Below are 55698 nucleotides of genomic sequence, written 5' to 3' on the forward strand. Positions count from 1 at the left end.
GGCGGGCCGGACGTCGACGTGGGCGACCGCGTGCCCCCGGGCGTGCAGCCAGTCGGCCATCGCGTAGTCGCTGCGCGAGTCGCCCACCGTCCGCCAGGCGAGCGGGGGCTCGCCGTCGGTCGCCAGCAGCTCGAGGGCCCGCTCGGCCCCGAGGTCCTTGCCCAACCGCACCGACTCGATGTCGGTCGAGATGATCGTCGGGTCGACGCGCCACTGCACGTCGCCGGACGCGTCGGGCCGCACGTCGTCGAGACGCCGGACGCCGAAGCCGCGCCGGACGAGGGCCTCGATCGCCCGCTCGTCGAGGGCGCGCTGCCGCGCCAGGTAGGTCGACGACTCGACGCTGGTGAGCTGCTCGATCGAGACCATGGCGTGCTTCGTGGTGTCGTAGAACACCAGGTCGGCGTACTCGTCCGCCACCAGAGCCCGCATCTCGTCGCCGAAGTCCGCGGGCATGGCGAGCGACCGGTCGACCTCGATCGGGCCGACGCCGTCGGCACCGTGCTCGGGGCCGATCGTGAACCAGACGGCGCCCTTCTCGCAGACGCCGTGCACGCGTGCCCCCTCGGGCAGGCCGGCCGCGAGCAGCGGGGCGACGACCTCGTCACGGATGAAGGCGTCCGAGCGGCCGGTGTTGAACACGATCGGGATGCCGAGCGCGGCGAGCGCCACGAGGTCGCGGGTGATCTCGGGCAGCGCGATGCTGCGGGTCACGGGGCTGGCGATCGGGCCGTCGACGTCGAGCAGCAGGCCGAGGCGGGGTGCGGTGGGGGAGGTCACGGGTCCATCCTCGCAGCCGGGACGGCTACGGCGCGGTCGGCAGGGAGGGCATGGTCTGGGCGAACTCGACGAACGCCGAGATGAAGACCGAGAACGCGACCACGATCGTGATCAGGTACACGGCGATGAAGAGCCAGAGCGGGGCGAGGCCGCCACCGGTGCGGCGCTTCACGACGACCGAGCGGCCGATGACGTAGACGATCGTCAGGAAGGCCCACGGCCACGGGAACGGCTTGACGATGCCCTTGGCCACCAACGCGCGATGGTCCAGCCACGAGAAGACGACCATGAGTGCGTAGACGAGCAGCGCGACGCCCATGTAGGCGAGGTAGCCGGGCGTGAAGGGCGACTGGTAGGCACCAGGGGTGAAGGTCGTGGCGCGCTCGAGGTAGTCGGGGATGTCCCAGAAGGCGAGGCCCACCAGCTGCACCAGCGGCAGGACGACGAGCACCCAGACGAACGGGGTCGACGTGGAGGCACCCGGGTTGGTGTCCTTCAAGGGGTCCTGGCGCGCGCCGGGGCCGGGGTACGGCTGCTGGCCGTGCTGCGGGTACGGCTGCTGGCCCTGCGGGGGCTGGGGCTGCTGCGGGTGCTGCGGGTTCTGCCAGGGCTGTTGGCCGGGGGCGTCGCTCACGGTGTCTCCGTCGTCGTCGTGATGGGTGTCGGTCCGGGTCGGGGTGGCGCGCGAGGCGCGGCTCTCCGGCAGCGTAGTGCGGCGACCCGACCCGACGCCCGCTCGGGTCTCCGCCCGGGGACGGACCTGCGAGGGCACCCCGGGTGGGAGGATGGTCGGAACCGCTCGACAGGAGAACCCCCGTGGCGTCGCTCCCCCCTTCCGTGATCACCGCGCTCGAGGCCTTCGCCGCGCCTGATCGCAAGCAGTCCGTGCACGAACTCGCCGTCGACCCGTCGGGTCCGGCCGAACACACCCTCGCCGACCTGACCGGCTCGGTCGAGTGGGTCGACATGGCCGTCGCGCATCCCCTCGGTCCCGACCGCAGCGACCCCGAGGGCATGCGCCGCCTGCTGCAGGCGATGGGGGCCGAGGGCCGCTGCGCGGTCCTGTCGGCCACCGGTTCCGAGGACGACCGCGACCTCGGCGGCGCACTCGACGGCGTGCTGCACCAAGACGGGGGCGCGCTCGTCGTCTGCCGGCCGGGCCCCCTCGCGTTCTTGATCACCGGCGGCGGCGAGCACTGGCTGCTGAGCGACCGCGACATCCCGCAGCTGACCGGCCCGATCGGCGTCGTCCAGCCCTAGCGGCAGCCTCTGCACCGCGTTTCGTGCAGCGCACCCCGACTAGTCGGGTCGCACTGCACGAAACGCGGTGCGCTGCTGCGGCGGGTGAACCGCGTCAGCCGCGGCGGCGGGCGAACCGCGTCAGCCGCGGCGGATCGGGTCGCCGGTCGTCAGCTGCCAGATCGCGACCCCGTGCAGCCCCTTCGACTCGGCCAGCTCGGCCCGGGCCGTGATGGACCGGCCGTCCGACCACCAGAGGGTCGAGCCGTCGCCGGGTGACGCGGTGTACTCGGCCTGGTCGGCGTCCCACGAACCGGTGGACCGAGCGGCGGTGCGGGCCTCGCCGACCGACACCGCGCCTCCTGCGGTGCCCTCGCCCGTCCACCGGTAGCCGTAGCCGGCCACGCCGAGGTCGAGCCGGTCGGCCGGGACGAGCCCGAGCGCCGCGTCGAGCACCTCGCCGACCCAGGGCAGGCCGCCGACCGGCCCGGGCTCGCTGAAGCCGACGCCGTGCTGGTCGTACGCCATGAGCACGAAGCGGTCGACCGAGTCCGACAGGGCGGCGAGGTCGTAGCCGAGGTCGAGGTATCCGGCCTCGTCCGTGCTGGGCTGCACGGCCATCGAGATCGTGGCGTCGTCGGGCAGGGCGTCGCGCAGCTCGGCGGCGAAGTCGACCAGCCCCGGGGCGTCGCCCGCCGCCAGCGACTCGAAGTCGACCTGCACGCCGTCCCAGCCGCCGTTGACCACCTCGCCCGTGAGGCCCGACACGACGAACTCGCGGTTCGCCTGACTCGACAGCAGCTGCGTCGCGAGCTCGCCGCTGAACCCGTCCTGCCCGGCGTTGACGACCAGCAGCTCGGCCTTCTTGCCCGCCGACTGCGCGGCCTCACGCAGCGAGTTGGCCGACTCGTCGCTCGGGGCGACCCCGGCCCCGCCGGTCGTGATCGCGACGCCCGAGACGCCGACGGTGTCGATCGCCGCCTCGCTGCGGTCGAAGGCGTCGACCGCGGCGGTCGTCGCGTCGGGCGAGGCGATGGCGTAGCCCTCGACGGCCAGCCCGGCGGGGACCTTCGCCTGCGGGGCCACCGTCGGGTTCGTGCCGTCGGCCGAGCACGAGGTCAGCGTGACCGCGAGCGAGGCGGCGAGCAACAGGGCGGCGGTGCCGGCGGTCAGGGTGCGCACGGTGCCATCTTCGCCGATCGGGGCGGGTCGTGGTGCCGAGGTGACGCGCTCGAGGACGCGCCGGGCGCGAGGCCGCGACCCGCGCCTCCCGGGCTCGACGAGGGCGGGCGTGCTTGGCTCGTCCCATGGCAGACGACGACCGGCAGCAGACCTGGGACGAGTTCCACGACGACGTCAACATGACGGCGTCGACGCTCAAGGAGTGGCTCGACACCGACGAGTCGCGCGAGGTGGGGCAGAAGGACGGCGGCGAGTCGGTCGGGCACGAGAGCGGCCGGCACATCGTCAGCATCCTCGAGAAGAAGAAGGCCGACCTGACCGACGCCGACTGGCAGCACATGGAGAAGGTCCACGGCTACGTCGCGCGCCACTCGAAGCAGCGTCCCTCGGGCGACGTCACCGACACGAAGTGGCGCTGGTCGCTGATGAACTGGGGCCACGACCCGCTGGCCTGAGGGCGCCCGTCGACCGGCAGACTGGGGTGATGAAGACCGCACTCGTCACCGGGGGTTCGCGGGGCATCGGCCTCGCCGTCGTCCGCGACCTCGCCCGCACGCACCACGTCATCGTCCACGGCCGGGACGAGGAGGCGCTGCGGGCGATCACCGCGGACCTCCCGTCCGCGACGGCGTGGGCCGCCGACCTCTCGGGCCCGGCCCTCACGGTGCCGCCGCTCGACGAGCTCGACGTGCTGGTGCACGCCGCCGGGGTCATCGGCGGCCGGGCCGTCGCCGACACCGACCGCGACGCCTGGCGTCGGGTCTTCGAGGTCAACGTGTTCGCCGTCGCCGAGGTGACGCGTCAGCTGCTGCCGGCGCTGCGGGCCGCACAGGGCACCGTCGTCGCGATCAACAGCGGTTCCGGCTTCACTGCCGGGCCGAACGGCGGCACCTACGCGGCGAGCAAGTTCGCCCTGCGGGCCCTGACCGACGCCCTGCGCGAGGAGGAACGCCCGAGCGGCGTCCGGGTCAGCTCGGTGCACCCGGGCCGCGTCGACACCGACATGCAACACGAGCTGGTCACCGCCGAGGGCGGCACCTACGACGCCTCGCTCTACCTCGAGCCGGGGTCGGTCGCGGACGCCGTGCGCCTCGTGGTCGACCTGCCGCACGGGGCGACGGCCGAGGTCGTCTCGGTGCGCCCCACCCGCCGGGCCTGACCGGCCCGGCGGTGGGATCCCGCCGTGGTGGGATCTAGCTGTAGTCGTGGCCCGAGACGCCGAGCGAGCGGTAGACGTACTCGCCGCCCTCGCTGGCGTCGTCGTCGAGCTCCCACATGAGGTCCTCGCCGTCGGAGGCCCCGGGGCGGGTGACGCTCTTCTGCGGCAGGCCGTCGATGAGGGTGAGTTCTTCGGTGGTGGTCTCGTCGTGGCCGACGAAGCGGGCGGTGTAGGTCTGGTCGCTCATGGCGTGGACGCTACGCCGCGGCGGCTCCCGGCGGTGTGCGCCCTCCCCCGGGCACGGCCGGAGCCGAGCCACTACCGTGCACCGCATGACGGCGAAGAAGGCTCCCGAACCCGCGACCCTGTTGATCCTCGGAGCGAGCGGGGACCTCGCCGCGCGCCTCCTCATGCCCGGCCTCGGGGGCCTGCTGGCACTCGAGCCGAAGCGCCGCGTCCAGCTGATCGGCGCCGGCGTCGAGGAGTACACCGACGCCGAGTGGAAGGACCGCGTGAAGACGTCGTTCGACAGCGTCCACGCGAGCGGGCCCGCCGTCGACGCCCTGCTCGAGTCGACGACGTACGTCACGGCCGACGTGACCGGGGTCGACGGCCTCCGCAGCCTCGTCGAGGCCTGTGACGCGCCTCCGTCGATCTACTTCGCCCTGCCGCCCGCCATCACCGAGAAGGCCTGCACCGCCCTGCGCGAGGTCGACCTGCCCGAGGGCACCGCGCTCGCCCTCGAGAAGCCGTTCGGCACCGACCTCGCCAGTGCGAAGAAGCTCAACCGCGAGGTGCTCGAGCTCGTGCCCGAGGACCAGGTGCACCGCGTCGACCACTTCCTGGGTCGGTCGACCGTGCTGAACCTGCTCGGCCTGCGGTTCGCGAACCGCCTCATCGAGCCGATGCTCAACAACCAGCACGTCGAGAGCATCGAGATCGTCTACGACGAGGAGCTCGGCCTAGAGAACCGCGCCCGCTACTACGACCACGCCGGTGCGATGGTCGACATGATCCAGAGCCACCTGCTGCAGGTGATGGCCGTGCTCACGATGAACGCCCCGGCGACGCTCGGCCCCGCCGACCTGCGCGACGAGAAGGAGCTCGTGCTGCGCGCCACCCACGTCTGGGACGACGACGCGGTCGCCAACACCCGTCGCGCCCGCTACACGAAGGGGAAGGTCGACGGCCGCACCCTGCCCGCCTACGTCGACGAGGACGGCGTCGACCCGTCGCTCGAGACCGAGACCCTCGCCGAGGTCGTCGTCGAGGTGGCGAACTGGCGCTGGGCCGGGGTGCCGATCCTGTTGCGGTCGGGCAAGGCCCTCGCCTCGCGTCGCCGCGAGATCGTCATCACGTTCCGCCCGCCGACCCACGTGCCGAAGGAGTTCGTCGGCGGGGGCACCCCCGACCGGCTGCGCATCGCCATCTCGCCCGACGAGATGTCGCTCGAACTCAACGTCAACGGGCCGGGCGACTCGTACGACCTGTCCCGCGCCTCCCTGCACGCCGACTTCGGCGCGGCCGACCTGACGGCGTACGGCGAGGTGCTCGAGGGCATCCTCGACGACGACCCGACGCTGTCGGTGCGCGGCGACTCGGCGGAAGAGGGGTGGCGCATCGTCGCTCCGGTGGTCAAGGCCTGGACGTCGGGCGACGTCGCCATCGACGAGTACCCGGCGGGGTCGGCCGGGCCGACGTCCTGGCCGGCCGGCGTGCACCAGAACGAACCGGCCGTGCGCGCCCGCGAAGGCGCGAAGCTGGCCCACCGCGAGGACTGAGGCGCGCCGCCACGCCGCCACGCCGCCACGAAGTACACGACCCGCCACGCGATCGTGTGGCGGGTTGTGCACATCGTGGCGGCATCGCCGGGGCGGCGAGGTCACGAGGCGAGCGCAGGAGGCGCGGCGCCGGCGGGCGCTCAGCCCAGGCTGACGAAGGTGGTCACGTCGTCGCGCGGCAGCACGTCGGCGACGGCGCCGACCTGCATCCCTGCGACCGTGACGCGGCCGCCGTGGCTCGACAGGAATGCGGTGTCGGAGGCGTCCCGGCCGGTCGCGATGCGCAGCAACGTCTGGCGCGGGGCCAGCCCGGTGGCGTCGACCACGTGCCAGGCGCCGTCGACGAAGGCCTCGGCCACGGCGTGGAAGTCCATCGGCGACAGCCCCGGCGCGTAGACGCTGACGAGCCGGGCGGGCACGTCGAGCCCGCGCAGCAGGGCGATCACGAGGTGGGCGTAGTCGCGGCAGACGCCCTGCCGGTCGAGCAGGGTCTGAACGGCGCCGTCGGTCGGCGCGCTCGCCCCGGGCACGTAGGCGAGGTGCGAACCGACCCAGGTCGCGACCGCCGCCAGCAGGTCACGCCCCTCGAGGCCGCCGAACTCGGCTCGGGCGGTCGGGCTGAGGGTGTCGGACTCGCAGTACCGGCTGGGACGTCGGTAGCGCACCAGGTCGAGCTCGTCGACGGGTGGCTCGTCGAGACGGCCCTCGACGACGACTCGGTAGTCGACGGTGACGCGGCCGGCCCCGACCTCGCACAGGTGGAGGAGTGTGCCGTGGTGGTCCTGCACCTCGCGGACCTCGAGGGGTGCGCCGTGCTGGGTGACGGCCAGCGCCTCCTCGGTGATGCGGGCGGGGGCGGCGTCGGTGTCGGAGGCGGTCTCACCGCCGGGGCCGGGGGTCTCGGCGGCGTAGGCGCGCGAGGCGGCGACGGACAGGACGAACTCGGCGGGGCCGTCGACGTCGAACTCGAGCCGGGCGGACGCGGTGCGCTTCATGACGAGAGGGTGGCACACGCGTGGGTCGGGCGTGTTTCGTCGGCGAGGCCCCGCGATGTCGGTGGCGCCGGGTTGGATGGGCGCATGCCCTCGTACCGCGTCACGCTCACCGTCGGCACCCTGCGACCGGGGGTGCGGCCCGACTCCGTGCTGCCCGCGGCGGCCGCGAGCGCGGCGGGGCTGACCACGGTCGAGGCGAGCGACGTCACGCTGGTCCGGGGCGAGCCACGCCTGGTGGTGCGCTACGAGTGCCCCGCCGACGAACCCGCCCACCGCATCGGCGCCGTCGTCGAGGCTGCCGTCGGCCAGTTGGCCGACGTCGTCCAGGGGCGCGTGACGCGTCGCGACGGCGGGGCGTGGACGTTGGTGGGCGCCGTCTGATGTTCTTCATGACGCGGTTCACACTTTAATGCTTTCCTGATGGGGCGGGCGCTTGCTCGCCCTTCCAGCCCCCAGTGGCGCGCGTGGAGGTCCCAGACCGTCGTCACGCTGTGGTTCTCGGCCCTCCTGGCAGCCGCGATGATCTGCCTCCTCGTCTGGTCGTCCGTCCGATCGCGCGCCCGCTCGCTGGCGGTGCACCGTGCCCACGGCTTCTCACCGTTCCGTCGTCACGGTCGGCTGCTGGCCGTCGTCGCAGCGCTCGGAGGCACGGCACCCCTCATCGCGTTCTTCGGTCCGCACCCGATGGCCGTACCCGACATCCCCCTCATGCGAGCGATCACCACCGGCCTGGCACTCGCTGCGGCCTTCGCCCTGCTGGCCTGGCCGGCGGCCGTCTGGTGCGAGCGTCGTCCGGGCGCGCGGGCCAGGTCGGCCGGTGGCTCGACCGTCCGGCACCGACTCGAAGGAGACGTCCATGGCTCGTCCTGAGGCCCCGACCACGATCCGCCGCACGGCGGCACCGGCCACGCCCCGCCCACGCCTGGTCGTCTCGGACCTGTACGCGGTCCGTTCAGGACGTGAACTCTGGAGGAACGTGTCCGCCGCGTTCGACGCCGGGACGACGACGTCGATCTGGGGCCCCAGCGGGGTGGGGAAGTCCACCCTGTTGGCGTGTCTGGGACTGCTCGACACGGTGACGTCCGGGACGATCACGCTCGACGGCGACGAACTCACCCGCACGCGAGGTCGCACGCGACGGCATCTGCATCGAGACGTGTTCGGGTTCCTCTTCCAGGACCACGGCCTCGTCGACGACTGGACCGTCGCGAAGAACCTCGACGTCGCCCTCGTCGCTCGGCGGGTTCCTCGGCGACAGCGGGCCGGGCGACGCTCCGCAGCCCTCCGGCGGGTGGGGCTGGACGGGGTACGGACGACGAAGGCGTCCCGCCTGAGCGGGGGCGAGCGGCAACGGGTCGCCCTGGCGCGCCTCCTGCTGCACGAGCCACGGGTGGTCCTGGCTGACGAACCCACCGCGTCGCTCGACGACGCGAACGCCGAGATGGTCGTCGACGTGTTGCGTGCGTTCGCCGAGGGCGGCGCCGTCGTCGTCGTCGCGACGCATGACGAGCGGGTGATCACCGCGAGCGATCAGGTGCTCGAGCTCGCCGGGACGGGGCTGCACGAGGCGCGGTGACGCCCCCGTTCCGGCGGGCTCAGGGGCGGACGAGGCGCACCTCGTGGACGTCCGGGCCGGCGTCGAGCTTGCGCGCTCCGTCGGGGGCGAAGCCGTGCCGCCGGTAGAACGCGAGCGCCCGGGCGTTGCGCTCGAACACCCAGAGGAAGCCGGGTGCTTCTCCGAGCGCCCGGTGCAGCAGGGTCGCCGCCAACCCGGTGCCGCGCGACGACGACGCGACGTAGAGCGTCTTGAGCTCGGGCAGGTCGAGGTCGTCGGGGTCGTCCGGGTCGCCCTGCCCCCAGCTCGCCACGCCGACCACCTGCCCCTCGGCCCGGGCGACCACGACGTGCCGCGAGGTCGAGGCGATGCGCAGGCTCCAGCTCGCCTCGCGTTCGGGCACTCCCACGCGGCGGAGGTAGTCGGGCGAGACGAGCCCGGCGTAGGCCTCGCGCCAGGTCTCGGTCTGGAACACCGCGACGTCGTGCACGTCGGCCGCGACGGCGTCGCGCACGACGACGCCTCGAGGAGGCGCGGGTCCGGCCGACGGGTCCATGCCCCATTCTGCGCACGGTCGCCTCCGCGGTGTCCGGCACCGCGCCTCCCGGACCCGGTGTCCTCCACGGCCCGATGCGGCACGGACCGGATCGCCCGCACGGTGGGGACGCCCCCCGGGGCGGCACGACGGGCGGCACGAAGGCCATCGCCTCGTCAGGCGCTCGGGCCCCGCGTAGGCTCTCGCCATGGGGACGACGACGCGGACGGTGCTGGCGGCGACCTCGCGGGCGACGGCGGTGGCCGCCACGGCCGTGCTCACGCTCGGGGTGCTGACGGGCTGCGGCGGCGGTGACGACGACCCCGTCGTGACGGTGAGCCCGAGCGTGACTCCCTCGGCGACTCCCGAGAGTCCGACTCCGGCACCGGACCCTCCCACCGACGGCACCGTCACGCCCGCGCCGTCACCGACCACCCCGAGCCCCACGCCGGTCACGACCGACAAGCCGACCGACCGGCAGACCATCCCCCCGCAGAACTAGCCGCACCCGACGGCCGGGACGGTCCATCTCCTCGATGCGTCGGTCGGGGGTGGAGAACCGGCCGTCCGGTGCGTCCGAGCCCAGGTGGAGGCACCGTGAAGCGTCTCTGGAGGCGCCCTGCGGCGACACTCGGAGGTGGGCGTGAAAGAAGGCACCGTGTGTCGGACATGAACGGTGGTGGACGTGTCCGAGAAGCGTGGGGGGTCTGATCGTGCGCGCTTCGAGGCGCTGCTGGACTTGGTCGTCGAGCCGGTCCGGCGGTTCCTGGCCCGACGGGTCGACACGGTCACCGCCGACGATGTCCTCGGCGAGGTCATGGTGGTCCTGTGGCGGCGGTCAGACGAGGTGCCACGTGGGGAGGAGATCCCCTGGGCGGTGGGCGTGGCACGCCATCAGTTGGCGAACGCTCTGCGCTCGATGAGACGCCAGGAGCGGCTCGTGGCCCGCATCATCACGATCGATCCTCCTTCGGAGGCGCGAGGTGGGACCGAGGCCGTCGAACCCCGCACCGACCTCGTTCGCGAGGCACTGGGTCGCTTGTCGGCGAGGGACGCCGAGGTCCTGCGTCTGAGCTTCTGGGACGACTTGGGGGTCTCGGAGATCGCCACCGTCCTCGGGGTCTCTCCCAACGCCGTGTCCATCCGGCTGCACAGGGCCAAAGGGAGGCTCGCCGTGACGGTGCGAAAGATGCAAGAGGGTGACGGACATGTCGTGGCAGGAGGGGAGGACGCCGATGACACCTGATGACGGCCGCGACCACGCGGACCTCGAGCGATCGCTCCGGAGGGCTGACCCTGCTGCGAGCCATGAACCGCTGCCCCCGTGGCGGCGCGAAGCCCTCGTCGCAGCGGCTACGGCACCCGCCTCCAGACGCCGCGGCGTGCGTCGCAGGCACCTTCTCGTCACGTGCGGTGCAGCTCTCGTGACATCCGGTGTCGCCCTCACGGTCGCGGTTCCGTCGTGGACCGACGATCCGACGTCCTTGAGCCTCCCCGTCTCGGATTCCGTCGAGCTGCAGTCTTCCTGCTCACCGCCCTCCACGGACGTCCTCGCCCGTTCGTCCCTGGCTTTTCGCGGCGCCGTCACCTCCGTGACCCGAGACGCGGTGACGCTGAGAGTCGAGACGGTCTACGTCGGCACCACCGACTCGACCGTGATCGTCTCGAGAAGGGGCTCCGAGGTGCAGACGATCGACGTGTTCGGCGCCGCCTCTGCAGGTGACGTCTACCTCGTCGCAGCGTCGAACGGTGTGGTCCGGGAGTGCGGGCTCTCGGGCTCGGACACACCACAGCTGGCCGAACTGTACGAGCGATCGTTCTGAACCCCGCGCAACCGGTTGCCTTCCCGCCGACCGCTGTCACACGACGAAAGAGACGACGAATGAAGAAGCTGCTCGTGGTCGGCGCGGTGAGCCTGGGCGTGCTCGCGGTCACCGGCTGCGCCTCGAGTCCCGGAGGGCACGATCCGACCCACGACGAAACAACCCAGGAGCTGACCGCCAGCGCGACGGTTCTCGGGCACGAGGACGGGACATCCCCCGTGATGTGTCTCGGCCTCGTCCTGGAGTCCTTCCCGCCGCTCTGCTCCGGGCCGACCGTTCTCGGCTGGGATTGGTCGAACCTCCTGGACGAGCACAGGGCGTCCGGCTCGATCTGGGGAACGTATGAGGTGACCGGCACGTGGGACGGAACGGCCTTCACCCTCACGGCCTTGCCGAGACCTGCGGAGCTCGTATCCCCTGGCGTCGCCGACATCGAGGACGATGGTGCAGCAGCCACACCAGCCGTGACCGCGGCCGTCGAGCACTATCGACGCGAGAGCCAGGCGGACACCGACATCCTCGGCGTCGAAGAGGCCGGTGGTTCAGCGCTCGTCACCGTCGTCTTCGACGATGGCGTGATGCAGGAAGGTGCAGATGCGCTGTACGGCGAAGGGGTCGTCGTCATCGACTCAGCCCTGGAGCCCTCCGCACGAAGCGGGAGGTGACGATGCGCGCCTCCGACTCGGGTTCTGACGGGCGGTCGGAACGCAGGCCGGCCCGGCGACCGAGGGTCACCGGGCCGGGCCGCCGACTCGTGGGTGGGTCGGGGCGCCCGATCAGTACCAGTTGACGGACTGCGAGTGCGACCAGGCGCCGCACGGGCTGCCGTAGACCGACTTGATGTAGCCGAGGCCCCAGGTGATCTGCGTCTTGGCGCTCGTCGCCCAGTCGCTGCCGGCCGAGGCCATCTTGCTGCCGGGCAGCGCCTGCGGGATGCCCGTGGCCCCGCTGGGGTTGTAGGCCTTGTAGTTCCAGCCGGACTCCTTCGTCCAGAGCGACACGAGGCACGAGAACTGGTCGCTGCCCCAGCCGTACTGCGACGACGCGAGCGACTGGGCGGTCGCCTTGGCACCGGCGACCGAGTTGTCGGAGGCGGCGCGGGCGGCCTCGGCGGCAGCGGCGGCCTCGGCGGCGGCCTGCGCCTCGGCGGCGGCCTGGGCGTCGGCGGCGGCCTGCGCGGCTGCGGCGGCCGCTGCGGCAGCGGCCGCCGCCTGACGGTCGGCTTCGGCGGCGGCGGCCTGCACGGTCTGCGCCGAGAGGGCGGTCTTCTCGACGCGGGCGTTCAGGGTGGACGCGTCGAGCTGCTCGTAGTCGGCGAGCGACGCGACCTGGGTCTGCAGGTCGCTCGCGTCGGTCCGGCTCGAGGTCGAGGCCACGACCTGGTTGGCGATCTGGATGGTCGACTTGGCCTTCGCCTGGGCCAGCGAGGTCGCGATGTCGGCCTCCTGCTGCTTCACGTCGGCGGCGTGCTGCTCGGCCGAGATGGTGCTGTCGGCGCCGGCGGCCGTCATCGAGGTGACGGCGAAGCCGGTGCCCGCGACGAGGGCGACGGCGGCGACGCCCCCGATCAGCGACAGGCGGCGGCGGGCGGCGCGGCGGCGGCCGGCGGCCAGCGAACGACGCGTGGCGGGTGCCTCGACGGGGGTCGGGGTCGCGGTCGACGCGTCCCCGTCGGAGGCAGGGGTGTTCTGGGGTGTCATGTGGTCCTCGTGCTCGGCCGACCCGCGCCTCCGGTCGGGCGGGGCGCACACGGCCGCACCGCACCGGGCGCTCGGAGCACGCGGGGCGGCCGGGTTCCACGCAACGGGGGCGAGGGGGCCGTGACAGGTCGGTGTCGGTCTCGCGGGGCCGTGGGGCCCCGACTCGTCCGCCGCTGCTGTCCGGCCGAGCGGGACTCGGTCGGAAGGGGCGCACGCGCCCGGGCGAAGTGACGAGTATGCAGAGACTTCCTGAGTAGGAGCACACAATCCACTGTCGAACCACGCAGTCCGGCGCATCAGCCCAGCGGATGACATCGACCCGCGCCTCCCTCATCCGAGCGAAGGAGGCGCGGGTCGTGCCGGTCAGCAGCCCGCGATCACGCCGTCCCCGTCGCCCCCGCGGCGACGTCGTCGGCGACCCGGGTGCGCCGCCACGCACCGGTCGCGACGTACTTCACCATCACGTTCAGCACGGCCACCGTCGGCACCGCGAACAGCGCCCCGGGGATGCCGGCGACGTACGAACCACCGGCGACGGCGAAGACCACCGCGAGCGGGTGGACGCGCACGGCCGAACCCATCACCAGCGGCTGCAGCACGTGGGCCTCGAGCAGGTGGACGACGAGCACGCCGGCCAGCATGATCACGGCCTGCAGCGGCCCGGCGAAGACGAGCGCGACGACGACGGCGAGGGCTCCGGTGACGATGGCCCCGACCACCGGGATGAACGACGCCAGGAACACCAGGATCGCGATCGGCACCGCGAGCGGCAGCCCGAGGAAGAACGCGATCAGGCCGATGCCCACGGCGTTGACGGCGGCGACGACGATCTGCACCCGGACGAACGAGGTCAGCGTGTGCCAGCCCGCCTGGCCAGCGCCGTCGACGGCCGGCCGGGCCGCCTTCGGGAAGAGCCGGACGGTCCAGGCCCACACCCCGCGGCCGTCGATCATCAGGAAGATCGTGGCGAACAGGGTCAGCAGTCCGCCCGCCAGCAGGTGCCCGGCCGCCGTCCCGATCGAGAGCACGCCGCTGAGGATCGCCTTGCTCTCGGTCTGCAGCGCGTTCTGGGCGTCCTTCAGGTAGCCGTCGACGTCGGCGTTCGTCAACTGGAAGGGCGGCCCCTGCAGCAGGGTGGTCAGCTGGTCGTACTGCGCGACCGACTGCCGCTCGATCTGCGGCAGGCCGGCGCGGATCTGGGTCACCGCGAGCAGCACGAGCCCGCCCACGACGACGACCCCGGCGAGCAGCGCCGCCACGATCGCCAGCCAGCGCGGCCACCGGTGCCGGTGCAGGAACCCGGCGACCGGCACGAGGAACGCCGACACCAGGATCGCGATCAGCAGGGGGACGACGATCTCCTCGAGCGTGGCGATCAGCCAGAACAGCACGGCGAGCGCCGCGGCCACCGCGAGCAACCGCCAGGCCCAGGCCCCGGCGATCAGCATGCCGGGCGGCAGGGAGGCGCGGGCCGGGTCGGCGGCGGGGGTGGCGGCGACTGCGGGGGTGGCGGCGGTCGGGGCCGGGGCGGGGGTGCGGGTCGCGTCGTCCGTGGCGCCCCCGTCTGTGGCTGCACCCTGGGGGTGCTGGGAGCGACGTGAGAACTTCATGAGCCGAGTGTCCGGCCGCGCGGCTATCAACCGGCTGTGACTTCGCTGACCCGCGCCGCGCCTCCCGGGGTCGGGGTGCGGGCCCGGTCGAGGGGTCAGGCCTCCGGCGCGAACCGGGGGCCGTCGTACCCGTCGCGGACGACCCGTTCGGACCAGGCGGCGAGCGGTCGCACCCAGAGCCCCTGCTCGCCGTAGAGGGCGCGGTACAGGACGAGCGGTTCGTCGGTCTCGCTGTGGCGGGCCGTGCCGAGCACCTCGTAGCGGCCGCCCTTGAAGTGGCGGTACGTCCCGGGGGCGGGTGGGGTGTCGGCGCTCATCCCGCGAGCCTAGACGGGCGACGCGGGCCACGATGGGTCGGGTGACCCAGGACGCCCATCCCTCGACCGCCAGCACCCAGACCACCCCGGGCGAGCCCGTGGTCGACACCGACGAGCGAGCCGCACGTCGCGAGTACGACACCCCGTCCGGCCGCGTCGTCGGCCGGGTCGACGGCGACGTCGTGCGGGTCCTCGGCGTGCCCTACGCCGAGGCCGGCCGCTTCGAGCGGCCACGGCCGGTCGCCCCGTGGTCGTCCCCCCTGCACGCCTTCGACCGGGCACCCGCGTCACCGCAGCTGCCCGCACCCGGGCTCGAGGCCCTGATCGAGGGCGCCGCGGCCGACATGGTCGACGACGAGCACTGCCAGCGCCTCTCGATCACGCTGCCCGCCGACCTCGCAGCCGACGAGCGCGTCGCGGTGATGGTGTGGATCCACGGCGGCTCGTACGTCTCGGGGGCGGGCGACCTGCGGGTCTACGACCCCCGCGCGCTCGTCGCCGAGCAGCGCGTGGTCGTCGTCACGGTGACCTACCGGCTGGGCATGCTCGGCTTCTTCGGCGACGGCGGAGCGGTGCCCGCCAACCTCGGCCTGCTCGACCAGCTCGCAGCCGTGCGCTGGGTGCACGACACGATCGAGGCGTTCGGCGGCGACTCCACCCGCATCACCCTCTTCGGCCAGTCGGCGGGCGGCGACGCGATCGCCCACCTCATGATCAGCGAGGGCGCCAGGGGCCTCTTCGCCCGGGCCATCGTGCAGAGCGCCCCGCTGGGCATCGTGCGCGGGCGGACCCGGATGATCGCGGCGATGACGGAGGCGGTGGGGACGCCCCGCACGGACGCCCCGGTCGACGAGGTGCTCGCGGCGCAACCCGTGGCCGAACGGGCGGCCAAGCGCTTCGGCCTGCGCGGCGGCATGGCCTTCGGCGTGCAGTACGGCCGGGCTCCGCTGCCCGCCGAGGCGGACGCCGACGACGCCTGGCGCGAGGTCGCCCCCGAGATCGACCTCTTGATCGGCTCGACGACCGACGAGACGGCGGTGTTCGCCGAGTTCTCGCCCCCGCTGCAGCGGTTGTTCGCCCTGCCGCTGGTCGGCCGGGCGATCCGCCGCGTGATGATCGACGTCACCACGAAGGCCGTCTACCACCGGGCCGGCCGCGCCTTCGCCGACCGGCACCGGGCGGCCGGCGGCCGCGTCACGACGTTCCGCTTCACCTGGGAGCCCGAGGGCACCTCGTTCGGCGCCGCCCACATCACCGAGCTGCCGCTGCTGCTCGGCGGCCGCGAGGCCTGGGGGCACACCCGCCTGATCGGCACGACCGACTGGGACGACGTCGAACGCCGGGGCCGCAAGGTGCGCCAGGTCTGGGCCGACTTCGCCCGCACCGGCACCGTCGCCGCCGACGCCACCGCCGGGCTCGCCGACACCCTCGTCGTCGACCGCCGCCCGTCCTGATCCCCTCGCCGCACCCCCGAGGCCCCGCGCTCGACCCCTCCGTCCGTGGGAGACCGCCTGCCCGGGCGAACGGTCGACCGCCGGTGCGGGGGGTGGCCGAGTCGGACCGTCCCTCACCAACCGGCCCGCGCCTCCTTCTCTCCACACCATCGGCACGGTGTTCGCGCCGGGCGGCGCCGCGACCATACGATCGACGGCAGACCAGACACGCCGACGTCGCCGTGGTCGCCCTCCCCGCCGTGCCTGCCGCGGCGCCGAGCCCCAGAGGACCCTGATGAAGAAGTTCCGCCGCGACCAGGCGCGCATGCACCTCGTGATGATGCTGACGTTGACGTTCACCACCGGCATCATCGACGCCGTCGGCTACCTCGGCCTCGACCGCGTGTTCACGGCCAACATGACCGGCAACGTGGTCATCCTCGGCATGGCCGTCGCCCAGGCCGACGGACTGCCGATCGTCGGCCCGATCGTCGCCCTCGCCGCCTTCCTGCTCGGGGCCGCGATCGGCGGCCGCGTGCTGCGCGGCGGGCGAGCCGGCTGGTCGGGCCGCAGCACGACCTCGTTCGGCGTGACCGGCGGCGTGCTGCTCGGGCTGGGCGTCTCGACCTTCTTCGTCGTGCCCGAAGAGAACACGCCGTGGGCCTTCACGATCACCGGTCTGCTCGGCGCCGCCATGGGTCTGCAGGCCGCGGCGGCCCGCAAGATCGCCGTCGCCGACGTCACGACCGTCGTGGTCACGTCGACGATCGTCGGCCTCGCGTCCGAGTCGAAGCTCGCCGGGGGCACGGGCAAGAACTTCCCCCGGCGGGTGCTCGCCGTGGTGCTGATCCTCGCCGGTGCGGGCGTGGGGGCCCTGCTGCTGCAGGTGCACATCGGCGTCGGCATGGGCGTCGCCGGTGGACTCACCCTGCTCGTCGCGCTGACCGGGCACCTGCTCCGCGAGCGGCGCCGCGAGGTCGAGGCCCGCGAAGCGGCTGCGGCCGAGGCTGCCGCCGGCACCGCATCCGCGGGTCGAGACCAGGAGGCGCGCTCGGCGACCAGCGGAGCGAACGGGTCCGCTCGTGGCTGACGCCGCACGGTACGACCTCGTCGTCCGGGCCCGACGCGCTCTGGTCGAGGGCGAGTGGCGTGAGGCGAGCGTCGCCGTCCGTGACGGCCGGGTCGTGTTGATCGGCGACCTCGATGACGACGTCTCGGCGGGCGTCGACGTGGCGCTGCCCGACGACCAGGTGCTGCTGCCCGGCGTCGTCGACAGCCACGTGCACGTCAACGAACCCGGCCGCACCGAGTGGGAGGGCTTCGCCACCGCGACCCGCGCCGCAGCCGCCGGCGGGGTGACGACCATCGTCGACATGCCGCTCAACAGCATCCCGCCGACGACGACGGTCGACGCCCTCGAGCAGAAGCGGTCCGCGGCGGGCCCCCAGTCGGTCGTCGACGTCGGCTTCTGGGGCGGGGCGATCCCGGCCAACCTCGGCACGGGCGACCTGCGGGCACTGCACGAGGCCGGGGTCTTCGGCTTCAAGGCGTTCTTGTCGCCGTCGGGCGTCGACGAGTTCCCCCACCTGTCGACGGAGCAGCTGCACGAGGCGATGGCCGAACTGGCCGAGTTCGACGGCCTGCTGATCGTGCACGCCGAAGACCCCGACGGGCTCGACGCCGCCGCGGCCGCACTGGACGGCACCGCCGGCTCAGGGGCCGAGGGTGCCGCCGCCGCCCCGTCCGGGGGTTCGTCCACCGGGGCCTCCCCGGGAGGCGCGGCGTACGACGCGTTCGTCCGCTCGCGTCCCGACGTGGTCGAGCGCACCGCCATCGAGCACGTGGTCGACGCCCTCCGCGCGACCGGCGGGCGGGCGCACGTGCTGCACCTGTCGTCGGCGACCGCCCTCGACACGATCCGGGCCGCGAAGGCCGAAGGGCTGCGGCTGACGGTCGAGACCTGCCCGCACTACCTGACCTTCGACGCCGAGCACATCGGCGACGGGGCGACGCAGTTCAAGTGCTGCCCGCCGATCCGTGGCGAGGCCAACCGCGAGCTGCTCTGGCAGGCCCTGGTCGACGGCACGATCGACGTCGTCGCGAGCGACCACTCCCCGTCGACCCGCGAGCTCAAGTTCGCCGGCGGGGTCGACGGAGCCCACGGCGACTTCGACGTCGCGTGGGGCGGCATCTCGGGTCTCGAGCTGAGCTTCCGCGCGGTCTGGACGGGGGCGCGGCAGCGGGGCATCGCCCTCGAGACCGTCGTCGGCTGGATGGCGCAGGGCACCGCGGCCCTCGTCGGGCTGACGTCCAAGGGACGCATCGCCGTCGGCGCCGACGCCGACCTCGTCGCCTTCGCCCCCGAGGCGCCGGTGACGATCGACGTCGACGACCTCTCGCACCGCAACCCCGTGACCGCCTACGACGACGCCCGTCTGTTCGGCGAGGTCGCGGCGACCTGGGTGGGTGGCCGGCTGGCGGGCCCGAGTGCGCCTCCGGCACGACTGCTCGTGCGTCCCGACGCCGGGGTGGCGCCGTGATCGGTACCGTCGACGGGGTCGCACGGTGGGGCGCGTGACCGTCGCGCCGGTCGAGGTCGCGCCCGGGGTGCACTTCGTCGAGGGGCCCGCGTCGAACTGGACGATCCTGTCGGGCGACGGCACGATGACGCTGGTCGACGCGGGGTACCCGGCCGACCTCGAGCTGGTGGAGGCGTCGCTGCGCTCCGTGGCCGCGGGCTCGGGCCCCGAGCTCCCCCGCCTGACGTCGGTGCTCGTGACGCACGGCCACAGCGACCACATCGGCACGCTGACCGCCCTGCGTCGACGCCACGAGTTCGACGTCCTCGCCGCTCCGGCCGAGGTGCCGAACGTGACGCGCGAGCAACTGCACCAGGTCACGGTCGGCGACGTGCTCCCGCACCTGTACAAGCCACGCTTCGCACGATGGGTGCTGCACGCGGTGCGTGCCGGCGGTCTGGGCGACGTGGGAGTGCCCGACGTCGTGCCGCTCGACCTCGGGTCGGCACGGACGTTCAGCGGCCACCGGGTGGTGCCCACCGCGGCCGTCGGCCACACCCCCGGGCACACCGTCTTCTCCCTGCCCGACGACGACGTGCTGATCACCGGCGACGCCCTGGTGACCGGCCACCCGACCTCACGGCTCGACGGCGTCCAGATGCTGCACCCGATCTTCCACGACGACCTGGCCGAGGCCGGCCGCACCTACGGCCGCCTCGTCGAGCACCGGGCGCAGACGTTGCTGCCAGGACACGGGCCGGCGCTGCTGCGCTGACGTCCCGGGGGGGCGGACGGCACCGGAGCGCTGAGACCGCGCCCCGACCTACTCGAGCTCGCTGAGCTCGGCGTAGAGCTCGGTGATCTCGGCCACGCGACTGCGGCCCCCCTCGGGGCGACCCGCCCGGACGGTCTCGGTCAGCACGGCCCCGGCCAGCAGCGCGGCCAGGCTCATCGCGCTCGCGTAGCTGTCGAACGGGGCCGGCGTCTCGACGGGGCAGTCGAGCCGCACGGTCACGTCGACACCCCGGACCGACGGGTCGGCCACGAGCACCACCGGGACGCCCCGGGCAGCGAGCGACGAGAGCACGCCGGCGAACCCGGCCGGCCGACGACGGAAGCCCACGAGCACGACGACGTCACCCGCCCCCAGGCCGACCAGCTCTTCGCCGATGGACTGCCCGGGCTGCGGCGCCACGCGCACGTCGTCGCGAGCCTGCACGAGCTGCTGACGCAGGTGGAGGGCGACCGGGTAGCTGTTGCGGAACCCGGCGACGACCACCCGGTCGGCCGCGGCGACGAGGGCGGCTGCACGCTCGAGCCTGCCGTCGGCGAGCCCCGCGAGCAGGGCGTCGAGGTTGCGACGTTCGGCCTCGGCGTGCTCGGCGAGACCCCCGGAGCCGCGGGTCGGCCCCACCGGCACCCCCCGGCTGCGAGACGCCCGCGCCTGGTCGCGCACCTCTTGGGCGTCGCTGAATCCGAGCCGTCGGAAGAGCCGCGAGACCGTCGCCTTCGAGACGCCGCTCTGCTCGGCGATCTCGGTCGCCGTGTAGACGGCGAGGTCGTCGAGGTGGTCGAGGATGAAGTCCGCGGCGCGTTGCTCCTGCGGCGAGAGCCGGCCGTACCCGGAGTCGATGCGGTCGCGGATGCCGGCCCCCTCGACCGGACCCGCGCCTCCTGCCCCGGACCCGTCGACGAGATCGTCGCCGGCCGGCGGCGTCGCGTCGCTCACGCGGGGTCCTGCGTCGTCACCCGGTGTGCCGCGGCGACCGCGTGCACCGCGGCCTCGAAGGCGTCGAGCGCGACGGCCACGTCGGCGAGGGTGACGATCTCGTCGGGGTGGTGGCTGATGCCGCCGTTGCCGCAGCGGACGAACAGCATGGCCCACCCGGTCAGCTCGGCGACGGCCATGGCGTCGTGCCCGGCCTTCGAGAACAGGACCATCGGGTCGGCGTCTCCGGTGGCGACGACGCCGTCGCGGACGAACCCGCGGAGGCGCGGCGAGGCCACCACCGCCGGGGCGCGGTGGGTCTCGTCGACGGCGAAGGTCAGCCCGCGACGCTCGCCGACCTCGGCGGCGACGGCCTGGATGCCGGCCCAGACCTCGTCGCGACGGTCGTCGTGCTCGCCGCGGAGGTCGAGGCTGAACTCGACGAGCCCCGGGATGACGTTGACCCCGCCGGGGAAGGCCTGCAGCCGACCGACGGTCGCGACGCAGTCGGCCTCGCGGGCCAGGCGCTCGACGGCCAGGACGATCTCGCTCGCTCCGGCCAGGGCGTCGTGCCTGCGGTGGAAGGGCACGCCGCCGGCGTGACCGGCGACGCCCGTCAGCGTCAGCTCGAAGCGACGGGCGCCGGCGATCGACGAGACGACGGCGAGGGCGCGGTCGGCCTCTTCGAGGTACGGCCCCTGCTCGATGTGCGTCTCGAGGTAGCCGACGACGTCGGCGGGGTCGTAGGCCGCGTCGGCCACCCGGTCGGGGTCGAGGCCGAAGGCGTGGAAGGCGTCGCGCAACGTCGTCCCGGTGGCGTCGACCAGGGACCACCACTCGGGCAGCCAGGTGCCGGCTACCGCGCGCGAGCCGAGCAGGGCGGTGCCGAACCGGGTGCCTTCCTCGTCACCGAACGCCAGCACCTCGATCGCGAACGGCAGGCGGGTGCCCGCGGCGTCGAGGCGACCGACCAGCGCGATGCCGAGCAGCACGCCGAGGATGCCGTCGTAGCGGCCTGCGTCGGGCACCGTGTCGAGGTGCGAGCCGAGCAGCAGGGCGGGCAGCCCCGGCTCCGTGCCCTCGTAGCGCCCCCGCTGGTTGCCGGCGGCGTCCTGCCAGGTCGTCATGCCGGCCTGCCGCATCCACTCGCCGGTCATCGCGTTCACCCGGGCGTGCTCGGGCGAGAGGTACACGCGCTCGATGCCGGTCGCACTGCTCGAGACCGCCGCGAGGGCGTCGCAGCGCTCGAGGACGAGACGGGCCTCGGAACTCACGCCGCGCCTCCGTCGCGGTCGACGTCGACGTGGCGGTCGACGTCGAGGTAGACGTCGTACGCCGCGCCGACGCCGCCCCCGCCGGTGATCGGAGCGCCCTCGCGCCGCAACACGGCCTCGAGCGCGGCGAGCGTCGTGAGCACGGTGTCGCGACGCGCGTTGTAACCCATCGTGCCGATGCGCCAGACCTTGCCGTGCAGGGGGCCGAACGAGGTGCCGATCTCGATGCCGAAGTCGGCGAGCATCGCGCCGCGCACCCGGTCGCCGTCGACCCCCTCGGGGATCACCACGGCGACCACGTTGTTCATCTTGTGCTCGAGGTCGCCGAAGGTGTCGAGCCCGAGCCCCTGCACGCCGGCCAGCATGGCCCGACCGTGCAGCGCGTGCCGGGCGACCGCGGCGTCGAGGCCCTCGTCGACCACCACGCGGGCGCACTCGCGGGCACCCCAGAGCATCGTCGTCGCCTCGGTGTGGTGGTTGAGGCGCTGCGGCCCCCAGTAGTCGAAGATCATCGCGAGGTCGAAGTAGTTCGAGGCGATGCGGTGCGCGCTGGTCGTGTCGCCGTCGGTGCGGATGCCCGCCTCGATCGACGTGCGGGCCCGGATGACCTCGACCGCACGCTCGCTGTAGGTGACCGGCGACGAGCCCGAGGGGCCGCCGAGGCACTTCTGCAGGCCGGCGCTGACGGCGTCGAGACCGAGCTCGTCGGTGCGGAAGGCGTTGCCGACGATCGAGGCCGTGACGTCGGTGTAGAACAGCACGCCGTGGCGGGCGCAGACCTCGCCGAGGCCCTCGAGCGGCTGGGCGACGGTGGTCGAGGTGTCGCCGTGCACGACCGCGAGCAGCTTGGGCTGCACCTGCTCGATCGCGCGCGCGACGGTCTCGAGCGTGAAGACCTGCCCCCACGGCACCTCGATGACGTGGACCTCGGCTCCACAGCGCTCGGCGATCTCGCGCAACAGGTGGCCGAACCGCCCGAAGACGGGCACGAGCACCTTGTCGCCGGGTTCGATCAGCGACACGAGCGAGGCCTCGATGCCGGCACGCGAGGTGCCGTCGACCAGCAGCGTCTGCTCGTTCGAGGTCTGGAACACCTCGCGGTAGAGGGCCTGCGTCTCGTCCATGTAGGCGGTCATGGCGGGGTCGTACTGCCCGACGAGCTGGGCCGACATCGCTCGCAGCACCCGGGGGTCGGCGTTGATCGGGCCGGGGCCCATCAGCAGGCGGGCGGGCGGGTCGATCGGCTGGAAGACTCGTTTCACCTGGCCCACCCTACGCAACCGGTGTTTCAGGCAGGTGAACGACGCGGGCGGGCGACCGGGTGGCGCCCGTGCCCGAGGAGGCGCGGGTCACGTCGCCCACGACGCCGCGAGACCCAGCAGCCCCAGGTCGGCCCCTCGGGGCCCGACGAGGCTGAGCCCGACGGGTGCCCGGCGTCCGGAAGGGAGCGCCACCTCGAGGACGGGAGCCGAGACGGCGGGAGCACCGAGGATGCCGGCGATGCAGGTGAGGCCGAGCGTCGCGGAACGGACGACGTCGACCTCGGCCGGGGTCGCGCCGAGCGACGGTGCCGCCGACGACGCACTCGGCAGCAGCAGCACCCGACCGGCGAGGAGGGACTCGAGACGGCGACGCTCGTGCCCCAGCGCCACCCGCGCCTCCTCGGCCCGTCGGGGCGAGACCGTCGAACCGAAGGCGAACCGGGCCGCGACGTCGGGGGCGAGCTCACCCGGATGGGTCGTGATCCACCCACCGTCGGACCGCCAGGCCTCGTGCGCCTGCAACACGCGGAACAGCTCGAAGAGCTGCGCGACGTCGCCCAGCTGCACCTGACCGGGACGCTCGACGCGGCCCGCCGCGGTCGCCTCGTCGAGTGCTCGACCGAACTCGGCCCGCACCTCGGGGGCGACCGAGGCGAGCACGGCCGGGTCGACCACGTACGACGGCTCGACCGACACCTGGTCGGCCGCGGGCAGCGACGTCGTCGCCGCCCGCTGCAGGGTGTCGACGTCCCGGGTCAGCCAGCCGACCGTGTCGAAGGTCGGCGCGAGGGGAAGCAGGCCGGTGCGGTCGACGGCCCCGTGGGTCGTCCGGATGCCCCAGAGCCCCTGGTACGACGCGGGGACGCGGATCGACCCGCCGGTGTCGGTGCCGAGGCCGATGCTCACCTGCCCGAGGGCGACGGCCGCCGCCGGCCCGCTGGTGGAGCCCCCGGAGATCGCACCGGGAACGGCCGGGTTGGGCGGGGTGCCGTAGGCCGAGTTGCGACCGGCGATGCTGTACGCGAACTCGTCGGTCTGGGCGATGCCGCGCAGGTCGGCCCCCGCGTCGACCAGGTGCTGCACCGCGGCTGCGTGCCGGGGCTCGACGGGGGCGTCGTGCAAGCGGGCGGGCACCCCGGCACCGATCGCGTGCCCCGCGACGGCGAAGAGGTCTTTCACGGCGACGGTCTCGCCGGCGAGCACGACGCGGGACGAGGCGTCACCCCGGTCGCCGCCGGCGGCCCGGGCCGCCCCGGGCCCCGACCCCGCAGGAGGCGCGGCGAGGGTCGCCCCCGCCTCTCGCCGCCCGGCGACCAGCGGCTCGCCCACGACCCGCCACACGCGGCGGTCGACGGCCGGCGGTGGTGCCTGCACCTGCGCGGAGACGATGCGCCACGGTCGAGCACCCCTTGGGCCGCCACCCGGCTCGCGACGCCAGAGCTGCGTGACGACCCCTCGTCCACCACCGGCGGGAGCGTTGACGGACACGACCAACGCCGTGTCGACGTCGACGACCCGGACGTGCCGCTCGACCACGCGCCGGACGGGACCCGAGCCGCGCCTGCCACGGAACGCCGTGATCGCGTCGTGCCCGACCAGCAGGCCGCCGGCGTCGGCCCGCAGGACGGTGGTGGTCGACTCGAAGGCTGCGGCGAGCGACGCCTGGTCGTCGGCGGCGAGCACGCGTTCGTACGCGTCGAACGCGGCGAGCAGGCCGTCGGGCAGCTCGCCCTCGACCGTCGTGGGGACGGTGCCCGGAGCGACCCGCGCCTCCTCGGGGCCGTCGGCCTCAGCCACCGAAGTCCGCCTTGCGGATGCGGGCGTGCACGCCCTTGACGAGGTCGACGACCTGCGAGATGTCGAAGTCGGTCGCGGCCGAGAGGTAGGCGTAGGCCAGGCTGCGGTCCATGCCGTGTCGCGCCTCGAGCAGGTCGATGGCCGCCCGGACGCAGGCCCGCACCGCCTCGTCGAGGTCTTCGTCGAGACCGGTCGGCACGAGCAGCTCGGCCGTCTCGGCGAGCGGCCCGGCCATCTCGCCGAACATCGCGACGGCCTCGGCGCGGGGCACGAGGTCGAAGCGGACCGTGACGCGGAGGCTGGCCTCCATCGCGGTGAGCGCGACCTCGCCGTCGCCCTGCGCGAAGTGCGGATCGCCGACGTAGGCGAGGGCCCCTGGCACCTGGACGGGCAGGTGCAGCGACGCCCCCTCGGTCAGCAGGGCGATGTCGACGTTGCCGCCGTGCGACCCCGGAGGCACCGAGTGCGGGCGGTCGTCGCCCGCCACGGCGACGCCCATGATGCCGAGGAAGGGGTGGAGGGGGAACCGCACCGTGTGGTCGCCACCCGGCACGAGTGGCAGGGTGCCGACCAACGACCCGTCGGGAGCGTGGTCGACGGCCGCGAAGACGCTGACCGGGCCCGCCTCGAGCGGGTACTCGCCGGCCAGGGCGCCGCGGCCGTGACGGTTCGAGATGACGCCGTACGGGACCCTCGGCGTCGCGTCGAGCAGGGTCATCGTGACGACGTCGCCCGGCAGGGCCCCTCGGACGGCGATCGGCCCCGTGACGACGTGCGGGCCGTCGGCGGCAGGGTCTCGACCGTGGCGCTCGTCGCTGGCGGCGGCCAACGCGACGGCGTCGTCGAGCACGTGCTCGGCCGGCACCCCGTGTCGGGCGAAGAAGGCCCGCGGGTCACGCCCCTGGTCGTCGAGGACGCCCTCGTGGCTGAGGGTGTCGATGACGACGGCGGTGCCCGGATCGACCGTCAGCACGGGCTGGTCACCGGCACACGGCAGGCGACCCCAGAGGGTCGTGGCGAGCGTCGCGGGCAGGTAGGGGACGCCCCCGACGCCGTCGCCCGCGGGCAGCGGTTGCAGGATCGGGGTCACGGGAACGGGGCCCGACGGGGGTGCGGGGGTCGTCTCGGAGATCGCCATGCCCAGCACAGTAGCGAGTGGACGTCTCGCCCCGAGAGACCTCCTGAAACGAGTTGTTCACAAATCGTCGATCGTGAAACAAGTCGTTCACACGGCTGTGTGATCATCACGGCATGGCGATCATCCTCGGCGACAACCAGTACGGCAAGGCGGAGTCGCGGCTCGTGCGCTTCTACCGCGACGGGCCACGACACGAGATCCGCGACGTCAACGTCACGACTGCGCTCCGCGGCCCGTTCGACGCGGCCTACCTGCACGGCGACCAGAGCGCCGTGCTGCCCACCGACACCCAGAAGAACACCGCGTTCGCCTTCGCCAAGTCGAAGGGCGTCGAGGCGGTCGAGACGTTCGGGCTCGAGCTGGCCCGGCACTTCGTGCACGACGTCGAGCCGGTGACGGGCGCCCGCATCGAGATCGAGCAGTACGACTGGCAGCGGGCCGTCGTCGACGGAGCCGAGCACGACCACACCTGGCTGCGATCGGGCCAAGAGGTGCGCACCGCCGCCGTGACGGTCGACGACAGCGGCGAGCACGTCGTGGGCGGCTTGAAGGACCTCGTGCTGCTCAAGTCGACCGGCTCCGAGTTCGCGGGGTTCCTGACCGACGAGTTCACCACGCTGCCCGAGACCCACGACCGTGTCATGGCCACGGCGCTCGACGCGAAGTGGCGGTTCGGCACGACCGACGTCGACTGGGACGCCACGTACGCCCAGGTCAAGCGCCTGATGGTCCGCGAGTTCGCCACCCTGCAGTCGCTCGCCCTGCAACAGACCCTGTGGCACATGGGCACCGCCGTCCTCGAGGCCGTCCCTTCGATCGTCGAGGTGCGCCTCAAGGCACCGAACAAGCACCACTTCGCCTACGACCTGTCCCCCTTCGGCCTCGAGAACCCCGGCGAGGTCTTCTGGGCGGCCGACCGACCCTACGGGCTGATCGAGGCAACGGTCGTCCGCGACGACGCCCCACCGGCCCACGACGCCTGGCGCGCCTCGGCTGGTCTCGCATGAGCCTCGTCGAGTCGACCGACCCCACGCCCGCCCCACCCCGAGGAGACACCGTGACCGACGCCGACGACGCCCGCTGGTTGGCCCGCACCATCGAGTTGGCCGTCGAGAACGTCGCGAACGGGGGCGGGCCGTTCGGGGCCGTCGTCGTCCGCGGCGACGACCTGGTGGCCGAGGGGCAGAACCGCGTCACGGCGAACCTCGACCCCACCGCGCACGCCGAGGTCACGGCCATCCGGGCGGCCTGCCAGGCCGTCGGCGACTTCTCCCTGGCCGGCACGACCCTCTACACCTCGTGCGAACCGTGCCCGCTGTGCCTCTCGGCCTCGCTCTGGGCCCGCGTCGACCGGGTCGTCTACGCGGCAGACCGGCACGACGCCGCCCGCGGTGGCTTCGACGACCTCGAGTTCTACGAGTTGTTCGCGCGCGACCGGTCGACGTGGGACCTCCCCGTCGACGAGGTGCGTCCCCCGAACGCACCGGCACCGTTCGAGGCGTGGGCGAACCACGACCACCGCACCGACTACTGAGCCGATCGATGTCCCCGGGTCACTCCACTTCCGAGCCGCGAAGGCGGTCGATGGGGTCAGCTGCCCCGGTAGGTCGAGTAGGCGAACGGGCTGAGCAGCACGGGTACGTGGTAGTGGCTGGACTCGTCGGCGAGGGTGAAGTCGATCGTCACGCGCGGATAGAACGTGTCGCGCCGTGCCGCCGCGAAGTAGCGGGCGGTCTCGAAGACGAGCCGGTAGTCGCCCGACGGCAGGGCGTCCGGGCCGAGGTCGGGCACGCGCCCGTCGGCGTTCGTCACGCCGGTGGCGAGTTCGACGCCCCGGGCGTCGTGCAGGGCGACGGCGATGCCGGCCGCGGGACGACCGAGGGCGGCGTCGAGGACGTGCGTCGTCACGTGGCTCATGCGCGGGCCTCGGCGTCGCCCTCGGCCGCGTCAGGCTCGGCGAAGGTCGACTGCAGCCGCAGCAGCGCGATGTCGCGCAACTCGGCACCGACGATGCGGGACTCGGTCTCGTCGTCGAGTCGCAGCCGCCGGTGCAGCTCGCCGACGATCTCGGCCCTGCTCCGACCGGCGGCACGGATCAAGAACACGCGGTCGAAACGCTCCTCGTACGCGGCGTTGCCCTCGGCCAGCAGCTGCGCGAGGTGCGCGTCGTCGGCGTCGGCGGCCGACGCCTGCTCGCGTCGACTGAACTGTTGCGCGGCCCCCTCGCCGACCGGCTTCTCGCCGATGCGGGGGTGGTGCGACATCGCCTCGTCGATCTCCGCCGGGCTGAGCGGCGTGGCGGCGGCGGCCGCGACCGTGATCAGCGCGTCGGCGTCGGCGAACGGCGCCTGCGCGGCGACGTCGTCGGCCCACCGCTCGACGTTCAGGGCGGCCAGCAGGTGCGAGCGCAGGTCGGCTCGGTCGAGGTCGATCATGACGCACACCCTAGCGACGTGGCTCCGGGGCGCGGGGCGCGGCCGGCCGACCCGCGCCTCCTCGGTCCCGGGTGGCGGGGTGCCCGTCCGCGTCGTGCCGGGTGGCGGTGGTTCGACGACGAGAGAGCCGACACATGCCCGAAACGCCGGTCGTGCAGAGTGGGGGCTCCCATGGACCTGACCACCGTTCGCGAGATCCGCACGCCGTCGCGCCGCGACGAGGTCGTCTTCGCGCCCGGCGAGCGCCCGCTCGGCGGTGGCACCTGGCTGTTCTCCGAACGGCAGCCCGGGCTGACCGGCCTCGTCGACCTGACCTCGCTCGGCTGGGCACCGGTCGAGCGAGGCACCGACGTCGTCACCGTGGCCGCGACCTGCACCATCGCCGAGCTGCTGCGCCTGCCCCCGGACGACGACTGGGCGGCCCACCGCCTGGTCGACCAGTGCGCGAACTCGCTGCTCGCCTCGTTCAAGATCTGGAACGTCGCCACCGTCGGCGGCAACGTCGCCCTCGGGCTGCCGGCCGGTGCGATGACGTCGCTGATGGCCACGCTCGACGCCACCGCCGTCGTCTGGACCACCGACGGCGGCGAGCGCCGCCTGCCCGTGTCGGCGTTCGTCACCGGGGTCGTGCAGAACGCCCTCGAGCCGGGTGAGGTGCTGCGGTCCCTGGAGGTGCCGCTCGGCTCGTTGCGGTCGCGAACCGGGTTCCGGCGCATCTCGTTGAGCCCGCTGGGTCGGTCGGGCACCCTGGTCACGGCGCGACTCGGCCTCGACGGCGAGTTCGTCGTGACGGTCACGGCGGGCACGACGCGTCCGGTGCAGCTGCGCTTCGACGAGGTCCCCGGCGAACGGTCGCTGGCCGACGCGATGGCCGGCGTCGACTGTTGGTACTCCGACCCGCACGGCGACCCCGACTGGCGCCGCGCGACGAGCACCCGCTTCGCCGACGAGCTGCGCCTCGAGCTCGGCCGTGCGGCCACCGCCGGGGCCGCACACGGAAATGGCGCCGGTGTGCGACCCGACCGCGAGCCGACCCACGACCCGCGCGGTGCCGCCGCCCGGGCGAGGTCGACGCGTCCCGGCACCACGACCCCAGGAGGCGCGCGATGACCCCGAGGCACGTCACGTTCGAGGTCGACGGCCTCCCCCTCGAGACCGACGTCGCCCCGGGGCAGGTGTTGCGCACGCTGTTGCGCGAGAACGGCGTGCACTCGGTCAAGAAGGGCTGCGACGCCGGTGACTGCGGCGCCTGTTCGGTGCTCGTCGACGGCGAACCCGTGCACTCGTGCATCTACCCGGCCCATCGTCTCGAGGGCCGGGCCGTGACGACGGCGGCCGGCCTCGGCACCCCCGACCACCCGCACCCCGTGCAGCAGGCGTTCGCCGACGCGGCCGGGTTCCAGTGCGGATTCTGCACGGCGGGCATGGTGGTGACGGCCTCGACGTTCACCGAGGCCGACCGCGACGACCTCCCGCGCCTCCTGAAGGGGAACCTCTGCCGGTGCACGGGGTACCGGGCGATCGGCGACGCGATCTGCGGCGTGCGGAACACCGTGGCGCCCGCCGACGGCGAGGCGGCCGGGCGCTCGGTGGGGGCTCCGGCCGCGATGCGCGTGGTGTCGGGCGCCGAGCCGTACACGCTCGACTTCCGCAGCACGACGAAGCTGCTGCACCTGGCCGTGCTCGGCAGCCCGCACGCCCATGCGCGCATCACGTCGATCGACACGACCGCCGCCGAGGCGATGCCCGGCGTGCACCTCGTGCTGACGCACCGCGACTCCCCCGCGACGCTCTTCTCGACCGGTCGACACGAAGACCGTGAGGACGACCCCGACGACGGCCTCGTGCTCGACCCCGTGCTGAGGTTCCGGGGCCAGCGGGTCGCCGCCGTGGTCGCCGACGACGTGCGCACCGCGACGAACGCCCTGGCGGCCGTCGTGGTCGAGTACGAGCCGCTGCCCGCCGTGTTCGACCCCGAGACGGCACGATCCCCGGGGGCCCCGCTGCTGCACGGCGAGAAGACCACCGAGGTCTCACGCATCGCCCACCCCGAGCGCAACACGGTCGCCGCGATGCACGACGAGACGGGCGACGTCGAGGCCGGCCTTGCCGCCGCGGACGCCGTCGTCGAGGGCACCTGGCGCACGCAACGCGTCTCGCACGGGGCCCTCGAGACGCACGCCTCACGCGGATGGCTCGACGACGACGGCCGCCTGGTGATCCGCACGGCGAGCCAGGTGCCGTTCCTCGTGCGCGACGAGCTGGCCCACGTCTTCGGCCTGCCTCAAGACCGGGTGCGCGTCTTCGCGGCCCGCGTCGGCGGAGGGTTCGGCGGCAAGCAAGAGCTGATCACCGAAGACCTGGTCGCCCTCGCCGTCCTGCGGACCGGGCGTCCCGTGCAGTACGAGTTCACCCGCGAGGACGAGTTCACGATCGCGCCGACCCGCCACCCGATGCGGGTCCGCGTCCGGGTCGGGGCGACGAGCGACGGCGTGCTCACCGCCCTGCACGTCGACCAGCTGATGGACACCGGCGCGTACGGCAACCACGGCGTCGGCGTCATGTACCACTCGGTGCACGAGTCGACCAGCGTCTACCGCTGCCCCGCCAAGCGCGTCGACGCCGAGTCGGTCTACACGAACAACCTGCCGTCGGGGGCCTTCCGCGGTTACGGGCTCGGCCAGGTCGTGTTCGCCGTCGAGTCCGCGATGGACGAGCTCGCCCGCGAGCTCGGCATCGACCCGTTCGAGCTGCGCCGCCGCAACGTGATCGTCCCCGGCGACCCGATGGTGGTCACCGACCCCGACGAGGAGAGCGACCTGCTGATCGGCAGCTACGGGCTCGACCAGTGCCTCGACCTCGTCGAGGAGGCGCTGGCGTCCCCCGCCCCCGAGGGCGCGCCTCCTGCCCCCGTCGGTCCGACGTGGTCGACGGGGCGCGGCATGGCCCTCGCCATGATCGCCACGATCCCGCCGCGCGGGCACTTCGCCGACACCTCGATCGCGCTGCTGCCCGACGGCCGGTACGACATCGGCGTGGGCACCGCCGAGTTCGGCAACGGCACGACGACGGTCCACACCCAGCTCGTCGCCTCGGCGCTCGGCACCACGCCCGACCGCGTCGTCGTCCGGCAGTCCGACACCGACGTCGCGCGCTACGACACGGGTGCCTACGGCTCGGCAGGAGTCGTCGTCGCGGGCAAGGCCCTGCTCGCCGCGTCGCACAAGCTCCGGGTGGCGATGGTCGACCGCGCCCTGGCGATCGCAGGAGGCGCGGGTCACGCCGTCGAGACCGGCCGCGCCCCCGAGGTGGTCGCCGGCGGCGTCGTGGTGCGGGTGGGCCCGGGCGCCGACGCCACCGTGCTCGTGTCGGCCGAACGGCTGCTCGCCGACGGCCCGCTCGCCGCCGACGGTGCGCACGACGGCACGCCCCGGTCGGTGGCGTTCAACGTGCACGGCTTCGAGGTGGCGGTCGACCGGGCGACCGGCGAGGTGCGACTGCTCCGCTCGGTGCAGGCGGCGGACGCCGGGGTCGTGTTGAACCCCGAACAGCTGCGTGGGCAGGTCGAGGGCGGCACGGCCCAGGCGATCGGCACGGCGTTGTACGAAGAGATGGTGCTCGACGACGAGGGTCGGGTGCTGACGACGGCGTTCCGCAACTACCGGCTGCCCAAGTTCGGCGACGTGCCCCAGACCGAGGTGCACTTCGCGACCACGCACGACGACCTCGGGCCGCTCGGCGCCAAGTCGATGAGCGAGGCCCCCTACAACCCCGTGGCCCCGGCCCTCGCGAACGCGATCCGCGACGCGCTCGGGGTGCGCCCGCACGAGCTGCCCATGTCACGCGACCGGCTCTGGCGCCTGGCCGGCGGCCACTGAGCCGCCGGGGCGCTCCCCTGCCGGGCCGCTTCGGCCGGGCCGCCGCGTCGCCGGGACGCCCTGCCGCCGCGCCTCCCGGGGCCGGGCCTCCCGGGGCCGCCCCGGCGCCAGGCCGACCGGACCGGTACGCCGCCAGGCCCTTGGGCCGCTTCGTCCGGGCCGCCCGTCGCCGGGAACGGGACGGGACGCGCTTCGGCACGCCGCGCCTCCTTTGCCGTGAGCGTGATCCGGCACCTACCGGGTTCGTCGTCGCACCGCCACCTGGACGTCGCACCGCCGGATGTGGCGGTGCGACGCTCAGGAGGCGGTGCGACGTGCTGGCCGTGAGCGGGGCGCGTCAGCCCTCGTGAGCAGCCGGTGCCGCGGGCCCGCGGACGGCGTCGTGCGCCGACACGTCGCGGTCGGCCCCGCCGTCCCGCGCCTGCACCCGGGGCGAGTTGAGCAGCAGGTTGAGCAGCACGGCGACGATGGCTCCGGCGCTGATGCCCGAGTCGAACACGATGGTGAACCAGGTCGGGAACTGCGCGTAGATCTCGGGGCTGACGGTGGGCAGCAGGCTGACGCCCAGGGCGATCGCGACGATCAGGATGTTCGAGTTCGTGAACCGCACCTTAGACAAGGTGCGGATGCCGCTCGCCGCCACCATGCCGAACAGGGCGACGCCCGCCCCGCCGAGCACCGCGACCGGCACCCCCTCGACGACCGCCCCGAGCGCAGGAACCAACCCGAGCACCACGAGGATGCCTCCGGCCAGCGTCGCGACGTACCGGGACTTCACGCCGGTGATGCTGACCAGCCCGACGTTCTGGGCGAAGGCCGTGTACGGGAACGTGTTGAAGACGCCGCCGATGACGGTCGACAGGCCGTCGGCGCGCAGGCCGTCGGCGAGGCGGCGCGGCGTCACCGGCCGGTCGACGATCTCGCCCACGGCGATGATGTCGCCGGTGGTCTCGGTCATGATCACGAGGCCGACGATGCACATCGACACGATCGCGCTCACCGGGAAGGTCGGCAGCCCGAAGTGGAACGGCAGGGCGAGCCCGAACCAGCTGCTCTCGGCCACCCCGCTCCAGTCGGTCAGTCCGGCCGGCCAGGCCACCAGGGTGCCGACCACGAGACCCAGCAAGATCGACAGGCGACGGAGGCCGGGAGGCGCGAACCGCTCGATCAGGACGATCAGCAGCAGGGTGCCCGCGGCGAAGGCGACGTCGAGGGGACGTCCGAAGTCGTCGGAACCCGCGCCTCCTCCGACCCAGCCGGCGGCGACGTCCATCAGCGAGACGCCGATGATCAGGATCACCGTGCCGGTCACGATCGGCGGGAAGAACCGCACGAGCTTCGAGAAGAACGGCGCGAGCACCATCATGAAGACGCCGCTCGCGATGACGGACCCGTAGATCGCGGTGATGCCGTACTCGCCGCCGATGACGATCATCGGCCCGACCGCCGCGAAGGTGCACCCCTGCATCAGCGGCAGCCGCACGCCGAACCGCCAGAAGCCGACCGACTGCACGATGGTCGCGATCCCGGCCACGAACAGGTCGGCGCTGATCAGGTACGCGACGTCTCCCGGCTCGAGCTGGCCCATGCCGACCAGCGCCCCGCCCACGATGAGCGGGACCGCGACCGCCCCGGCGTACATGGCGAGCACGTGCTGGAGGCCGAGCGGGAAGAGCCTCCGCAGCGGGGGGACGCGGTCGACGGGGTGCGTCGTCGCGACGGGTGCGGCGCCGGCGGGCGAGGGCTGTGACATCGGTGCTCCTGATCGTGGGGATGTCGGGTGGTCGCCGTCAGCGTACGAAACGCGCGTTTCGTCGAGGCGGCACACATGTTTCAAGCGCGTGTCGTCGGGCCAACGGGTGTTGCCGCACCACGCGTCGGCATCGTCGTGACGGCCTCGCCGAACCCCGTTCACGAAGGAGAACCCCGTTTTAACGGGGTTCGACTTCGCGAACAGGGTTCGAGGCGCGGGAGGCGCGGTTCGGGCGAGCGGGACCACCAGCGGCGAGCGGGCGGTACCGGCATACGGAACCGCCGGCTGGCGGGACGGCCGGCCTGCGGCCGGCCTGCGGCCGGCGGGCGGGCGAGCGCGCCGGCGGCCGGGTCAGCCGGCGGCCGGGTCAGCCGGCGGCCGGGTCAGCCGGCGGCCGGCCTGCGGCCTGCGGCCGGGTCAGCCGGCGGCGATCGCCCGGACGAGGTGCATCGTGACGTCCGCCGACCGACCCGCCGTCAGGGCGAGGTTCTCGTCGTGCACGTCGTGGGCGTCGGGCCCCGCGAGGTCGCTGATGCCGCGCACCGAGACGAACGGCACGTGGTGGACGTGGCAGGTCTGGGCGATGGCCATCGACTCCATGTCGACCGCGTCCACGTCGACCACGTCGGCGAAGGCGCTGCGCACGCCGATCACGCGCTCGGCCGTCATGAACGCGTCGCTCGAGGCTATCAACCCCGGGCGCACGGCCCAGTCGCGGTGCGCTCCGGCGGCCTCGGACGAGACCGAGGCACCGACCCCGCCCGTCGCGCCGGAGGCGTGAGTGCCCGCGCCCGCCCCGGACGACCCGACCGAGCCCGCCGAGTCGCCGGAGCCCGCGCCCGTCGCCTCGGCAGGACCCGAGCCCGAACCCGAGCCCGAGCCCACGCCCGACGGGACCGACGTGTCGTAAGCGACCGCCGCCTCCATCAGTCCGTCGTCGGCGTGGAAGCTGGCCGGCATGCCGGGGACCTGCCCGAGCCGGTAGCCGAACACGCGGGCGTCGGCGTCGAGGTTGACGTACTCCGACCCGGCGACGACGTCGCCGATCTCGATGCCGGCCCCCATGCCCGCCGCGGTGCCGGCGCTGATGACGGTCGGCACGACGCCCTCGAGCGACCCCGCCCGCACGATGGCGGACGTCGCCGCCCCGGCCGCGTTGACGAACCCGATGCCGCTCTGGACGAGCAGCACCTCGACCCCGTCGATCTCGAGCACGCGCTGCAACGACCCTCCGACCGCGACCGGCTCGTCGACCCGCGAGGCTCGCGAGACGAACGGCTCGGCCTCGTCGGCCATCGCCACGACGACGATGATCGACGGCACCGCGAGCGCCGCGACCCCGTCGGCAGGAGGCGCGGCGTGCGTCCCGGTCATCGGGTGACGGTCGACCACTCGTCGCGGGCCGCGAGGAAGTCGCGTGCGACCCCCTGGGCACCCTCGAGCGAGTGGTTGGCACCCCAGCCGCACTGGACCTCGTTGGCCGCGGGGACCTCGGTGGCGGTGGTGATGTCGGTGAGCGTGCCCTCGATCAACGACAGGACGTCGTCCATCGCGGGGTCGCCCTGCAGGATCAGGTAGAAGCCGGTCTGGCAGCCCATCGGCGAGAAGTCGATCACGTCGCCGGAGCGGTTGCGCGAGTGCTCGGCGAAGAGGTGCTCGAGCGAGTGGACCGACGTCATGTCGAGGTGACCCTCGTTCGGCTGCGTGAACCGGACGTCGAACTTGGTGATGACGTCGCCGTGCGGCAGCGTCTTCTGGTCGGCGACGCGCACGTAGGGCGCGGCCACGGTGCGGTGGTCGAGGTTGAACGACTCGACGTTCATCTTGGGCTGGGTCACGATGGTCCCTTCGGGGTGCGGACGGGGCGCGGGGGTCGCGCCGGCGCTGCACCGGTCTGTGCGTCCCAACGCCGTGTCGACCCTAGGACATTCCCCGTGCGCGGGTACCGACGTGACGCGACCCGCCACGCCGCCCCGCCACCCGCGTCCCGCCACGCCGCGCTCCGCCACCCCGCCACGCCGCCACGCCGCCACGCCGCCACGTAGTAAACGTCCCGCCACGAGAAAACGTGGCGGGACGTTTACCTCGTGGCGGGCTGCGCGCACGGCGGGCGCGGTGGCCGGCCGCGCTACGGCAGCGTGTGCCCGGCGGCCGTGAAGAGCCGGTACCACTCGGACCGGGTGAGCGGCACGTCCGCGCCCGCGGCGCTGTCGCGGAGGTGCGCGACGCTCGTGGTGCCGAGCACGACCTGCATCTCGGCCGGGTGCCGGGTGATCCACGCCACCGGGATCGCCGACGGCGGCACGTCGTAGGTCGCGGCCAGCTCGTCGATGACGTCGTTGAGCTCGGGGTAGCCCTCACGGTCACCGAGGAAGACTCCGTCGAAGAACCCCTTCTGGAAGGGCGACCAGGCCTGCAGCGTCATGTCGTTCAGGCGGCTGTAGTCGAGGATGCCGTTGTCGCGGTCGATCGACTGGTCGAGCCCCGCCATGTTGGCGGCGACGCCGGCGGCGATCAGCGGGGCGTGGGTGATGCTGAGCTGCACCTGGTTCACGATCAGCGGCTGGTCGACGCTGCGCTTGAGCAGTTCGACCTGGGCCGGGGTGTGGTTCGAGACGCCGAAGTGGCGCACCTTGCCGCTCGTGTGCAGCTGGTCGAAGGCGGCGGCGACCTCGTCGGGCACGACGAGGGCGTCGGGACGGTGCAGCAGCAGCACGTCGAGGCGGTCGGTGCGCAACGCGGCGAGCGAGGCGTCGACCGACTCGAGGATGTGCTCGGTCGAGAAGTCCCAGAAGCCGTCGCGGATGCCGACCTTGCTCTGCAGCTGCACGGCGTCGCGCTCGGACGAGCTCATCGTCACGGCGTCGCCGAAGCGCTGCTCGCAGTGGTGCGGGTGGTCGCCGTACACGTCGGCGTGGTCGAAGAAGTCGATGCCGAGGTCTCGGGCCTCGGCCACGAGCTCTCGGATCGCGTCGTCGGTCATGCCCGAGATGCGCATCAGCCCGAGGACGATGGTCGAGGCCGGGCGGTCGGTGGTGGGTAACGTCGTCGTCTTCACGCGGCCAGTCTGCTCCGTCGGGCGACGCGAGGTGTCGACCCGCGCCTCCTCGGTGGAGGACGAGGAGGCGCGGGCGGCCTGGGGAGGACGCGTCCCGTCGTTCACGCCGACGGTTCCGAACCCCCGGCATGACCGTCACCGCGAGTGCGAGCACCGCACGCGTCGTCGCCTCCGCGCCCGACCGCGCGTGGCGCGTCGCGACGCCCCTGACCCCCGTCGGGTTCTACCCGAGGGCGGGGGTGATCCCGGCCGTCGTGGCCGTCCACGACCAGACCGGAACGTGGGACGCCGTCGGGCGGACCCGCCGGCTCGAGCTCTCGGACGGCAGCAGCGTCGTCGAGAGCCTCGTGCGCGTCGAGCCCGACCAGGTGTTCGTCTACGAGCTGAGCCGGTTCACCGGACTGCTCGGCCGACTCGTGTCGGGCGGACGGGCCGAGTGGTCGTACCGCTCGACGATCACGGGCAGGACCCGCATCGACTGGACGTACTCGTTCTTCGCCCGTCCGGGGCGGGGCACGATCGTCCGTGGCATCGTCCGGTTCGCCTGGGCTCCCTACATGCGCCGCGTCCTGCTCGGCATCGCCCGCGAGGTCGAACGCACCGCCTAGAGCGCCGTCGGGCCGTCAGGCCGCCGAGGCATCAGGCCGTCGGCCCGTCGCCCGTCGCGCCGGGTGCCACGGCCTCGGGGTGCGACGGCGGCGGCGTGACCCGGACCGTGGCGATGCGGTAGCCGTCGGTCTCGACGACCTCGAGGGTGTGCTCGTCGACCGTCACGGTGTCGCCCACGACCGCGAGCCGCCCCAGCCGGTCGAGGATGTACCCGCCGACCGTCTCGTACCGCCCGTCGGGCAGCGTCAGGCCGAGCATCTCGTCGAGCTCTTCGACGATCAGGCCGCCCTCGACGTCGCGGGTGCCGCCGGGCTCGAAGCCGACCTCGGTGGCGGCCCCCGCGTCGTACTCGTCGTAGATCTCGCCGACGAGCTCTTCGAGCAGGTCCTCGAGGGTGATGATGCCGTCGGTGCCGCCGTACTCGTCGATCACGACGGCGATCTGGTGGCCGTCCTGGCGCATCGTGGTGAGCGCGGCGAGCACCTTCGTCGTGCCGGGCAGCGCGAGGATCGGGCGCACGATGTCGGCGATCGTGGGCTCGTCGGGCGTGCTCTCGCGTCGCGAGGCCGGCACCGCCGCCATGAGGTCGCGCACGTGGACGAAGCCGAGCACGTCGTCGACGTCGCGCCCGGTCACCGGGTAGCGCGAGTGCGGCAGGTCGAGCACCTCGTGGTACCCCTCGGAGGCGCGGGTCGCCCCGGTCAGGAACGTCACGTCGTGGCGCGGCCGCATCGCCTCGGCCACCCGGCGGTCGTCCGCCCGGAACACGTCGGTCAAGATGGTGCGGCTCTGTTCGTGGATGTCGCGGTTGCTCGAGATGAGGTCGCGCACCTCGTCGGCCGAGACCTCTTCTCCGCGCTCCTTCGGGTCGAGGCCCAGCAGGCGCACGACGCCGTTGGTCGACACCGACAGCAGCCAGATCAGCGGACGCATCAGCGTCGCGAGCCCGTTCAGCGGAGGCGCGAGCACCTTGGTGAACGCGACCGACTTCTGCATCGCGATGCGCTTGGGCACGAGCTCGCCGAACACCAGGGACAGGTAGGCGATCACGACGGTCATGCCGATCACCGAGACCGTCGAGGCGGCGCCCGGCGACAGGCCGAGCGACTCGAGCCCGGGCACCAGGTCGGGTGCGATCGTCGAGGCGCCGTAGGCCGACGAGAAGAAGCCCGCCAGCGTCACCCCGATCTGCACCGCCGACAGGAACGTGTTGGGGTTGCGGACGAGCGCGGCCGTGCGACGCCCCCGCTCACCCTGCGACTCGATGGCCCGCACCTGGCTCTCACGCAGGGTGACGATGGCCATCTCGGTGCCCGCGAACACCCCGCCGATCAGCACGAAGAGCACGACGAGGCCGATGTTCACGAGGGTGTCGACGTCCATGAGACGACGCTATCGATGAACGAGCCGTGAGGGTGCCGGGCATCAGCCGTGCGTCTGCCGGGGGCTCCGTGGGGGTGGTGGGCGCGCCTCCCCGGGTCCCGTGCAGCGGATCGACGGCCGTCGATCGGCGGGCTCACAGGTCGGCCGGGCGACGGGACGCATACCGTCCAGGGCATGTCGACGCCTCCTGATCGCGGCCTGCCCGCCTACGTCCTGTCGGGCCTCGTGCTCGGACTGCTCGCCGGAGTCGTCCTCGCGCTCGTGCTCGGCTGGTCGATCGGGCTCGCGATCGGCTTCGGCATGGCCGGCGGCATCGCGGTCGGTGCCGTGCTCTGGCTCGTGGTGCGCCCCGACAGACGCCGCCGCTGACGACCGCACCCGCGCCTCCTCGCCGCCCGCACCCACGCCTCCTCGCGGGCCGCACCCACGCCTCCTCGCCGACCGCACCCGCGCCTCCCCGGCGACCGCACCCGCGCCTCCCCGGCGACCGCACCCGCGCCTCCTCGGCGACCGCACCCGCGCCTCCTCGCCGCCCGGGACCCCACGGTGGCGCGCGTCACCGCTACCCTCGGGGCATGAAGGACGCCACGATCTACGACGTGGCGAAGCGCGCGGGCGTCTCGCACCAGACCGTCAGCCGGTTCCTGCGCGGGTTCGAGGGCATCCGCCCCGCGACGCGCGAGAAGGTCGAGCAGGCCCTCACCGAGCTCGAGTACCGCCCGAACTCGGCCGCCCGGTACCTGCGGCTGCAGCGGACGAACCGCATCGGGCTGCTCGCCGACAACATGCACCAGTCGGGTCCGGCCCGCACCATCGCCGGGGCGACCGAGGCCGCTCGATCGCTCGGCTACGTCACCGACATCGTGTCGATGGACGGCGGCGACGAACGCTCCGTCGACGACGCCCTCGACCTGATGCTCGGGCAGCAGATCGCCGGGATCGTCGTGACCGCGCAGACCGCCGTGGCCCGCTCGGCCCTCGAGCGACGGGCGATCACCGTGCCCGTGGCGCGCGACTTCGGGTTGATCCTCGAGGGCACGACCGAGTCGATCAACGAACACGCCGGCCGGGTCGCGGCCGAGCACCTCGTCTCGCTCGGGCACCGCCGGGTCGCCTACGTGGCCGGACCCGAGCAGTGGCTCGCCGCCCGTGAGCGCGCCGACGGGTTCCACCAGGTGATCACCGCGTCAGGAGGCGCGGTGACGGTCAGCGACGTCGGCGATTGGTCCGCGGCGGCCGGCTACGACATCGGGCTGCGACTGGCCGCCCGGACCGACGACTTCACGGCCGTCGCCGTCGCCAACGACGCGATGGCCATGGGGCTGCTCGCCGCCCTCGCGGCCGAGGGCGTCTCGGTGCCGCACGAGGTCAGCGTGATCGGCAACGACGACGCCCCGGAGGCGCGGTTCATGGTTCCCTCGCTCTCGACGGTGGCCCTCGACTTCGGCTTCGAGGGCGCCCACGTCGTCACGTCGCTGATCGCCCGGATCGAGGGGCGCAGCCCCGACACGGCCGCCCGCCTGCCGGTGCCGACCCTCGTCGCCCGGGCCTCGACGGCTCCCGCGCGCGGCTGAGGGGCCGGGGCGCCGGCCGACCCGCGCCTCCCGGGTCCCGTGCCGTCCGGCGCACCCCCTCGTCCGGCACGAGACCCCTGCCTAGGCGCGTGTTCCACGCCGGGCCGCGGGGTCCGCACCACCCGACCCGCGCCTCCCGCCCGCCACGCCCGACCCACCCCTCCATCCGGCACGGAACCCCTGCCTAGGCGCGTGCTCCACGCCGAACGGCGGGGTCCGCACGACCCGACCCGCGCCTTCCGCCCGCCACGCCCGGCGCACCCCTCCATCCGGCACGAAACCCCTGCCTAGGGGCGTGTTCCACGCCGGAGCGCGGGGTCCGCACGACCCGACCCGCGCCTCCCGCCCGCCACGCCCGGCGCACCCCTCCATCCGGCACGAAACCCCTGCCTAGGCGCATGTTCCTCGCCGAAGCGCGGGGTCCGCACCACCCGACCCGCGCCTCCTCGTCCTGCAGAGGGAGCGCACGGACCACCGTCGAAAGTGGGTCTTGCGCGGGCGGCGGGGCGTGGGTTACGTTCTCCGCAGACATCGATGTTATCGACAACATCCAGGGACGCCACAGCCGACACCATGGTCGGCGGCACCACGGCAGCACCACGGCAGCACCACGGCGGCACCCCCGCCACAGGCGGCAGCTCCCCGGCTTCCCGTCGACATCGACCGTCGCCACCGCAGCCGACACACACGAACGGGTCAACGATGACTTCTGCTCCACGCCACTCCGGGGTGCTCTTCGGAGCCGCCTACTACGCCGAGTACCAGCAGGCCGGCACCCTCGACCGCGACCTCGACCTGATGGTCGAGGCGGGCTTCACGGTGATCCGGGTCGGCGAGTCGGTCTGGTCGACGTGGGAGCCGCGCGAGGGCGAGTTCGACCTCGACTGGCTGCAGCCCGTGCTCGACGGGGCCCACGCCCGCGGCATCGGCGTCGTGCTCGGCACGCCCACCTACGCCGTGCCGCCGTGGCTGCAGGTGCGCCACCCCGAGATCGCCGCCGAGCGCACGACCGGCGTCCGCGCCGGCTGGGGCGCCCGGCAGGAGATGGACCAGAGCCACCCCGCCTACCGCTTCTACGCCGAGCGCGTCGTGCGCAAGGTCGTCGAGCGCTACGCGCAGCACCCGGCCGTGATCGGCTGGCAGGTCGACAACGAACCCGGCAACGAGCGTCCGCGCAACGACCAGGTGTTCGACCGCTTCGTGGCCTGGCTGCAGCGCAAGTACGGCACGGTCGAGCGCCTGAACGAGGAGTGGGGCCTGGTCTACTGGTCGCACCGCCTGACCGAGTGGTCGCAGCTCTGGCGCCCCGACGGCAACGTGCAGCCGCAGTACGACCTCGAGTGGCGTCGGTTCCAGGGCGAGCTGGCCGACGAGCTGATCGCCTGGCAGGCCGCGGTCGTCCGTGAGCACGCCCGTGACGACCAGTTCGTCACCACCTGCATCTCGTACTCGCGCCCGCAGGTCGCCGACGACCGGCTGGTCGAGAGCCTCGACGTCACGGCCGGCAACCCGTACTACAAGATGCAGGACGGCCTGACCGTCGGGGTCGAGGTCCCCCGCGAGGCCGGCTGGTGGCACACGGGCGTCTGGGCCCTGCAGCAGTGGGGCGACCGGGCCTTCTCGTCGGCACAGGCGCCGTTCCTCGTCACCGAGACCAACGCGCAGTCGATCGGCGGCCCCTGGCAGAACCACCCGCCGTTCGACGGGCAGATCAAGCAGGCCGCGCTGGCGCTCGTCGCCCGCGGCGCCCGGATGGTCGAGTACTGGCACTGGCACACGCTGCACTTCGGCGTCGAGACCTACTGGGGCGGCGTCCTGCCGCACAGCCAGCGCCCCGGCCGCATCTACCGCGAGGTCGCCGCGCTCGGCGCCACGCTCGGGGCCGTCGGCGCGGCGGTCGACGGGCTCGAACCCGACGCCGACGTGCTGATGCTCTGGTCGACCGACACGAAGTGGTCGTTCGAGACCTACCCGCCGCTGGCCCGGGCCGACGGCACCCCCGACCCCGAGTCGTACCTGAACCTGTTCGACGCGCACTACCGCGGGCTCGCCGAGGTGGGCGCGCAGGTGCGCATCCAGCACGTCGCGCAGTTCGTCGCCGCCGACCCGGCCGAGCTGGCCGCGCGCCACCCCGTGCTCGTCGTGCCCGCGCTCTACGTCGTCGACGACGCCACCCTCGACGCGCTCGTCGCCTACGCCGAGGCCGGCGGGCACCTCGTCGTCGGCATCCGCACCGGCTACGGCGACGAGCTCGCCCGGGCCCGGCGCGACCCCGCACCCGCCCGGCTCTCGGGCCCCGCGGGCGTCTGGTACGAGGAGTACACGAACCTCGACGAGCCCCTCGCCGTCCACGTCGAGGACGCCGACTCCGACGCCGACGCCCCGACCTCAGGAGGCGCGGCTCCGGTCCCCGAGACCGCCGACGGCACCGGCACCGGCACCCCCACCCACCCCGCCGACGGCCGCTTCGTCCTCGAACCCGGTTCGGCCGGCACCCGCTGGGCCGACGTCCTGCAGGTCGACGACGCCACGGTGGTGCTGCGAGCCGCGCCGACCGAGATCGGGGCCGACGCGCTGCTGACGACCCGCGCCTCCGGAGCCGGCCGCGTCAGCTACGTCGCGACGGTGCCGAACCCCGAGCTGTCGCGCTCGATCGCCCGCTGGCTCGTGCCGGCCACGGCGGCGCGCGACTGGGCGGCGACCGAGACGGTCACCGTCACCACCGGCTCACGCACCGACGCCCCCGGGCTCGCGTTCGTGTCGAACTGGTCGGCCCACGAGGCCGCCGTCACCACTCCCGCCGCCGTGCGCGACCTCGAGACCCGCGAGGTCGTCGCCGCGGGCACCAGCCTGACGCTCGCCCCGCGCTCGGCCCACGTCTACGAGCTCGTCGACGCGGCCGAGGCCGGCACGACCGGCGAGACACCCCAGACCGGCACGACCGGCACGACCGCGTCCTAGGCGACCCGACCCCGACCCGCACCACCATCCCCCGCACCACTCCCCCACCCCCTCGAGGAAGAACCACCATGAAGAGAAAGACCACAGCAAAGGCGCTCGTGTCACTCGCCGTCGTGTCGGCGTTCGTGCTGACCGGCTGCGCGCCGTCCGGCGGATCGGGCGGCGGCTCGACCACCGCCCCCGTGTCGCAGGCCGACATCGACAAGGCCATGGACACCGACACCACCCTCACCTTCTGGACCTGGGTGCCCGACATCCAGCAGGAGGTCGACCTCTTCGAGGCGAAGTACCCGAAGATCAAGGTCGACGTGGTGAACGTCGGCACGGGCACCGCGCAGTACCCGAAGCTGCGCACGGCGCTCAAGGCCGGCAAGGGCGCGCCCGACGTCGCCCAGATCGAGTACCAGTACATCCCGTCGTTCCGTCAGACCGGCAGCCTCGTCGACCTGACCCCCTACGGAGGCGCGGACCTCGAGTCGAAGTACGTCCCGTGGGTCTGGAACCAGGTCGCGGACGACACCGGCGTCTGGTCGGTGCCGCAGGACTCCGGGCCGCTCGGCAACCTCTACCGTTCGGACATCTACGCGCAGGCCGGACTGACCCAGGCGCCCGAGACCTGGGCCGACTTCGCCTCGGACGCGCAGACGATCAAGGACAAGACGGGCTCGTACATCTCGAACCTGCCGGGCAACGACCCGGGCCAGATCGTCGGGCTGTTCTGGCAGGCCGGCGCCAAGCCGTTCTCGTACGACGGTGACAAGACCGTCGGCATCGACCTCGACTCGACCGAGACGCAGAAGGTCGTGACCTTCTGGCAGGACCTCATCGACAAGGACCTCGTCTCGACCGACGCCGACTTCAACGACGCCTGGTACCAGGGCTTCTCGTCGGGCAAGTACGCCAGCTGGCAGACCGCCGCGTGGGGCCCCGTGTTCCTGCAGGGCACCGCCGCCAACACCAGCGGCAAGTGGACCGCCGCGAAGATCCCGCAGTGGAAGGCCGGCGAGGACGTCTCGGGCAACTGGGGCGGGTCGAGCGACGCCGTCATCACGGGCACGCAGAACCCCATCGCCGCGGCCGAGTTCAGCAAGTTCCTCAACAGCGACCCCGAGTCGACCCTCGCCTTCGCGAACGAGCAGTTCCTGTTCCCGACGACGACCGACACCCTGTCGAGCAGCGACTTCACCGACACCGCCTCGGACTTCTACGGCGGCCAGAAGGTGAACGAGCTCTTCGCGGGCGTCTCGGACACGGTCAGCACCGACTTCCAGTGGCTGCCGTTCATGGACTACGTCTACTCGAGCTTCAACGACACGCTCGGCAAGGCGATCGCCGACCACTCCGACCTGTCCGCGGCGCTGACGGCGTGGCAGGACGACGTCACCACCTACGCGAAGCAGCAGGGCTTCACCGTCAAGTAGCGCTCACGGGGGTGCCGTCCGTCCGCGGGCGGCACCCCCTCCAGCCCGGCAAGGAGCCCCATGTCCACCTCCGTCACCCCTCGTCGAGACGCGACCCGCGCCTCCTCGTCCCGTCAGCCCGCCACCCCGCGGCGCACGAGCTCGCTGCACCGTCCGCAGCTCGTCGCGGCCTGGGCCCTGGCGATCCCGTTCTTGATCGTGTTCGCCGCGATGTTCCTCGTGCCGCTCGGCTACGCGGGGTACCTCAGCACCTTCACCTCGCAGCTGGTCGGCGGGCAGGTCTTCTCGGGCCTGGCCAACTACAGCCGCGCACTGGGCGACCCCAGCTTCTGGGCCGGCCTCGGCCGCGTCGCGCTCTTCCTCTTCGTGCAGGTGCCGATCATGCTCGTGATCGCCCTGTTCGTCGCCCTCGCCCTCGACACGGGACGGGTGGCCGGCAGCAAGTTCGTCCGCCTGGCGATCTTCGTGCCCTATGCGGTGCCCGGCGTCGTCGCGACGCTGATGTGGGGCTACCTGTACGGCCGCGAGTCGGGCCTCATCGCCCAGGTGATCAGCGGTCTCGGGCTCACCCCGCCCGACCTTCTCTCGCCGCAGAACGTGCTCGGCAGCACGATGAACATCGTCAGCTGGGAGTTCATCGGCTACAACATGATCGTGCTCTACGCGGCCCTGCGCAGCGTGCCGACCGAGATGTACGAGGCGGCCGAGATCGACGGCGCCGGGCCCTTCCGCGTGGCGTGGAGCATCAAGATCCCGGCGATCCGCTCGGCGATCCTGCTGACCGTGATCTTCTCGGTGATCGGCTCGTTCCAGCTGTTCAACGAGCCCAACCTGCTCTACAGCATCGCGCCCAACGCGATCGGCTCGGACTTCACCCCGAACCTCTACGCCTACAACGTCGCGTTCAAGAACCAGGACGTCAACTACGCCGCGGCCATCGCCTTCCTGCTCGGGTTCCTCATCATGATCATCAGCTACGTGGTGCAGCTCGCCACCTCACGCAAGGAGCGACTGTCGTGACGATCGCACCCGCACCCGTCGACACCGCCGGGGCCACCTCGGTCGACCGTCCCGCCCGTCGCCTCGAGGCCTCGGGAGGCGCGGGTCGGCGACGTCCGCGCCGTCGCGTCGAGCGCTCCCAGCGCAAGACGCCGATCCTCACCGTGATCCTCTGGATCACGCTGGCGTACTTCCTGCTGCCGCTCGTCTGGCTGGCGATCCAGGCGACCAAGACCAACGGCGACATCTTCTCGACGTTCGGCCTGGCCTTCGGCCGCACCTTCGCCCTCGGCGACAACCTGGCGCAGCTGTTCACGTTCCAGGACGGCATCTTCGTGCAGTGGATGGGCAACACGGTGCTCTACGCCGTCGTCAGCTCGGTCGGGGCGGCGCTGCTCGCGACCATGTGCGGTTACTCGCTGGCCAAGTACGTCTTCAAGGGCAGGTCGTTCGTGTTCGGGCTCATCCTCGGCGCGGTCATGGTGCCGCTGACGGCGCTGGCGATCCCGACCTACCTGCTGTTCAGCGCGGCGAACCTGGTCGACACCCCGTGGGCGATCATCCTGCCCTCGCTCGTCAGCCCGTTCGGCGTCTACCTGATGCGCGTCTACGCGAGCGAGGCGGTCGACGACAGCCTGCTCGAGGCGGCCCGCATCGACGGCGCCGGCGAGCTGCGCATCTTCCTGACGATCGCGTCGCGGCTGCTCGCGCCGGGCATCGTCACGGTGCTGCTGTTCGCACTGGTCTCGACCTGGAACAACTACTTCCTGCCGCTGATCATGCTGAACGACCCGTCGCTGTTCCCGGCGACCGTCGGCCTGGCCCAGTGGCAGCAGGCGGCCACCGGCGGCGGCGGGGCCCAGGTTCTGTTCTCGACGGTGCTGACCGGGTCGTTCGTGTCGATCCTGCCGCTCGTCGTGGCGTTCTTGTTCCTGCAGCGGTTCTGGCAGTCCGGCCTCAGCGCCGGCGGCGTGAAGGGGTAGCAGGCGGGGCTCCCGCCCGACCCCCGGTTCACGGTGGAGGTCGGCGCGGGTGGGCCGTGGCCGTGGCAGCGGCGGCCCGGGAGGCGGTGGTGACGATGAGAGGTCGCCACCGCCTCCGTTCGTCCGGGCCCACCCCGCGAGCGGCGGTCGACGATCTGCCTAGGCAGGGTGTCTGCGCCGGACGAGGGGGTCAGCAGGACGAGGGGGTCGGCGGGGCGCAGGGGACGCGGCGTCAGAGGCGGGCGTGCAGGTCGGCGACGCGGGCCCGGATGTCGTCGCGGACGAGGCGCATGCGCTCCATGCCCTCGATGCCGCGCTCGGACGGTTCGTCGGTGACCCACGTCTCGAACCGGGTGCCGGGCAGCTCGTCGACCCGCGCCTCCTGACCGAGGACGACGACCACGTCGGCGTCGCGGACCATCTGCTCGGTCAGCGCCTTGGGGTGCTCGTCGCCGAGGTCGACGCCCAGCTCGGCGAGGGAGGCGACCGACTGGGCGTTGAGGGCGGTGCCGGGCGCCGTGCCGGCCGAGACGACCGTCACGTCGTCGCCGGCGAGGTCGCGCATCAGGCCGGCGGCCATCTGCGACTTGCCCCCGTTCTTCTGGCAGACGAACAGGACGGAGGCGCGGGTCGGGGTCATGCGCGCACCCTACCGACCGCAGGTGCCGAGCCCCTGACGGGCCCGCGTCGGACCCCAGGAACTCGCCGACACCCTCGTGCGCGCCCCGGGGTCTCGGCGACTTCCTGGGGTCTCGGCAGAGGGAGACGGGCCGTTCGACATCCTGTGTCAGGTTCGTCGGTTCCGCGACACTCCTCTAGTGAAGGGGGTGGACGTGGATCACGACACGGAGGGCGACGACGAGCTCGTCAGGCGCACGGTCGGGGGTGACCAACGCGCGCTGTCGGCGTTGTTCGACCGGCACGCGGCGACCGTGACCCGGTACGCCTGGGCGCTGGCCGAGACGCGCATGGACGTCGAGGAGATCGTGCAGGACACCTTCGTCACCCTCTGGAAGAAGGTCGACCAGATCGACCTGCCCGACGACTCGTTGCTGCCCTGGCTGCTGGTCGTCTGTCGCAACCACGCCGCGAACCTGCGCCGCAAGCAGGCCCGGGCCGCCACCGACGCGCTGCCCGACGATCTGGTCGCCCCCGACGACGGCCAGGAGGCGCGGGACCGGCTGAGGTGGGTCCGCGACGAGATCGACGCCCTCGGCCCGGTCGACCGGCAGATCGTCGAGCTGTGCCTGATCGAGGGCCGCCCGTACGGCGAGGCCGCGGCCCAGGTCGGCCTGAGCCTCGGCGCCGTCACCCAACGCGTGTCGCGCACCCGATCGCGACTGAAGAAGAAGGCGGTGATGAACGATGAACTCTGAGCCCCCCACCGGAGACGAGCTGGCCCGCCTGCTCGTCACGATGAAGCAGAACGTCCTCGAACGCACCACGGAGTCCCCGCGCCGCAAGCGCCACCGCAACCTCGGCCTCGGCCTCGGCCTCGCCGCGCTGCTGGCGATCGGCGGTGGCTCGGGAGCCCTCGCCCTCGGCATGCTGCCCTCGCCGTTCCCGGCGGCGGCCCCGGCCACGCCGACCAGCACGCCCACCCCGTCGCCGACGGCCACGCGCACCGCGACGCCGCGGCCGACGCCGACCGTGGCGCCGGTGCTCGTGCCGCAGCCCGCCCTGCCGATCGACTGCGCGACGCTCGCGAGCGGCGTGCGGATGGACCTGTTCATCCCGTCGTCCCTGCCGGGACGCGCCGCCCTGCTCCACCCGCTCGACGCCGCCCTCGTCGAGGCCGGCGTGCGGCGCTGCGTGTGGGGCTCGAGCGAACAGCCGTACTCGGTCGGCACCGTCGTGGTGTCGCCCGACCGCGTGAGGGGGTTGGCAGCCGTGGATGCCGTGCTCGCGAGCGGGGGTCGGCAGGGCGGAGCCGGCGAGGCCTCGGCGATGACCTGCACCGCGCAGGGGTGCGAGGCGACCGTCGTGTCGGGCACCTGGTGGCTCGAGTTCGCCACCTTCGACGTCGACGCCACCGACGAGACGGTGTCGGTCGAGACGCGAGCGGCGAACGCGTCCGCGGCGCTGACGAGCATGGTGACGCAGCTCGACGGGGTGTCGCCGGCACGCGGCTGGACCCGGCCGTCGTCCTCGTGGAGCAGCGTCGACGCCTGCTCGGCGCTGGCCCCGGCCGTCCCCCTGGCCGACGTCCTGGCGTCCCCCGGCCTCGAGGGCCCCCGAGAGCTGCAGGTCGAGTACCCGAGCGCGATCATCTCGGCCGCCGATCGGACCGTGAAGTGCGACTGGATCGCGGCCCCGTCGGAGGGTGCCACGAACCAGCCCATCGACGGCGTGACCGTGACGGTGTCGTCGGGCAGCGGCTGGGCGGTGGACCAGGTGGACTCGATGGCCCAGCTCGAACGGTCCCCCGTGACGGTGGCCGGGGCGGATCAGGCCGAGTACGTCTGCGTGTACGACGAGGGCAGCAGCTGCTACGTCAACGTCCTGACCGACGACTCGTGGGTGCAGGTCGGCGCGGGCAACGTCTCCGGCGAGCCCCTCGAAGGGCAGCTCGTCGCGGCCGCGGAGGCGATCGTGGCGACGCGCCCCGCGAGCTGACCCGCGCCTCCTGCGCTGCCGTGACAGAGGCACGCGAGGGCAGGAGGCGCGGGTCGGCCCACGCAGGACGGCCGGTGCCGGCGGGTGGGGGCCCGCCGGCACCGTCGGTGGCGGGGTGCGTCGGGGCGGGCGCCGGGTCAGGCCTCGGCGCCCCCGCGCCGCCGTCCGCGCACGGCGAGGATCGTGCCGCCGATCAGCGCCGAGACGAGCGAGCCGACGAGGACGCCGACCTTGACGACGTCGTCCTGTTCGCTGCCGGCTCCGTAGGCGAGCTCGCCGACGAGCAACGAGACGGTGAACCCGATGCCCGCGACGAACGAGAGGCCGACCACGTCGCCCCACCGCAGGGTCGGGTCGAGGCGGATGCCGGGGAGGCGCGTCACGAGCAGCGACGCCCCCGTGATGCCGATCGACTTGCCCAGGACGAGCGCGACGACGATGCCGAACGCGACGCTGTCGCCGAGCGACTCGACCAGGCCCGAGAAGCCGCCGACCGTGACGCCAGCCGAGAAGAACGCGAAGACCGGCACGGCGACGCCCGACGAGACCGGGCTCCAGCGCTCGGCGAAGTGGTGCGTCAGCGGGTGCCGCACCTCGTGGCCGTCGGCGCCGACGTGCGTGACGCCGGCGCGGGCCGTGGCCACCGCGGGCACCAGCAGGCCGAGCGCCACGCCGGCGATCGTGGCGTGCACCCCCGAGGCGTGCACCAACGCCCAGGCGACGACCCCGAGCGGGATCAGCAGCCACCACGACCGCACCCCGCGGCGGACGAGCACGGCGAACGCGGCCAGCGGCAGCAGCGCGAGCAGCAGCGGCACGAAGGCGATGCCCGCCGTGTAGAACACCGCGATGATCGTGATGGCGATGAGGTCGTCGACGACGGCCAGGGTCAGCAAGAAGGTGCGCAGCGCCGGGGGCAGCCGCTTGCCCACCACGGCGATCACGGCGACGGCGAACGCGATGTCGGTCGCGGCCGGGATCGCCCAACCCTGCAGGGCGTCCGGCCCGGCGCCGAGGTTGACCAGCGTGAAGATCAGGGCCGGCAGCGCGACCCCGCCGACCGCCGCCGCGACGGGCAGCACGGCGACCCGGGGGTCGCGCAGCGAGCCGGCGACGAACTCCTGCTTGAGCTCGAGGCCGACGACGAAGAAGAAGATCGCGAGCAGGCCGTCGGCGGCCCAGGCCCCGACGCTCAGGTGCAGGTGCAGCGCCTCGGGGCCGAACGAGACGTCACGCACCTGCGCGTAGAACGAGCCGGCCGGGCTGTTGGCCAGGACGAGCGCGAGCACCGTCGCGGCGAGCAGCAGCAGGCCGCCGGTGGTGTCGCGGCTGAGGAAGCGCGAGAGGCGGGCGGCCCGACCGTCGGCATGCGGCGCGTGGGCCGGGGCGGGGACGGGTGCCGCGTCGGCGGGCGTGCGGTCGGCCGGGGTGGGGTCGGCGGGGGCGCCGTCGGTCGGGGTGGGGCTGGCGGGGGCGCCGTCGGTCGGGGTGCCGTCGGCGGGGGTGGGTTCGGTCATCGTCGTCGTCCTTCGGGAGCGTGGGTGGGCAGCGCGGAACGGCCGCTCGACCCGTCGACGACGAGGAGCGGCGTCACGCCACCGGCGGCGGGCACCCGGCGATCTCGCCGTGGGCGTTGCTGCCCCACAGGCTCATCCAGCCGTTCGTGCCGCACGTCCGTTTCGTGAGCACGAGCCGCTTCGGGAACGCCTGCTGCGCCGTGAGCACCCGGCGCGGGGCACGGCTCGGGCAGGCGGGTGACGACATGGCCCCAGGGTACCGTCGGGCTCCGCGACCGGGCCGACCCGCGCCTCCTCGGCCCGGTTGTTCGACGGTCGGCACGAGGTCGCACCACGCTCGCGTCGTCGAACCACGCACGAGGGTGGTTCGACGACGCGACGGTGGTGCGACCCCGCCGGGCCGGCGGGCGCGGGCGCGGCCCCGGCCCCGGCCCCGGTCAGGGGGTGCGGCGCCGGCCGGGAGGCGCGGCGCGGGTCAGGCGGTGCGGCGCACGTTCTCGACGAACCCGGCCGCCCGCACGCGCAGGCTCGCGATGCGCTCGAGCCGGGCCGCCTCGACGTCGAACCCGAGGTAGGCCTCTGGCGGTGCCAGGTGGACGTTGGCCGAGCACTCGAACCCGCCGCAGACGAGCGTGCCCACGGTGTCGCCGTTGCGTCCGGCCGCCCCCGCGCGCTTGGCGGCGTAGAACAGCACGTCGGCCGGCAGCCGGACGTCCTGGCACCAGGTGCACTGGGCCCGCCGGCGGGGCGAGGCCTCGGCCTGGCGCAGCACGACGCCGGCCACCGCGGGGCCCGGCACGCCGTCCGCGTCGAGGGTCGGCACGACGACGTACGCCCGGCGGGCGAGCTTGGGGTCGCGCCAGCCCAGGTACTCGAGGTCGGCCCACTCGAGGTCGCCGACGTCGGCGGGCAGGGTCAGGTCGGACGCCTCCTTGCGGCTCGCGTTGACGAACGAGGCGCGGACGGTCTTCTCGGTCAGGGGGATCATGTGGTTCTCCGGTCGTCAGGCCCGGGGCGGCGGCGACGTCGGCGGGCACGGGCGATCGGCGACCGCCCTGGTGCCCGGCGTCGACGCGTCGACCGATCCGGGTGTTCTCGTGGGACCGTGCCGGGGATGCGGACCGCACGGCACGGCGGTGCGCGGTCCGACCTCGACGGCCGATCCGCTGCGGAGACCCGACTACCTGCAGCCGGCGCACGCGGCGCCGACGACCCCCTCACGCCCGACGGGCGTCGCTGGTGCGGACGAGATGGTCACCGGGTCACCCTACGTCGGCGGGTCGTCCTCGGCAACGGCACCCGCGCCTCCTCGGCCCGGTGGGTGACGGTCGGCACGAGGTCGCACCACGCTCGCGTCGTCGAACCACGCCGGAAGGTGGTGCGACGACCCGACGGTGGTGCGACCTCGGTCAGGAGGCGCGGGTGACGCTCCGCAGGGCCGGTGCCGGTCGCGCTCGCGCTCGGGTGGCACCGCCGAAGGGACGTCGCGCCGCCGGATACGGCGGTGCGACGTCCCTTCGGCGGTGCGACGCCCGGGGTCAGCCGGCGTGACGCCCGTGGTGGTCGGGGTCGCTGCCGTCGGGCACGGCGTCGACGGGGACGGTCGGGTCGACGTGCGAGACGTGACCGTCCGCTCCGGCGTCCGCGGCCGAGGCGTGCGGCCGCGACCGCTCGAGGGACGCGCCCTCGACGTCGACGTCCGGCAGGATGCGGTCGAGCCACTTCGGCAGCCACCACGCGGACTCGCCGAGCAGGTGCATCACGGCCGGGATCAGCAGCAGGCGGACGACGAACGCGTCGAAGAGCACCCCGAGCGCCAGGCCCAGGCCGATCGACTGGATCAGCACCGAGTTCGAGAACACGAAGCCCGAGAACACCGCCGTCATGATCAGCGCCGCGGCGGTGACCACGGTGCGCCCGGCGTGGACGCCGCGCTGCACCGCGAGACGGGCGGACGAACCGTGCGCGTGTGCCTCGCGCATGCCGCTGACCAGGAACAGCTGGTAGTCCATCGCCAGGCCGAAGAGCACGCCGACCATGAGGATCGGCAGGAAGCTCAGGATGGGCCCCGGGTCGTGCACGCCGAAGACCGGGCCGAGCCAGCCCCACTGGAAGACCGCGGTGACGCCGCCGAACGCGGCGAACAGCGAGAGCACGAAGCCGATGGTGGCCGTGACCGGCACGAGGATCGACCGGAACACGAAGATCAGGATGATCAGCGACAGCCCGACGACCACGAGCAGGTAGAGCGGCAGGGCGCCCGCCAGCTTCTCGCTCACGTCGATGTTGCCCGAGGCGTTGCCCGCGACGCCGAGCGACGAGACGCCGTCGATGTCGAGGCCGCGCAGGTCGCGCACGAGCTGCTCGGTCGACTCGGCGGTCGGTCCGCCCTTCGGCACGACCTGGAAGGCCAGCAGCGTGTCGTCGTCCGAGGCGCCGATCGGGGCGATGGCGGCGACGTCGTCCTGGTCCTTCAAGATCGTGCCGATGCGCACCTGCTCCGACACGAGGTCGTCGTCCGAGATCGCGGTCGGCAGGTCGGCGACGACCACCAGGGGGCCGTTGACGCCGGCGCCGAACTTCTCGTCGATCAACTTGTAGGCCTTGTACGCGCTCGAGTCGACCGGCTCGGACGACCCGGCGGGCAGCCCGAGGCGCATCGACAGCGCCGGGATCGCGACGATCAGCAGCACGGCGACGCCGGCCACGAGGGTCAGCACGGCCCGGACGGTGCTCATGGGCTTCGTCGGGACGCGCACGGCGCCGGTGTGGCCGACGGCCTTCCGCGCCTTCTTGGTCAGGATGCGCAGGCCGACGAGGCGCAGCAGCGCCGGCGTCAGCGTGATGGCGATGAGGATCGCGACGAACACGCAGACCGCGCCGACCGTCCCCATCAGGCCGAGGAAGGGGATGCCGGTCAGGTTGAGCGCGAGCAGGGCGATCAGCACGGTCGAGCCCGCGAACACCACGGCGTTGCCGGACGTGCCGTTGGCCAGGCCGATCGACTCGTGCAGCGGCACTCCCTCTTTCAGCTGGGTGCGGTGCCGGTTGAGGATGAACAGCGAGTAGTCGATGCCGACCGCGAGGCCGAGCATGACGCCGAGCACGGGGGTGACCGAGAGCATCTCGACGGCGCCCGACAGCGACAGCGAGGCGAGCACGCCGACGCCGACGCCGATGAGGGCGTTGACCAGGGGCAGGCCCGCACCGATCAGGGTGCCGAGCATGACGAACAGCACGATGGCGGCGATGACCACGCCGGCCACCTCGCCCGGACCGAAGACCTCGGGGATGGTGGCGGCGATGTCGTTCGACACCTCGACCGCGACGCCGTCGATCGACGCGTCCTCCATCGCGTCGACGACGGCCTCCTTGTTCTCGCTGGTGACGAGGTTGAGCGCCTTGTCGAACTGGATGCTGGCGACGGCCGTGGTGCCGTCGGTCGACACCTGACGGATGCCGTCGGTCAGCTCGAGCAACTTCGCGCCCTCTTCGAGCGTCGCGCTCTGCGTCTCGAGCTCGGACTTGCTCGCGTCGAGGGTGGCCTGCTGGGTGGCGATCTGCTGCGTGCCCGCGTCGAGCTGCGCCTGCTGCGCCTCGAGCTGGGGCGTGGCGGCGGCGAGCGCGGCCTCGCCGGCGGCCTGCGCCTGGGCCTTGGCGGCGTCCAGCTGCTGCTGGCCGGCGGTGATCTGGGCGGTCGCCGCGTCGATCTGCTGCTGGCCCGCGGTGATCTGCGCCTGGCCCGCGGTGATCTGCTGGCGACCGTCCTCGACCTTCTGCGCCTGGTCGTCGATCTGCTGCTGGGTGGCGAACGGGTCGGTGGTGCCCTTGACGTCGTCCAGCTCCTTCGCATCGGTCAGCAGGGCCGCGATGTCGGACTCCTGCTGGTCGGTGAAGGCCGAGTCGTCGGTGGTCGTGAAGACGACCGTGCCGGTGCCGCCGCTCGCCTGGGGGAACTTCTCGGCGAGCTCGTCGCTGACCTTCTGCGTCGCCGTGCCGGGGATGCTGACGGCGGTGGTGAGCGTTCCGCCGAACAGCGCGAAGGCGCCGCCGGCGAGGCCGAGCACGACCAGCCAGGCCACGATGACGAGCCAGGCCCGCCGGGCCGAGAACCGGCCGAGTCGATAGAGCAGGGATGCCATGGGTGTCTGTTCCTCCAGGGTGGTGCGGGGTGATGCGGGTTGCGGGGGTGGCCTCACGTCGCGGCGTCGGGAAGGAGGTGCGGGTCGGCCGGGTGCGCCGGCCGACGGGTCAGGGGGTGGTCGGGGTGGGCACGGTCGTCTCGGGCGAGCTCGTCTCCGACTCGGCCGACCCGGGCACGGTCGTCTCGGGCCCGTAGCCGGTGCGGATGCTCGTCACCATGCGGTCGAGCAGGTCGGCCCAGACCGCGCGGCTGTCGTCGTCGACGTCGGCCCCGGTGCGCACGATCCAGTGCCGGGCGACGACGGCGATGCCGTTCATCAGCGAGCTGACGAGCACCTCGGCCTCGAGCGGGTCGGTGGCGGGGCTGCGCTCGGCCGTCTCGATCGAGAGCTGCTCGGTGACGCGCGTGAAGACGTCCTGGATCAGGCTGTGCGACCGCGGGTCGCTGCCGTCGTCGCCGAGCACCCCCCAGAGGTACGAGACGACGGCCGGCAGGTCGACGACCTGCACCGCCTGGATGATCTCGGCGAACAAGGAGGCGCGGGTGCCGTCCCCGACGGG

55 protein-coding genes (2 of these 55 running past the window's edge) are annotated in these 55698 nt (G+C 73.2%); 28 read left to right on the forward strand and 27 right to left on the reverse strand.

All coding sequences use genetic code 11. The annotated features are described in order from the left end of the window. Both ABID81_RS08640 and ABID81_RS08645 read right to left on the reverse strand, forming a co-directional pair. Window positions 1-780: the 5' portion of a hypothetical protein gene (locus tag ABID81_RS08640; RefSeq protein ID WP_354594391.1), read on the reverse strand. Its footprint begins 111 nt before the window's first position; the window shows 780 of its 891 coding nt (coding positions 1-780); its start codon is at window positions 778-780; the stop codon falls past the left edge of the window. 25 nt (window positions 781-805) lie between these two features. After that, complete coding sequence (locus ABID81_RS08645; RefSeq protein ID WP_354594392.1) at window positions 806-1414, reverse strand: hypothetical protein; 609 nt, start codon at window positions 1412-1414, stop codon at window positions 806-808. 182 nt (window positions 1415-1596) lie between these two features. On the opposite strand from ABID81_RS08645, the gene ABID81_RS08650 reads away from it, so the two are divergent. Continuing rightward, window positions 1597-2040 carry a hypothetical protein gene (locus ABID81_RS08650; RefSeq protein WP_354594393.1) on the forward strand — a complete coding sequence of 148 codons (444 nt, stop codon included), beginning with the start codon at window positions 1597-1599 and terminating at the stop codon, window positions 2038-2040. Between the two features lie 120 nt (window positions 2041-2160). On the opposite strand, the gene ABID81_RS08655 is transcribed toward ABID81_RS08650, so the two are convergent. Then, a complete protein-coding gene (locus ABID81_RS08655) occupies window positions 2161-3201 on the reverse strand; it encodes a glycosyl hydrolase family 18 protein (protein ID WP_354594394.1) in 1041 nt (346 codons plus the stop codon). 125 nt (window positions 3202-3326) lie between these two features. On the opposite strand from ABID81_RS08655, the gene ABID81_RS08660 reads away from it, so the two are divergent. Then, complete coding sequence (locus tag ABID81_RS08660; RefSeq protein ID WP_354594395.1) at window positions 3327-3656, forward strand: DUF3140 domain-containing protein; 330 nt, start codon at window positions 3327-3329, stop codon at window positions 3654-3656. 29 nt (window positions 3657-3685) lie between these two features. Then, complete coding sequence (locus ABID81_RS08665; protein ID WP_354594396.1) at window positions 3686-4360, forward strand: SDR family oxidoreductase; 675 nt, start codon at window positions 3686-3688, stop codon at window positions 4358-4360. A gap of 34 nt (window positions 4361-4394) precedes the next feature. Here the strand turns inward: ABID81_RS08665 and ABID81_RS08670 are convergent, their stop codons facing one another. Next, complete coding sequence (locus tag ABID81_RS08670) at window positions 4395-4607, reverse strand: hypothetical protein (protein WP_043596779.1); 213 nt, start codon at window positions 4605-4607, stop codon at window positions 4395-4397. A gap of 85 nt (window positions 4608-4692) precedes the next feature. Between ABID81_RS08670 and ABID81_RS08675 the strand changes: the two genes are divergently transcribed. After that, window positions 4693-6141: a glucose-6-phosphate dehydrogenase gene (locus tag ABID81_RS08675; RefSeq protein ID WP_354594397.1), complete on the forward strand. Its 1449-nt coding sequence runs from the start codon at window positions 4693-4695 to the stop codon at window positions 6139-6141. Window positions 6142-6281: 140 nt separating this feature from the next. Here the strand turns inward: ABID81_RS08675 and ABID81_RS08680 are convergent, their stop codons facing one another. After that, window positions 6282-7136 carry a transglutaminase-like domain-containing protein gene (locus tag ABID81_RS08680; protein ID WP_354594398.1) on the reverse strand — a complete coding sequence of 285 codons (855 nt, stop codon included), beginning with the start codon at window positions 7134-7136 and terminating at the stop codon, window positions 6282-6284. Window positions 7137-7220: 84 nt separating this feature from the next. Here ABID81_RS08680 and ABID81_RS08685 point away from each other — a divergent pair, with 84 nt between their 5' ends. The 3 genes from ABID81_RS08685 (at window position 7221) to ABID81_RS08695 (ending at window position 8712) form a co-directional block, all read left to right on the forward strand. Next, on the forward strand, window positions 7221-7517 hold the full coding sequence (locus tag ABID81_RS08685; RefSeq protein ID WP_354594399.1) for a hypothetical protein: 297 nt from the start codon (window positions 7221-7223) through the stop codon (window positions 7515-7517). 138 nt (window positions 7518-7655) lie between these two features. After that, window positions 7656-8006: a hypothetical protein gene (locus ABID81_RS08690; protein WP_354594400.1), complete on the forward strand. Its 351-nt coding sequence runs from the start codon at window positions 7656-7658 to the stop codon at window positions 8004-8006. Next, on the forward strand, window positions 7993-8712 hold the full coding sequence (locus tag ABID81_RS08695) for an ABC transporter ATP-binding protein (protein WP_354594401.1): 720 nt from the start codon (window positions 7993-7995) through the stop codon (window positions 8710-8712). Before ABID81_RS08690 ends, ABID81_RS08695 begins: the two co-directional genes overlap by 14 nt. Before the next feature lie 19 nt (window positions 8713-8731). On the opposite strand, the gene ABID81_RS08700 is transcribed toward ABID81_RS08695, so the two are convergent. Continuing rightward, on the reverse strand, window positions 8732-9247 hold the full coding sequence (locus ABID81_RS08700; protein ID WP_354594402.1) for a GNAT family N-acetyltransferase: 516 nt from the start codon (window positions 9245-9247) through the stop codon (window positions 8732-8734). Window positions 9248-9434: 187 nt separating this feature from the next. Between ABID81_RS08700 and ABID81_RS08705 the strand changes: the two genes are divergently transcribed. The 4 genes from ABID81_RS08705 to ABID81_RS08720 all read left to right on the forward strand — a co-directional run bounded on the left by ABID81_RS08705 (window position 9435) and on the right by ABID81_RS08720 (window position 11714). Beyond that, window positions 9435-9728, forward strand: coding sequence for a hypothetical protein (locus tag ABID81_RS08705; RefSeq protein ID WP_354594403.1), 294 nt, complete (start codon window positions 9435-9437; stop codon window positions 9726-9728). Between the two features lie 183 nt (window positions 9729-9911). After that, window positions 9912-10472: an RNA polymerase sigma factor gene (locus ABID81_RS08710; protein ID WP_354594404.1), complete on the forward strand. Its 561-nt coding sequence runs from the start codon at window positions 9912-9914 to the stop codon at window positions 10470-10472. Then, window positions 10435-11049, forward strand: coding sequence for a hypothetical protein (locus tag ABID81_RS08715; RefSeq protein WP_354594405.1), 615 nt, complete (start codon window positions 10435-10437; stop codon window positions 11047-11049). The genes ABID81_RS08710 and ABID81_RS08715 overlap by 38 nt, the downstream gene beginning before the upstream one ends. A 59-nt stretch (window positions 11050-11108) precedes the next feature. Continuing rightward, window positions 11109-11714, forward strand: a complete 606-nt coding sequence (locus tag ABID81_RS08720; protein WP_354594406.1) for a hypothetical protein — start codon at window positions 11109-11111, stop codon at window positions 11712-11714. 111 nt (window positions 11715-11825) lie between these two features. On the opposite strand, the gene ABID81_RS08725 is transcribed toward ABID81_RS08720, so the two are convergent. From ABID81_RS08725 to ABID81_RS08735, 3 genes are all read right to left on the reverse strand, one after another. Beyond that, window positions 11826-12749: an aggregation-promoting factor C-terminal-like domain-containing protein gene (locus tag ABID81_RS08725; protein ID WP_354594407.1), complete on the reverse strand. Its 924-nt coding sequence runs from the start codon at window positions 12747-12749 to the stop codon at window positions 11826-11828. 377 nt (window positions 12750-13126) lie between these two features. Then, complete coding sequence (locus ABID81_RS08730) at window positions 13127-14359, reverse strand: AI-2E family transporter (RefSeq protein ID WP_354594408.1); 1233 nt, start codon at window positions 14357-14359, stop codon at window positions 13127-13129. Window positions 14360-14454: 95 nt separating this feature from the next. After that, on the reverse strand, window positions 14455-14676 hold the full coding sequence (locus tag ABID81_RS08735; protein WP_354594409.1) for a DUF1653 domain-containing protein: 222 nt from the start codon (window positions 14674-14676) through the stop codon (window positions 14455-14457). Window positions 14677-14717: 41 nt separating this feature from the next. On the opposite strand from ABID81_RS08735, the gene ABID81_RS08740 reads away from it, so the two are divergent. The 4 genes from ABID81_RS08740 to ABID81_RS08755 all read left to right on the forward strand — a co-directional run bounded on the left by ABID81_RS08740 (window position 14718) and on the right by ABID81_RS08755 (window position 19403). Continuing rightward, window positions 14718-16130, forward strand: a complete 1413-nt coding sequence (locus tag ABID81_RS08740) for a carboxylesterase family protein (protein WP_354594410.1) — start codon at window positions 14718-14720, stop codon at window positions 16128-16130. A 274-nt stretch (window positions 16131-16404) separates the two neighbouring features. Beyond that, complete coding sequence (locus ABID81_RS08745; RefSeq protein WP_354594411.1) at window positions 16405-17199, forward strand: DUF1275 family protein; 795 nt, start codon at window positions 16405-16407, stop codon at window positions 17197-17199. Further along, a complete protein-coding gene (gene allB / locus ABID81_RS08750) occupies window positions 17192-18649 on the forward strand; it encodes an allantoinase AllB (RefSeq protein ID WP_354594412.1) in 1458 nt (485 codons plus the stop codon). The genes ABID81_RS08745 and allB overlap by 8 nt, the downstream gene beginning before the upstream one ends. A gap of 34 nt (window positions 18650-18683) precedes the next feature. Further along, window positions 18684-19403, forward strand: coding sequence for an MBL fold metallo-hydrolase (locus tag ABID81_RS08755; protein WP_354594413.1), 720 nt, complete (start codon window positions 18684-18686; stop codon window positions 19401-19403). Window positions 19404-19451: 48 nt separating this feature from the next. Here the strand turns inward: ABID81_RS08755 and ABID81_RS08760 are convergent, their stop codons facing one another. From ABID81_RS08760 to ABID81_RS08780, 5 genes are all read right to left on the reverse strand, one after another. After that, window positions 19452-20357: a MurR/RpiR family transcriptional regulator gene (locus tag ABID81_RS08760; RefSeq protein WP_354594414.1), complete on the reverse strand. Its 906-nt coding sequence runs from the start codon at window positions 20355-20357 to the stop codon at window positions 19452-19454. Continuing rightward, entirely contained in the window at window positions 20354-21610 is a 1257-nt protein-coding gene (locus ABID81_RS08765; protein ID WP_354594415.1) for an allantoate amidohydrolase, read from the reverse strand. The genes ABID81_RS08760 and ABID81_RS08765 overlap by 4 nt, the downstream gene beginning before the upstream one ends. After that, the gene (locus tag ABID81_RS08770; protein ID WP_354594416.1) at window positions 21607-22872 is read right to left on the reverse strand and encodes a pyridoxal-phosphate-dependent aminotransferase family protein; all 1266 of its coding nucleotides are present in this window, start codon (window positions 22870-22872) and stop codon (window positions 21607-21609) included. Before ABID81_RS08770 ends, ABID81_RS08765 begins: the two co-directional genes overlap by 4 nt. Before the next feature lie 87 nt (window positions 22873-22959). Next, the gene (locus ABID81_RS08775) at window positions 22960-24669 is read right to left on the reverse strand and encodes an AtzH-like domain-containing protein (protein ID WP_354594417.1); all 1710 of its coding nucleotides are present in this window, start codon (window positions 24667-24669) and stop codon (window positions 22960-22962) included. Beyond that, window positions 24662-25807: an acetamidase/formamidase family protein gene (locus tag ABID81_RS08780; RefSeq protein ID WP_354594418.1), complete on the reverse strand. Its 1146-nt coding sequence runs from the start codon at window positions 25805-25807 to the stop codon at window positions 24662-24664. The genes ABID81_RS08775 and ABID81_RS08780 overlap by 8 nt, the downstream gene beginning before the upstream one ends. A gap of 113 nt (window positions 25808-25920) precedes the next feature. On the opposite strand from ABID81_RS08780, the gene pucL reads away from it, so the two are divergent. Further along, window positions 25921-26814 carry a factor-independent urate hydroxylase gene (pucL, locus tag ABID81_RS08785; protein ID WP_354594419.1) on the forward strand — a complete coding sequence of 298 codons (894 nt, stop codon included), beginning with the start codon at window positions 25921-25923 and terminating at the stop codon, window positions 26812-26814. A 50-nt stretch (window positions 26815-26864) separates the two neighbouring features. Further along, a complete protein-coding gene (locus tag ABID81_RS08790) occupies window positions 26865-27341 on the forward strand; it encodes a nucleoside deaminase (protein WP_354594420.1) in 477 nt (158 codons plus the stop codon). A 56-nt stretch (window positions 27342-27397) separates the two neighbouring features. On the opposite strand, the gene uraH is transcribed toward ABID81_RS08790, so the two are convergent. Both uraH and uraD read right to left on the reverse strand, forming a co-directional pair. Continuing rightward, a complete protein-coding gene (uraH, locus tag ABID81_RS08795) occupies window positions 27398-27724 on the reverse strand; it encodes a hydroxyisourate hydrolase (RefSeq protein ID WP_354594421.1) in 327 nt (108 codons plus the stop codon). After that, complete coding sequence (gene uraD, locus ABID81_RS08800; protein WP_354594422.1) at window positions 27721-28242, reverse strand: 2-oxo-4-hydroxy-4-carboxy-5-ureidoimidazoline decarboxylase; 522 nt, start codon at window positions 28240-28242, stop codon at window positions 27721-27723. The genes uraH and uraD overlap by 4 nt, the downstream gene beginning before the upstream one ends. Before the next feature lie 171 nt (window positions 28243-28413). On the opposite strand from uraD, the gene ABID81_RS08805 reads away from it, so the two are divergent. Both ABID81_RS08805 and ABID81_RS08810 read left to right on the forward strand, forming a co-directional pair. Further along, complete coding sequence (locus ABID81_RS08805; RefSeq protein WP_354594423.1) at window positions 28414-29352, forward strand: FAD binding domain-containing protein; 939 nt, start codon at window positions 28414-28416, stop codon at window positions 29350-29352. Further along, window positions 29349-32120 (forward strand): molybdopterin-dependent oxidoreductase, encoded by a 2772-nt coding sequence (locus tag ABID81_RS08810; RefSeq protein WP_354594424.1) that lies wholly within the window; start codon window positions 29349-29351, stop codon window positions 32118-32120. The genes ABID81_RS08805 and ABID81_RS08810 overlap by 4 nt, the downstream gene beginning before the upstream one ends. Before the next feature lie 337 nt (window positions 32121-32457). Here ABID81_RS08810 and ABID81_RS08815 read toward each other — a convergent pair whose 3' ends face one another. The 4 genes from ABID81_RS08815 to ABID81_RS08830 form a co-directional block, all read right to left on the reverse strand. Next, entirely contained in the window at window positions 32458-33873 is a 1416-nt protein-coding gene (locus ABID81_RS08815; protein WP_354594425.1) for a nucleobase:cation symporter-2 family protein, read from the reverse strand. Between the two features lie 417 nt (window positions 33874-34290). Further along, the gene (locus ABID81_RS08820) at window positions 34291-35247 is read right to left on the reverse strand and encodes a 5'-methylthioadenosine/S-adenosylhomocysteine nucleosidase (protein ID WP_354594426.1); all 957 of its coding nucleotides are present in this window, start codon (window positions 35245-35247) and stop codon (window positions 34291-34293) included. Next, on the reverse strand, window positions 35244-35696 hold the full coding sequence (locus ABID81_RS08825) for an S-ribosylhomocysteine lyase (RefSeq protein WP_354594568.1): 453 nt from the start codon (window positions 35694-35696) through the stop codon (window positions 35244-35246). The genes ABID81_RS08820 and ABID81_RS08825 overlap by 4 nt, the downstream gene beginning before the upstream one ends. A 305-nt stretch (window positions 35697-36001) precedes the next feature. After that, complete coding sequence (locus tag ABID81_RS08830; protein WP_354594427.1) at window positions 36002-36931, reverse strand: aldo/keto reductase; 930 nt, start codon at window positions 36929-36931, stop codon at window positions 36002-36004. Window positions 36932-37059: 128 nt separating this feature from the next. Between ABID81_RS08830 and ABID81_RS08835 the strand changes: the two genes are divergently transcribed. Further along, on the forward strand, window positions 37060-37539 hold the full coding sequence (locus tag ABID81_RS08835) for an SRPBCC family protein (RefSeq protein WP_354594428.1): 480 nt from the start codon (window positions 37060-37062) through the stop codon (window positions 37537-37539). Between the two features lie 31 nt (window positions 37540-37570). On the opposite strand, the gene ABID81_RS08840 is transcribed toward ABID81_RS08835, so the two are convergent. Then, entirely contained in the window at window positions 37571-38923 is a 1353-nt protein-coding gene (locus ABID81_RS08840; RefSeq protein ID WP_354594429.1) for a hemolysin family protein, read from the reverse strand. Between the two features lie 174 nt (window positions 38924-39097). Between ABID81_RS08840 and ABID81_RS08845 the strand changes: the two genes are divergently transcribed. The 6 genes from ABID81_RS08845 (at window position 39098) to ABID81_RS08870 (ending at window position 46861) form a co-directional block, all read left to right on the forward strand. Then, window positions 39098-39292 carry a hypothetical protein gene (locus tag ABID81_RS08845; protein WP_354594430.1) on the forward strand — a complete coding sequence of 65 codons (195 nt, stop codon included), beginning with the start codon at window positions 39098-39100 and terminating at the stop codon, window positions 39290-39292. Window positions 39293-39498: 206 nt separating this feature from the next. Further along, window positions 39499-40497: a LacI family DNA-binding transcriptional regulator gene (locus ABID81_RS08850; RefSeq protein WP_354594431.1), complete on the forward strand. Its 999-nt coding sequence runs from the start codon at window positions 39499-39501 to the stop codon at window positions 40495-40497. A gap of 702 nt (window positions 40498-41199) precedes the next feature. Then, entirely contained in the window at window positions 41200-43458 is a 2259-nt protein-coding gene (locus ABID81_RS08855; RefSeq protein ID WP_354594432.1) for a beta-galactosidase, read from the forward strand. A 68-nt stretch (window positions 43459-43526) separates the two neighbouring features. Then, window positions 43527-44879 (forward strand): ABC transporter substrate-binding protein, encoded by a 1353-nt coding sequence (locus tag ABID81_RS08860; protein ID WP_354594433.1) that lies wholly within the window; start codon window positions 43527-43529, stop codon window positions 44877-44879. A 60-nt stretch (window positions 44880-44939) separates the two neighbouring features. Continuing rightward, window positions 44940-45899, forward strand: a complete 960-nt coding sequence (locus ABID81_RS08865) for a carbohydrate ABC transporter permease (protein ID WP_354594434.1) — start codon at window positions 44940-44942, stop codon at window positions 45897-45899. Further along, window positions 45896-46861, forward strand: a complete 966-nt coding sequence (locus ABID81_RS08870) for a carbohydrate ABC transporter permease (RefSeq protein ID WP_488628432.1) — start codon at window positions 45896-45898, stop codon at window positions 46859-46861. The genes ABID81_RS08865 and ABID81_RS08870 overlap by 4 nt, the downstream gene beginning before the upstream one ends. Before the next feature lie 232 nt (window positions 46862-47093). On the opposite strand, the gene ABID81_RS08875 is transcribed toward ABID81_RS08870, so the two are convergent. Further along, window positions 47094-47501: an arsenate-mycothiol transferase ArsC gene (locus tag ABID81_RS08875; protein ID WP_354594435.1), complete on the reverse strand. Its 408-nt coding sequence runs from the start codon at window positions 47499-47501 to the stop codon at window positions 47094-47096. Window positions 47502-47694: 193 nt separating this feature from the next. Here ABID81_RS08875 and ABID81_RS08880 point away from each other — a divergent pair, with 193 nt between their 5' ends. Next, window positions 47695-48237 (forward strand): RNA polymerase sigma factor, encoded by a 543-nt coding sequence (locus ABID81_RS08880; protein WP_354594436.1) that lies wholly within the window; start codon window positions 47695-47697, stop codon window positions 48235-48237. Further along, window positions 48227-49477: a hypothetical protein gene (locus ABID81_RS08885; protein ID WP_354594437.1), complete on the forward strand. Its 1251-nt coding sequence runs from the start codon at window positions 48227-48229 to the stop codon at window positions 49475-49477. The genes ABID81_RS08880 and ABID81_RS08885 overlap by 11 nt, the downstream gene beginning before the upstream one ends. Before the next feature lie 137 nt (window positions 49478-49614). Here ABID81_RS08885 and nhaA read toward each other — a convergent pair whose 3' ends face one another. From nhaA to ABID81_RS08910, 5 genes are all read right to left on the reverse strand, one after another. Beyond that, window positions 49615-50994 carry a Na+/H+ antiporter NhaA gene (gene nhaA / locus ABID81_RS08890; protein ID WP_354594438.1) on the reverse strand — a complete coding sequence of 460 codons (1380 nt, stop codon included), beginning with the start codon at window positions 50992-50994 and terminating at the stop codon, window positions 49615-49617. A gap of 73 nt (window positions 50995-51067) precedes the next feature. After that, entirely contained in the window at window positions 51068-51241 is a 174-nt protein-coding gene (locus ABID81_RS08895) for a hypothetical protein (RefSeq protein WP_354594439.1), read from the reverse strand. A 228-nt stretch (window positions 51242-51469) separates the two neighbouring features. After that, on the reverse strand, window positions 51470-51982 hold the full coding sequence (locus tag ABID81_RS08900; protein WP_354594440.1) for an FBP domain-containing protein: 513 nt from the start codon (window positions 51980-51982) through the stop codon (window positions 51470-51472). A gap of 550 nt (window positions 51983-52532) precedes the next feature. Further along, window positions 52533-55136 (reverse strand): MMPL family transporter, encoded by a 2604-nt coding sequence (locus ABID81_RS08905; RefSeq protein WP_354594441.1) that lies wholly within the window; start codon window positions 55134-55136, stop codon window positions 52533-52535. 109 nt (window positions 55137-55245) lie between these two features. Next, window positions 55246-55698 carry the 3' portion of a TetR/AcrR family transcriptional regulator gene (locus ABID81_RS08910; protein WP_354594442.1) on the reverse strand. Its footprint extends 261 nt past the window's final position, so only the last 453 of its 714 coding nucleotides appear in the window; its start codon lies beyond the right edge, outside the window; its stop codon occupies window positions 55246-55248.

The sequence above is a fragment of the Frigoribacterium sp. PvP054 genome (assembly GCF_040547465.1).
Classification (GTDB): Bacteria; Actinomycetota; Actinomycetes; order Actinomycetales; family Microbacteriaceae; genus Frigoribacterium.

Bases quoted from the DNA above. Each gene is read 5' to 3' on its own strand.
- ABID81_RS08660 (WP_354594395.1), top strand. From the start codon at position 3,327: ATGGCAGACGACGACCGGCAGCAGACCTGGGACGAGTTCCACGACGAC.
- ABID81_RS08665 (WP_354594396.1), top strand. From the start codon at position 3,686: ATGAAGACCGCACTCGTCACCGGGGGTTCGCGGGGCATCGGCCTCGCC.
- ABID81_RS08670 (WP_043596779.1), bottom strand. From the start codon at position 4,607: ATGAGCGACCAGACCTACACCGCCCGCTTCGTCGGCCACGACGAGACC.
- ABID81_RS08675 (WP_354594397.1), top strand. From the start codon at position 4,693: ATGACGGCGAAGAAGGCTCCCGAACCCGCGACCCTGTTGATCCTCGGA.
- ABID81_RS08680 (WP_354594398.1), bottom strand. From the start codon at position 7,136: ATGAAGCGCACCGCGTCCGCCCGGCTCGAGTTCGACGTCGACGGCCCC.
- ABID81_RS08685 (WP_354594399.1), top strand. From the start codon at position 7,221: ATGCCCTCGTACCGCGTCACGCTCACCGTCGGCACCCTGCGACCGGGG.
- ABID81_RS08690 (WP_354594400.1), top strand. From the start codon at position 7,656: ATGATCTGCCTCCTCGTCTGGTCGTCCGTCCGATCGCGCGCCCGCTCG.
- ABID81_RS08695 (WP_354594401.1), top strand. From the start codon at position 7,993: ATGGCTCGTCCTGAGGCCCCGACCACGATCCGCCGCACGGCGGCACCG.
- ABID81_RS08700 (WP_354594402.1), bottom strand. From the start codon at position 9,247: ATGGACCCGTCGGCCGGACCCGCGCCTCCTCGAGGCGTCGTCGTGCGC.
- ABID81_RS08705 (WP_354594403.1), top strand. From the start codon at position 9,435: ATGGGGACGACGACGCGGACGGTGCTGGCGGCGACCTCGCGGGCGACG.
- ABID81_RS08715 (WP_354594405.1), top strand. From the start codon at position 10,435: ATGTCGTGGCAGGAGGGGAGGACGCCGATGACACCTGATGACGGCCGC.
- ABID81_RS08720 (WP_354594406.1), top strand. From the start codon at position 11,109: ATGAAGAAGCTGCTCGTGGTCGGCGCGGTGAGCCTGGGCGTGCTCGCG.
- ABID81_RS08725 (WP_354594407.1), bottom strand. From the start codon at position 12,749: ATGACACCCCAGAACACCCCTGCCTCCGACGGGGACGCGTCGACCGCG.
- ABID81_RS08730 (WP_354594408.1), bottom strand. From the start codon at position 14,359: ATGAAGTTCTCACGTCGCTCCCAGCACCCCCAGGGTGCAGCCACAGAC.
- ABID81_RS08735 (WP_354594409.1), bottom strand. From the start codon at position 14,676: ATGAGCGCCGACACCCCACCCGCCCCCGGGACGTACCGCCACTTCAAG.
- ABID81_RS08745 (WP_354594411.1), top strand. From the start codon at position 16,405: ATGAAGAAGTTCCGCCGCGACCAGGCGCGCATGCACCTCGTGATGATG.
- ABID81_RS08780 (WP_354594418.1), bottom strand. From the start codon at position 25,807: ATGGCGATCTCCGAGACGACCCCCGCACCCCCGTCGGGCCCCGTTCCC.
- pucL (WP_354594419.1), top strand. From the start codon at position 25,921: ATGGCGATCATCCTCGGCGACAACCAGTACGGCAAGGCGGAGTCGCGG.
- uraH (WP_354594421.1), bottom strand. From the start codon at position 27,724: ATGAGCCACGTGACGACGCACGTCCTCGACGCCGCCCTCGGTCGTCCC.
- uraD (WP_354594422.1), bottom strand. From the start codon at position 28,242: ATGATCGACCTCGACCGAGCCGACCTGCGCTCGCACCTGCTGGCCGCC.
- ABID81_RS08805 (WP_354594423.1), top strand. From the start codon at position 28,414: ATGGACCTGACCACCGTTCGCGAGATCCGCACGCCGTCGCGCCGCGAC.
- ABID81_RS08810 (WP_354594424.1), top strand. From the start codon at position 29,349: ATGACCCCGAGGCACGTCACGTTCGAGGTCGACGGCCTCCCCCTCGAG.
- ABID81_RS08815 (WP_354594425.1), bottom strand. From the start codon at position 33,873: ATGTCACAGCCCTCGCCCGCCGGCGCCGCACCCGTCGCGACGACGCAC.
- ABID81_RS08820 (WP_354594426.1), bottom strand. From the start codon at position 35,247: ATGACCGGGACGCACGCCGCGCCTCCTGCCGACGGGGTCGCGGCGCTC.
- ABID81_RS08825 (WP_354594568.1), bottom strand. From the start codon at position 35,696: ATGAACGTCGAGTCGTTCAACCTCGACCACCGCACCGTGGCCGCGCCC.
- ABID81_RS08835 (WP_354594428.1), top strand. From the start codon at position 37,060: ATGACCGTCACCGCGAGTGCGAGCACCGCACGCGTCGTCGCCTCCGCG.
- ABID81_RS08840 (WP_354594429.1), bottom strand. From the start codon at position 38,923: ATGGACGTCGACACCCTCGTGAACATCGGCCTCGTCGTGCTCTTCGTG.
- ABID81_RS08845 (WP_354594430.1), top strand. From the start codon at position 39,098: ATGTCGACGCCTCCTGATCGCGGCCTGCCCGCCTACGTCCTGTCGGGC.
- ABID81_RS08850 (WP_354594431.1), top strand. From the start codon at position 39,499: ATGAAGGACGCCACGATCTACGACGTGGCGAAGCGCGCGGGCGTCTCG.
- ABID81_RS08855 (WP_354594432.1), top strand. From the start codon at position 41,200: ATGACTTCTGCTCCACGCCACTCCGGGGTGCTCTTCGGAGCCGCCTAC.
- ABID81_RS08860 (WP_354594433.1), top strand. From the start codon at position 43,527: ATGAAGAGAAAGACCACAGCAAAGGCGCTCGTGTCACTCGCCGTCGTG.
- ABID81_RS08865 (WP_354594434.1), top strand. From the start codon at position 44,940: ATGTCCACCTCCGTCACCCCTCGTCGAGACGCGACCCGCGCCTCCTCG.
- ABID81_RS08875 (WP_354594435.1), bottom strand. From the start codon at position 47,501: ATGACCCCGACCCGCGCCTCCGTCCTGTTCGTCTGCCAGAAGAACGGG.
- ABID81_RS08885 (WP_354594437.1), top strand. From the start codon at position 48,227: ATGAACTCTGAGCCCCCCACCGGAGACGAGCTGGCCCGCCTGCTCGTC.
- nhaA (WP_354594438.1), bottom strand. From the start codon at position 50,994: ATGACCGAACCCACCCCCGCCGACGGCACCCCGACCGACGGCGCCCCC.
- ABID81_RS08895 (WP_354594439.1), bottom strand. From the start codon at position 51,241: ATGTCGTCACCCGCCTGCCCGAGCCGTGCCCCGCGCCGGGTGCTCACG.
- ABID81_RS08900 (WP_354594440.1), bottom strand. From the start codon at position 51,982: ATGATCCCCCTGACCGAGAAGACCGTCCGCGCCTCGTTCGTCAACGCG.
- ABID81_RS08905 (WP_354594441.1), bottom strand. From the start codon at position 55,136: ATGGCATCCCTGCTCTATCGACTCGGCCGGTTCTCGGCCCGGCGGGCC.